Below are 57,671 nucleotides of genomic sequence, written 5' to 3'. Positions count from 1 at the left end.
GACATGCTGCTGCTGGACGAACCCACCAACCACCTGGATGCCGAGTCCGTGGCCTGGCTGGAGCGCTTCCTGCACGACTACGAAGGCACAGTGGTGGCCATCACCCACGACCGTTACTTCCTCGACAACGTAGCCGGCTGGATCCTGGAGCTGGACCGCGGCGAGGGGATCCCCTGGGAGGGCAACTACTCCTCCTGGCTGGAGCAAAAAGATGCCCGTCTGGCTCAGGAAGCCAGCTCGGAGGCCGCCCGCCGCAAGTCCATTGAGAAGGAACTGGAGTGGGTTCGGCAAAATCCCAAGGGACGCCAGGCCAAGTCCAAGGCGCGGATGGCCCGCTTTGAGGAGCTCAATACCGCCGATTACCAGAAGCGCAACGAGACCAACGAACTGTTTATCCCGCCGGGACCCCGTTTGGGCGACAAGGTGGTGGAGGTGGCGAACCTGCGCAAGTCTTATGGCGATCGCGTGCTGATCGACGATCTCTCCTTCGCCATCCCCAAGGGCGCCATCGTCGGTATCATTGGTCCCAACGGCGCGGGCAAGTCCACCCTGTTCCGCCTGCTCAGTGGCCAGGAACAAGCCGATAGCGGCCACATCACCCTGGGCGATACGGTACAGCTGGCGTCGGTGGATCAGTTCCGCGACAAGATGGACGACAAGAAGACGGTGTTCGAAGAGGTGGCCAACGGCCAGGATATCCTCAAGATCGGCAACTTCGAGATCCCCAGCCGCGCCTATATCGGCCGCTTCAACTTCAAGGGGTCGGATCAACAGAAGCGGGTCGGTGAGCTCTCCGGTGGTGAGCGCGGTCGTCTGCACCTGGCCAAGCTGCTGCAAACTGGCGGCAACCTGCTGCTGCTGGACGAACCCACCAACGATCTGGACGTGGAAACCCTGCGCGCTCTGGAAAACGCCCTGCTGGAGTTCCCCGGCTGCGCCATGGTGATCTCCCACGACCGCTGGTTCCTCGACCGCATCGCCACCCACATCCTGGACTACCAGGACGAGGGCAAGATCGAATTCTTCGAAGGTAACTTCACCGAATACGAAGAGTGGAAGAAGAAGACCTACGGCGCCGAAGCCATCCAGCCCAAGCGGGCCAAGTACAAGCGCATCGCCAAGTAAGCATGACGGGACCCTAGGGTCCCGTTTTTTCTGCCGCCTTTTTGCCTATCCTCCCTATCCCCCATCGCCCGTAGTCGCAATTTCCAGCCCGTCAACCCCAGTCATTTATTCGATAAATAGACCAGAACACAGGCCACATTTTTTGTAATAAACGGCAAAGACTGTCCACACTTTGAGCACCACATGGAGTCTATTAGGGACGATAACGCATGAACACAATCCAAGGTGCCCCCCTCTTCCGCCCTTCCCGACTCTGCCTACTCCTCTTGGGAAGCCTGCTGGCCGCCTGTGGCGGTGGGGATGGCACCTCCATCGACGATCTCATCTCGGACAACACGGATAACGTAACCACCAGCGGCTACCAGCTCAGCCTCACCCTGAGCACCTGCGAGGATCTGGCCGATTTAGCCACCTGTACCCAGAGCAGCCACCTGCCGGTGGATCAAACCAGCCTGGCCATGGCCACCCTTACCGATGCGCAAGGCCGCGCCGTGGCCGATGCCATCATCAGTGCCAGCACCACGGAAGGCACCATTCAACCCACCAGCTCACGACTGACCGACAGCGCAGGCCAGGTGCGTTTCCTGCTCAGTGCCTCGCCGACCCTGGCTCAACAAACCGGCACCTTTACCGTTAGTTCGACCCTGGATGGCGACACCATAACCGCCAGCAAAAACTACGAGTTTGGCATCAGCAACCTGCAACTGAGCCTGAGCACAGATCAGACGGTGCTGGCGCCGGGCAGCGTTGCTGTCTTGACCGCCAGCGTCAGTCTGGCGGGTGAGGCCTACACCAATCCGGTAGAGATCAACTTCAGCTCCAGCTGTGCCAGTAATGGCCGGGCCACCCTGGATAGCCAGGTCACCACCCAGCAAGGACAGGCCATCGCCACCTACAAGGGGATTACGGATGCCTATGCCTGCGGTGGCCAAGACACCATCATTGCCAGCCTGGCAGGTACCACGGCACTGGCCCAGGTCACCATCACCAACCAGACGGCCGCCGTCCGTTCCATCACAGCCGCGACGCCCGAGCCCGAGCTGATCTACCTGCGGGGCACCGGCAAGGACGAGGCCGCCACCATCACCTTCACCCTCAAGGATGCCCAGAACAAGCCGGTCAGCGGTCAACAGCTGGACTTCGGCTTCGGCAGTGTGGCCGAGGGCAACGCCAACTATCAGGACTATGTGCTGACCCCCAGCCAAGCCACCACGGATCTCAACGGCCAGGCCAGTGTCACCGTCAATGCCGGCAGCATCCCGGTGCCATTGCGGGTCATCGCCACCCTGCATGAAGACAGTGACATCCGGACCGCCTCCAGCCAGATCGGCGTGGGTATCGGCTACCCCGATGACAACAGCGTCTCCTTCGCCGCCGATCGCTACAATCTGGACGGTGCCGCTTACGACGGCCGCGAGGCTCAGATCAGCATTCGTCTGGCGGATCGCTTCAACAATCCGGTACCGGATGGCACCAAGGTCTACCTCACCACCGAAGGGGGCAGCGTCAAGGGGATACTGGGTGACTGGTCGACCCAACCGGATGACACCCCCGGCACCTGCTATGCCCAGGATGGCCTGTGCCGCGCCGTGCTGGTCACCCAGGATCCCAGGCCCAAGGATGGCCGTGTGACCGTCACCGCCTATGTGGAAGGGGAGGAGAGCTTCTGGGATTACAATGGCAACGGCCTGTTCGACAAGGACGACTTGGCCGCCGTCGGCGTGCCGAACGACGCCTACTCCTGGGAGGTGCCCCATTACCTGCGGCCCTACCTGGATGTGGACGAAGTCTTTATGAACTACAACCTGGACGATGATGCGTCAGCGGGGGCCGATGAAGACGGCTACCGGGTCAATGTGGATGGCTTTATGGATCTCAACGCCAACGGGGTGCGGGATGCGGAGGGGGATGAGCAATACACGGGGCTGCTCTGCATCCAGGACACTATAGACCGTGGCTTCTGCCGCCGCGATCTGGTCAGCCTGTATCGCAATGCGGAGTTTGTCTTTAGCGGGCTCACCAGCACCGCCGCCGGCCATGGGGATCTGGCGCTGCAGGTCTATGATAGAGGCACGACAACATGGCGCTCACTTCGCTCGGATGTTGCACCGGACTTGACATCAAATATTGTCGTGGACTTGACGGGTGCCAATCCAACACCTCAATACATCCGTATATTGCCCGTTTTCGTACCGCAGGATGGCAGTTCCAATCCGGTTCCCGATAGCCTGGGAGATAGTACTAACTTCGGTGATTTATCCCGTGCCTTTATTGAAGATCATCTCTCACTAAACGGCCTCAATCCCATACCAGCAGACAGTGTCATAACTATATCCAACGATAATGGTGGATCTGTCAAAGCGGCTAGCCTCGATTTTGGCAACTGCAGCCAGGACTATGCCTCACCCTACCCTTCCACTACCCGCCCCATGTTTATCTGCCTGGTGATCTCGCCGGAAAGCTCGCCCAATAGCAGGACGACGGGAACACTTGAGATCCGCGTCACCACCCCCGGTGAACCTAATGGCGGTGCAGACAGTATTGCCCGCTCGATAACCGTGGTGGACAACGGCTAATCTCCCCACACGACAACGGGACCTCAGGGTCCCGTTGGTTTTCGCCTCTAACGACGTTAAGGGCGTCCTGTGGTGCACCCTGCATAAAAAAGCAAAGCCGACCCACTGGTCGGCTTTGCTTTCGTTGGCATGGGGGGTATCCCTGCCTGTCTTGGCCTGCGGTCTCCGGGTTAGAGACCAGGTTGCGGTGGGGCGAACTGCCGGGTTGGCAGGGTGCCGGCCAGTCGTCGGGTTGGACGCTGGCCTGTGCCACAGAACGTAGATACAGAATAACCTCGACTTGGGAGTGAGTGGTTGCAAAGTTACCGCCATCTCGGCATCATCTCGCAACGAATCGCCCTTATTTTAAAGTTTCAAGCAATCACTCACCCAGGAGAAGACGCTTGCTGAAATTGGATCGTACCGATCGCCGCATCCTCACCCTGCTGCAGGAGCATGGCGAGCTGAGCAACCTGGAGCTGGCCGAACGCATCGGCCTCTCCCCCTCCCCCTGCTCCCGCCGGGTCAAGGCGCTGGAAGAAGCCGGCCTCATCCGCGGGCGGGTCACCCTGCTCAATCCCGATGCCCTGAACCTCAAGCTTACCGCCTATATCCACGTGACGGTGGACAAGCACACCCCAGAGCAGTTGGCCACCTTCAGCGAAGCCATCCGCCAGATCCCCGAGGTGCTCGAGTGTGCCCTGATCACCGGCAACGACGCCGACTACCAGCTCACCGTCATGGTGCCGGACATGGACCACTACCAGGCCTTCTTGCTGGGCAAGCTGACCCGGATCCCCGGGGTGCGCGGCGTGCGGTCCAGTTTCGTGCTGCAGCAGATCAAGCAGCAGACCGCCCTGCCGCTGGATCATCTGGAGGGGGCATGAGCCAGACCGACGGACGCTTTGCCCATCCCCAGGTGGGCATAGGCGTGATACTGGTGAACCCGCAAGGTCAGGTGCTGCTGGGGCGGCGCAAGAACAGCCACGCGCCCTACTGGTCCATCCCCGGCGGCCACCTGGAGCTGGGGGAGACCTTCGAGGCCTGCGCCAGCCGCGAGGTGGCCGAGGAGACCGGCATCCAGATAAATGCCCCCAGGGTGATCTCGGTGAGCAACAACCTGGCCACCTATGCCGAGTCCGGCCGCCACTATATCTCGGTGATCCTGCTGGCCGAGGGCATCACCCAGGCGCCACGGCTGATGGAGCCGGACAAGTGCGCAGGCTGGCACTGGTGCGATCCCAAATGCCCCCCACAACCTCACTTTGACGCCAGTGCCCAGGCGCTGGCCTGCTGGCAGCAGGGGCAACCCTACCTGCCGCCCCGTCTGACGGAGAATTCATGACAGCCACACAGGACATCCGCTCCCTGACCCAATGGCAGGATGAGCTGGAACGCTATCTGGAGCAACACCACCAAGCCGACGACGGCGCCCACGACATCGCCCACTTTCGCCGGGTCTGGCGCACCGCCCGGGCCCTCAACGCCGCCGAGGGGCACCAGGCCGACGAGCGGGTACTGCTGGCCGCCGCCTACCTGCACGACATCATCAGCCTGCCGAAGAACCACCCGGAGCGGCACCTGAGCTCCCGCCTAGCGGCCCGGGAGGCCGAGCGCATCCTGGCCGAGCTGAGCTTTCCCGCCAGCCTGTTGCCGGCGGTCAGCCACGCCATCGAGGCCCACAGCTTCTCCGCCAACCTGCCGGCCCAGAGCCTGGAGGCCAAGCTCATTCAGGACGCCGATCGCATGGAGGCCCTGGGGGCCATCGGCCTGGCCCGGGTGTTCTACACCTCGGGGCGCATGGGCCGGGATCTGTTCGACCCGTATGATCCCTTGGCCGAGCGCCGGCCATTGGACGACCTGCAGTACGCCCTGGATCACTTCTTCGTCAAACTCTACAAGGTGGCGGACAGCATGCAGACCGAGGCCGGCCGCCAACTGGCCCGCCAGCGCCGTCGCTATCTGGAAGAGTATGTAGAACAGCTGCTCGGTGAGCTCTGAGCCGGGCAGGCGGAGAAAAGCTTAGCGGGGCGACGTAAAAAACCGATTGCCCCGCCAGGCTGAGTGTTACCAACTCCGTTTGAAGCCCTTTTGTGCCAAACGTTTATCACCCGATGGCAACTGGCTCAGCCGGCACAAAAACATGGCCTAATGTCACAAAAATCGGCTAAAATATGCGCCCTCAATCTTGAGGGGGCATTAGCGGGCATTTTGGCAAAGTTGCCTAGGCACTCGGACATCCCGGGCCACTTGGGCATCCCGAGTCAACTTTGCGAAATACCCATGAACCTGCCTTTGAAAGGAACACCTGAGATGGAAAACACTCGACCGATCCGCCGCGCCCTGCTGAGCGTCTCAGACAAGACCGGCATTGTGGAGTTTGCCCGCGCCCTGCAGACCCGTGGCGTTGAACTGCTCTCCACCGGCGGAACCGCTCGCCTGCTGGCCGATGCTGGCCTGCCGGTAACCGAAGTCTCCGATTACACCGGCTTTCCCGAGATGATGGATGGCCGCGTCAAGACCCTGCACCCCAAGGTTCATGGCGGCATCCTGGGCCGTCGCGGCACCGATGACGGCATCATGAGCCAGCATGGCATCAGCCCCATCGATCTGGTGGCCGTCAACCTCTATCCCTTCGCCGCCACCGTGGCCAAGCCGGATTGCTCACTGGAAGACGCCATCGAGAACATCGACATCGGCGGCCCCACCATGGTGCGCTCCGCGGCCAAGAACCACAAAGACGTCACCATAGTGGTCAACGCCCGGGATTATGATCGGGTGATCGCCGAGATGGACGCCAACGCCAACTCCCTGACCTATGCCACCCGCTTCGATCTGGCCATCGCCGCCTTCGAGCACACCGCCGCCTACGACGGCATGATCGCCAACTACTTCGGCACCAAGGTGCCCAGCTACGGCGTGCAGGACGACGCCAGCGAGGGCTCCAAGTTCCCCCGCACCATCAACTTCCAGTTCATCAAGAAGCAGGACATGCGCTACGGCGAGAACAGCCACCAGGGCGCCGCCTTCTATGTGGAAGCCGATGTGCAGGAGGCCTCCGTCGCCACCGCCACCCAGCTGCAGGGCAAGGCCCTCTCCTACAACAACATCGCCGATACCGATGCGGCGCTGGAGTGCGTGAAGGAGTTCATCGAGCCGGCCTGCGTCATCGTCAAGCACGCCAACCCCTGCGGTGTGGCCCTGGGTGACGACATACTGCAAGCCTACGATCGCGCCTACGCCACCGACCCCACCTCCGCGTTTGGTGGCATCATCGCCTTCAACCGCGAGCTGGATGGTGCCACCGCCGAGGCCATCGTCAGCCGCCAGTTCGTCGAGGTGATCATAGCCCCCGCCGTGTCCGAGGAGGCCAGGGCCGCCGTGGCCAAAAAGGCCAATGTACGCCTGCTGGAGTGCGGCTTCTGGACCAACAAGACCCAGGGCGTGGATCTCAAGCGGGTCAATGGCGGCCTGCTGGTGCAGGATCGGGATCAGGGCATGGTCGGCCTGCATGATCTCAAGGTGGTGAGCAAGCGCCAACCCACCGAGAAGGAGCTCGAAGAGCTGCTGTTCTGCTGGAAAGTCGGCAAGTTCGTCAAGTCCAACGCCATCGTCTACACCAAGAACGGCCAGACCATCGGCATCGGTGCCGGTCAGATGAGCCGGGTGTATTCGGCCAAGATCGCCGGTATCAAGGCCGCCGATGAAGGGCTGGAGGTGCAGGGCTCCTGCATGGCCTCCGACGCCTTCTTCCCGTTCCGTGATGGCATCGACGCCGCCGCCGAAGCCGGCATCCGCTGCGTCATCCAGCCCGGCGGCTCCATGCGCGATCAGGAAGTGATCGACGCGGCCGACGAGCACGGCATGGTGATGGTGTTCACCGGCATGCGCCACTTCCGCCACTAAGGCACCCGGGGCTGTCAGCAGGCAGCCCCACGTTTTTGCAGCCCAAGCATTTACAGCCGAAGCCCACGGCTTCGACAAGAGGACCACAGCATGAAAGTACTGGTGATCGGTAACGGCGGCCGCGAGCACGCCCTGGCCTGGAAGGCCGCGCAATCCCCCCTGGTGAGCCAGGTATTCGTCGCCCCGGGCAACCCCGGCAGCGCCCGCGAAGCCAAGGTGCAGAACGTGGCCATCGGTGCCACCGACCTGCCGGCCCTGGTGGCCTTCGCCCAGGCCGAGCAGATTGGTCTGACCATTGTCGGCCCCGAAGCGCCGCTGGTCATCGGGGTGGTGGACGCCTTCCGCGCCGCCGGTCTCACCATTTTCGGGCCGACCCAGGCCGCCGCCCAGCTGGAAGGCTCCAAGGCCTTCACCAAGGACTTCCTGGCCCGTCATGCCATCCCCACCGCCGAGTACCAGAACTTCACCGAGGTGGAGCCGGCCCTGGCCTACCTGCGTGAGAAAGGCGCCCCCATCGTGGTCAAGGCCGACGGTCTGGCCGCCGGCAAGGGCGTCATCGTCGCCATGACCCTGGCAGAAGCCGAAGAGGCGGTGCGGGACATGCTCTCCGGCAACGCCTTCGGCGATGCCGGCAGCCGGGTGGTGATCGAGGAGTTCCTCGATGGTGAGGAAGCCTCCTTCATCGTCATGGTGGATGGCGAACACGTGCTGCCCATGGCCACCAGCCAGGATCACAAGCGGGTCGGCGACGGCGACACAGGCCCCAACACCGGCGGCATGGGCGCCTACTCCCCCGCCCCCGTGGTGACCGACGAGATCCACGCCCGCATCATGGAACGGGTGATCTATCCGACCGTGCGCGGCATGGCGGCCGAAGGCAACGTCTACACCGGCTTCCTGTATGCGGGCCTGATGATCGATGCCGCCGGCAACCCCAAGGTCATCGAGTTCAACTGCCGCTTCGGCGATCCGGAAACCCAGCCCATCATGCTGCGCATGCGCTCCGATCTGGTGGAACTGTGCCTGGCGGCCTGCGCCGGCGAGCTGGATAAGAAAGAAGCCGTCTACGACAGCCGTGCCGCCGTCGGCGTGGTGCTGGCCGCCGCCAACTATCCCGGCGAGCCCCAGCAGGGCGACGTGATCCGCGGCCTCGACGCCGGCAACAATGTCGACGTCAAGCTGTTCCAGGCCGGTACCGCCCAACAGGGTGACGAGGTGGTCACCGCCGGTGGCCGGGTGCTGTGTGCCACCGCCCTGGGCCATACGGTACTGGAAGCCCAGCAGCAGGCCTATGAACTGGCCAAGCAGGTCAGCTGGGAGGGGATGTTTTATCGTACCGATATCGGCTATCGGGCCATCGCCCGGGAACAGGGCAAATAAGCTCCATATGAAGCAAAACAGGCAGCCTGCGGGCTGCCTGTTTTATTAGGTGGCCCGACAAGCTTTGACGGTGCGACCATTTTGCGCTTCAATGCGCGCCATGAAAGCAGGCATACCCTGCTTGCCGCAGCCCGGTGGCCTACCGGGCCCACCAAGAAGATCCGCCCATGAACCAAGTTCAACCCAACAACCCCCTGCACGGCATCACCCTCGAGGTCATGCTCACCGCCCTGCTGGCCCGCTATGGCTGGAGCGGTCTGGCCGAGCGCATCCCGCTCAACTGCTTCAGCCACGATCCCAGCGTCAAGTCCAGCCTGACCTTCCTGCGCAAGACCGGCTGGGCCAAGCAGAAGGTGGAACGGCTCTACCTGGCCAGCGAACGGCTCCAGGCGGAAGAAGAGGGTGACGAGGTGACCGCGGCCCCCAAGATGAGCGGCACCCTGGCCAAACCGGCCGGCCTGCGCAGCCGACCCAAGGCCAGCGCGCGGGACGACCAGCGGCCCCGCAAGCCCCGCGCCGAGGGTGAGCGTCCGGCCCGTCGCTTCGACAGAGATGGTGAACGCCCCGCCCGCCGCTTCGAGCAGGATGGCGAGCGTCGTGGTCCCCGTCCGCAAGGCGAGCGCCCGGCCCGTCGCTTCGAGCAGGATGGTGAACGTCCGACCCGCCGTTTCGAGCAGGATGGTGAGCGCCGTGGTCCGCGTCCGCAGGGTGAACGCCCGGCCCGTCGCTTCGAGCAGGATGGTGAACGCCGTGGTCCGCGTACGCAGGGTGAACGTCCGGCCCGTCGTTTCGAGCAGGATGGTGAACGCCGCGGTCCGCGTCCGCAGGGTGAACGCCCGGCCCGTCGCTTCGAGCAGGATGGTGAACGCCGTGGTCCACGTCCGCAGGGTGAGCGCCCCGCCCGTCGTTTCGAGCAGGACGGTGAACGCCGCGGTCCGCGTCCGCAGGGTGAACGTCCGGCCCGCCGCTTCGAGCAGGATGGTGAACGGCCAGCCCGTCGTTTCGAGCAGGACGGCGAGCGCCGCAGTCCCCGTCCGCAGGGCGAGCGCCCGGCCCGTCGTTTCGAGCAGGATGGTGAACGCCGCAGTCCCCGTCCGCAAGGCGAGCGCCCGGCCCGTCGCTTCGAGCAGGATGGCGAGCGCCGTGGTCCGCGTCCGCAGGGTGAACGTCCGGCCCGCCGCTTCGAGCAGGATGGCGAACGCCGCCAGCCCAAACCCCATCGCAAGGGTAACGGCGCACCGCGCGCCGAGGGTGCTCAAGCGGCCGGCGGCACCTCGCCCTGGGGCCGCGGCAAAGCCGCAGGCAAGGGAGAAGAGTAAGGCATGGCCATCACCATCACTTACAGCTACCGGGGGCAGGCGCGCAGCCTGCCCTACGCCAACGACAAGTACCACGACATCTACGAAGCCCTGGCCAAAGCCGAAGGGGTGGACCTGTCCGCCTTCTTGGCCATGGAGCACCAGCTCCGCGCCCTGACTCGGGACAAGCAGGCCCTCAAGGATTACCGGGAGAAGGAGTTCGCCCGCTTAGGGTTTGCCGACATCCAGGTCACCCGCGAACCCTAACGTCGCTCCGCCAGCGCCAGATCGCCGGTGGCATAGGCGCAGCAGGGCAGCACCTCGCCCTTGGACTCCAGGTGTTTGGCCAGCTCGGTGGCCGGCTGGTGCGTCACGCTGCCGGAGAGCAAGGGCCGCCGGCAGCGACCACAGAAGCCGCTGCGACAGCTGTAGGGCCAATCCAGCCCGGCGTCCTCCAACTGATCCAGCAGGGTGGCATCGCCCCGCACGGTCAGCTGAGTCTCCCCCACCGTCACCCGATGCCGTCCGCTGGCCGGTGGCGCATCGGCCACCACCAGGCGCGGCTTGGGGGCATAGACGGGGGCAGCCTGAGTCTCCAACACCTCCACCGCATCCCCCAACTGGATCCAGCCTTCGTTGAGCGGCTGCAGGTTCTGCCCGAAATAGATCTCGCCATCCGCCCCCATGCGATAGGTGGCCAGGGTCGCCAGCGGCTCCTTGAGGGGATGATACTCACCGCGCTGGGCATCCAGGGTAGTCATGACACAGCGGCTGCAAGGCTTGGCCACCAAAAACTCCACCTCCCCCACCCGGATGCGGCGCCAGCCATCCTCGGCAAAGGGGGCACCGCCGCGAAACACCAGATTGGGCCGGAACTGACTCATCCGCTGCGGCTCGGCCATGCGGCCGTTGAGGTCACTCAGCGCCGCCTCGCCGATGAGTAGCAGGGGATACCCGTCGGCAAAGCTCACCCGCTGACCCAACTTGGCCCGGTAGCGTTCGGAACGTTGCCCAACCCAGAGCAAGTGTACCGGCTCCCCCAGCAGGCGACTGAACCAGTCGTCGTAATCCGGATGGGTGGTCCAGGCCACGAAGCTGTCCTGCCAGACCTGGGTCTGGAACGCCTGGCCGACAAAGCGCTCGCTGAGGATGCCGATGGCCGGCAGGCCGGGGGCCTGCAGCCGCAACCCCACCGGCAGCAGTTCCACACTGACTGTTTGCAGCTGGGGATGGGTGCGGGCGGTGACGAAGCTGCCATCGGGTTTGACCACCATGAAGCGGCGGTCCCCCTGCAACCCCTCCTCCCCCACCCAGACCCGAGGTTGCGCCACGGCCAGGCAGGATTTGATGGGATACAGGGTCAGGCCGCTGACAACGGCGTGGGTCGAGGTCATAGGCAGGTTCCTGGTCAGGCCATCTGCGGATGGAGGATGAAGCGCTCCAGCACATGAGCCACTCCGTCCTCGGCATGGGAGTGGGTGACGAAGTCCGCCATGGCCTTGAGCTCGTCCACCGCATTGCCCATGGCGACCCCCAGACCGGCAAACTCCAGCATGTGGGCATCGTTGCCGCCGTCGCCGACGCAGATCACCTGCTCGGCCCCCAGCCCCAGGTGTCGGGCCAGCAGCGCCACCCCCTCGCCCTTGTTGCAGCTGGGATGCAGGAACTCGAGGAAATACGGGGTGCTCTGCACCACGGTAAAACGCTCGTAGACCCATTGCGGCAGGGCGGCGATGGCCGCCGCCAGCAGCGCAGGCTCATCCACCATCATCACCTTGATGACGGTGTCGTCCTCGTCCAGGCCGGCAAAGTCCATCACCAAGAGATCAATGCCATTGTGCTCCTGCTCCAGGCGGGTGTAATGACTGGACTCCGGAGTCACCAGCCCAAGGCGTTCGGTGAAGGCGTGGCAATGGACTCCCAGCACGCGGGCGAGGGCCTGCAGATCCCGGGCATCCTGGGCACTGAGTCCCTGGGCATGCAGCACGGCACCGTTGCCCACCTGCTGGATGAGGGCACCGTTGAAGCTCAGTACATAGTCCTGCAGGCCGGTCATCTCCAGCTCGTCCAGGGCCCAGCGCATGCCGGCCAGTGGGCGGCCGGAGGCCAGCACCACTGTGACGCCGCGGGCGCGGGCGGCGGCGATGGCCGCGCGATTGGCCGCCGAAATCTCGCCCGCCGGATCCAGCAAGGTGCCGTCCATATCCAGTGCAACCAGTTTGTACATCGTCTCTCCTCGGGGCTTGCCCCACCTCAGGTAGCCAATAATCTGTCCATCTTGACCTATTTGAGGTAAGAGCGCAGCACCTTGATCAGCTCATCACCGGCCTGGGGCTCATCCCCATCTGCAAGCGGTTGCATATGTTCCCGGATATGGCCCTCGATCACCTGGCCCATCAGGCCATTCACAGCCCCTCGCACGGCGCTGATCTGCTGCAGGATGGGATAACAGCCTGCTTCCTCCTCCAGGGCCCGTTCCAGGGCGTCAATCTGGCCCCGCAGCCGGCGTACCCGGTTGAGCAGGGCCTTTTTTTCTTTCAGGGTATGGCTCATCGCTTGCTCTCTTATACTGGGGGGGAGTATGTTTGCTACAAGATAACTGCCGGAGCCTCATCATGTCATCCCCCCAACTGCGTTGTAATCAGGCGGCCGCCTTCCACCGCGCCAACCAGGGCGCCGAGCGCAAGGTCGCCTGGGTGGTGGCGCTCACCCTGGTGACCATGATGGTCGAAATCCTGGCCGGTTGGCAATTTCACTCCATGGCCCTGCTGGCGGATGGCTGGCACATGAGCACCCATGCCCTGGCCATGGGCATCGCCCTGCTGGCCTATCGGCTGGCACGACAGTTTGCCGGTGACCCGCGCTTTGCCTTCGGCACCTGGAAGATAGAGATACTGGGAGCCTACACCAGCGCCCTGCTGCTGGCGGTGGTGGCCCTGTCCATGTTCTGGGAGTCCTTCTGGCGGCTGCTGGATCCGGGGCAGATCAACTACCGCGACTCCATGCTGGTGGCGGTGCTGGGGCTGGGGGTCAACCTGCTGAGCGCCTGGTTGCTGGGGGACGATCACCACCATGGTCCCGGCCATCATCATGGTCACGATCATGACCACGACCACGACCACGACCACGACCACGACCACGACCACGACCACGACCACGACCACGAGCATGGGGCCCATGCCCATGAAGGTACAGGGGAACCGGTGCGGGATCTGAACAAGCACGCCGCCTATATCCACGTGCTGACCGATGCCGCCACCTCTGTGCTGGCCATACTGGCCCTGGCGGGGGGAATGCTGTGGGGTGCCGCCTGGCTGGATCCCCTGATGGGCTTTGTCGGCGGCGCCTTGATCCTGGTGTGGGCCTGGCGTCTGCTCAAAGAAACCGGGCAGATCCTCATCGATCTGCAGGGCGGTCAGCTCAGTCATCAGATCCAGCATGCCGCCGAGGATCTGGCTCTCGAGCTGTCCGAGTTACATGTCTGGCGGATAGGTGAAGGGCGTTACGCCGCCATCATAGGGCTGGCCCAGGACGATGCGGCGGCCATCGGGCGCCTGCGCCAGGCCCTGGTACGGCTGCCGAGCCTGGCACACCTGACCATAGAGCATCCAGCCCGTTGACTCAGGCCAGCAGGGCTGCCACCCGCGGCAGCCCCAGCAGCTCGGCAAAATCCGTGATGATGTGGGTCGCCGACACTGCGTGACCCTGCTTGTGCAGATCGAACCAGCAGGTCTCCATGCCCGCCGCCGCGGCACCGGCCACGTCGGTCAGCGGATTGTCCCCCACCATCAGCACGTCCCCCACCGGGCAGTTCGCCATCTGCTCGCCGGCGATGGCGAAGATCCGCGGATCCGGCTTGTTGACCCCCAGCTCCTCCGACACCAGCAGAAAATCAAAACAGCCGTCCAGGCCGCTCTTGGCCAGCCGCGCCCGTTGAATGTCGCCAAAGCCATTGGTGACTATGCCCAGCCCCACCTTGCCTTGCAGCTGCGCCAGGGTGCTGACCACGCCGTCCAGCGGCGCGCTGTAATCCAGGATGGCGGCAAAGAAGCGCTGGTTCAGTTCCCAGGGAGTGACACCGGCCAGGGGCGCCAGCTGGCTGAAGCGCTCGAACTGCAGGGTCTTGGCGTCGATCTGCCCGGCGTTGAACTGCTGCCAGAGTCCCTGATTGAGCTGCTGATAGTCCGCCAACAGCTCGGGGGTCAGCTGCACCTCGTAGTGCGCCAGGGTAGTCTCCAGCGCCCGGGGAGCCGGGAAATCAAACAGGGTGTCGTCCAGATCGAACAGGATCCAACGGTAGGCCATGGGCATCTCCTTACAGCAAAGAGGCGCAGCATAGCATGGGCAGGGGCCGCCTTTGGCCACACAAAAAAAGCCGGCAACAAAAAGCCCGCCAAACGGCGGGCTTCACTGGCCAGGCAGACGTCTTAGTTGACGGCGTCCTTCAGTGCCTTGCCGGCAACGAAGGAAGGCACGTTGCTGGCAGCAATGGCGATTTCCTGACCGGTTTGCGGGTTGCGACCGGTACGGGCGGCGCGATGGCTGACCTTGAAGGTGCCAAAGCCAACCAGTTGTACCTGCTCCCCTTCCTTGAGGGTGGCGGTGATGGCATCGAGCATCACTTCCAGTGCGGCCTTGGCTTGGGCCTTGCTCATATCAGCCTTGGCGGCAATGGCGTCAACCAGCTCGGTTTTGTTCATAGTGAGAGTCCTTATTCTTATGCGGGCATGTGAAAAACGGGTTCAATCTATTCAAAATCGCCAGGGCTGGCAAAGGCTTTCTCCGTCCGGGGCACCCAAGCGGTGCGCTTTTCATCAAGATCTGCCGTCAATATCACACTTAGCCTGCCGCCAAGGCCCGTACCGCCTGGGTTGGTGGTTGCTGCCTGATAGAAAACGCTACCATTAGGGGGCATAGTCAGGATGAGTCACTCAACGAGACGGGAGGCCCCATGGGCTGGTTGCTGGGCTATCTGTTTCTGGCGCTGGGAGTCTCCTTTATCTGCTCCCTGCTGGAGGCGATCCTGCTGTCGCTGACCGGCAGCTACATCCACAAACTCAGGACCAGCCAACCGGCCGCCGCCGCCCGCCTGCACCAGCTCAAACAACAGATCGATCGACCGCTGGCCGCCATCCTCACCCTCAACACCATAGCCCATACGGTGGGGGCCGCCGGGGTGGGAGCCGAGTCGGCCAGGCTGTTTGGCGAGATCTGGATGGCGCCCACCTCCGCCCTGTTGACCCTGCTGATCCTCTATCTGACCGAAATTGTGCCCAAGACCCTGGGGGCTACCCGCTGGCGCCAGTGGGCGCCCCACATCGGTCGCCCCCTGCTGTGGCTCATCCGGGTGCTGTTCCCCTTCATCTGGCTGGCCGAGCGGTTGGCGCACCGACTGGGCCGACCGGTGAACGCCGCCCATTACCGGGAAGAGATCGCCGCCATGGCGGAGCTGGGGCGCCAGGCCGGTGAGCTGGCGGCCAAGGAGAGCCGCATCATTCAGCACCTGCTGCACTTTGCCCACCTCAAGGTCAGCCACATCATGACGCCCCGTACCGTGCTCTACCGGCTGTCGGCGGATCTGCCCCTGGCGGATTATCTGCGCCTGCCCACCCCGCCGCCCTTCACCCGGCTGCCGCTGTTCGAGGGCGAGGTGGACAATATCATCGGCTACGTCCACCAGCAGGATCTGCTGCTGGCAGCGGCCAGAGGCAGGGCGCCGTCCCCCCTGCGCCACTGGCTGCGGCCCCTGTTTGTGGTGCCCGCCACCGCCAGCTTGTCATCGCTTTTTGACTCCCTGCTGGCCCAACGGGAACCCCTGGCCCTGGTGGTGAACGAATATGGCGAGGTGCAGGGGCTGGTGACCATGGAGGACCTGGTCGAAACCATGCTAGGGTTGGAGATAGTCGAGCAGGATGACATGGCCGAAGACATGCAGGCCCTGGCACGCCAGCTGTGGCGCAAGCGCATCCAGGAGCATGGCATCAGCCTGCATTCGGATTAGCAAACTGCTTGTGCCCGAGGCCAACCCACAATACATTAGATTTATCTAATTTAACTGAGGTGCTCCCATGCGAACCCGGTTTTTCTCCCTGATACCCTTTGGTGGCCTGATGCTGCTGGCCTGCATCGGCTCGTCTGCACCCCTGGCGGCCGACGGCCCGGCCACCCTGACCGTCACGTCCCAGACTGAAGCCCGCTGGTGGTGGGTGGATGGTCAGTTGGAGCCGGTGGATCAGGGTACGGTGGCGGCTCAAACCCAGGGCCGCATCACGGCCTTGAACGTGGACGTCAACGACATGGTGGAGGCCGGCGAGGTGCTGCTGGAGATCACCAGTACCGAACAGGCGGCGGGCCTGTCCCGTGCCGAAGCGGCGCTGACCGCCGCCCAGGCCCAGCAGGTAGAGTCGGACAATCAGCTAGTGCGCATGCAGGCCCTGCTGGCCAAGGGCACCGTCTCCCGCCGGGAGTATGACAGCGCCAAGGCCGCCGCCCAGGCGGCCCGCGGCAACGTCAACCAGGCCAAGGCCGCCGTGGTCCAGGCCAAAGAGGCGGTGGGCTACACCCGGGTGCTGGCCCCCTACGCCGGGGTGGTCTCCGCCCGCCATGTGTCGGTGGGCGAGACCGTCTCGCCGGGGCAACCGCTGCTGTCCGGCTTCGCCCTGACCCACATGCGGGTGGTGGCGGACGTGCCCCAACGCCTGCAGGGCCAGTTGCAGACCCAACAGGGCTTCAACCTGCGGCTGGCTGATGGCGAGAACCTGACCCTCACCGACTACCAGATCTACCGCTATGCCGATCCCGCCAGTCATAGCTTCCGCCTGCGGCTGCCCCTGCCGGCCCAAGAGGGCCTGCACTGGCTGCCCGGAGAATGGGTCAAGCTGGGGCTGCCGTTGGGCGAGCGCCAGGCCCTGCGCCTGCCCCAGAGCGCCATCTTGCAGCAGTCGGAGCTGACCGCCGTCTATGTGGTGACCGCCAAGGGCCCGCAGTTGCGCCAGGTCAAACTGGGCGATAGCCGGGACGGCCAAGTAGAGATACTCGCCGGTCTCAGCGCCGGTGAGCAGGTGCTGCAGGATGCCTGGGCCCAGGTGAGCGCCCAAGGAGGCCACTATGCCCCATGAGCCGCAGGTAACCGAAGCCGGTTTGGGGATCGCCGGCCGGCTGGCCCGCCAGTTTCTCCAGTCGCCCATCACGCCGCTGATCTGTCTGGTGGCCCTGCTACTGGGGTTGGGCGCCGTGCTCATCACCCCCAAGGAGGAGGAGCCGCAGATCGAGGTGACCTTCGCCGATGTCTTCATCCCCTTCCCCGGCGCCTCGCCTCAGGAGGTGGCGGATCTGGTGACCCTGCCGGCGGAGCAGGTGATCTCCGAACTCAAGGATCTGGACACCCTCTATTCCTTCTCCCAGCCCGGCGGTGCCGTGCTCATAGTGGTGTTCAAGGTGGGCACCCCGCGCCAGCAGGCCCTGGTGGAGCTGTATAACCAGCTGATGAGTCATCAGGACTGGTTGCCCCAGGGGTTGGGAGTCGGCCAGCCCCTGGTCAAACCCCGCAGCATAGACGACGTGCCCATCCTGGGGCTGACCCTGTGGAGCCAGGACACCCACCTCACGGCCCAGGATCTCACCGCCGTGGCCCACGGCCTGGAGACCGAGCTCAAGCGCCTGCCCGGCACCAAGGACATCAAGACCGTGGGCCGTCACGCCCTGACGGTGCAGGTGCAGCTGGATCCCCAGGCCATGGCGGCCTACGGGGTGAGCTGGCCCCAGGTCTCCGCCACCCTGGGCGCGGCCAACCGCGCCAGCACACCGCTGGACTTAACCCAGGACAACCGGCAGATCAAGGTGCAGGTGGGGGGCTTCCTCCACTCCCTGGACGAGGTGCGCCAACTGGTGGTGGCGGTGCAGGATCAGGCCCCCGTTTACCTGGGGGATATCGCCCAGGTGACCCTGCAGGCCGATGAACCGGGCGCCAACGTCTGGATGAGCAAGAACGGCGCCCTCTACCCGGCGGTGACCCTGTCCATCGCCAAGCAACCCGGCGTCAATGCGGTGGATCTCTCCGCCGCCATTCAAGAACGGGTGGCCACCCTACGCAATCAGCTGATCCCCGCCCAGGTGCAGGTCAGCCTGACCCGGGACTACGGCAAGACCGCCAACGACAAGGCCAACAAGTTGATCGGCAAGCTGATCTTCGCCACCCTGGCCGTGGTGCTGCTGGTGTGGCTCAGCATGGGTTGGCGGGAGGCCATCGTGGTGGGCAGCGCCATCCTGCTGACCCTGGCCCTGACCCTGTTCGCCTCCTGGGTCTGGGGATTCACCCTCAACCGCATCTCGCTGTTCGCCCTGATCTTCTCCATCGGCATATTGGTGGATGACGCCATCGTGGTGGTGGAGAGCATCCACCGCCACCTGGGGGGGCCGCGCCCCCTGACCCAGGCCATCCCCCTGGCGGTGGACGAGGTAGGCGGCCCCACCATACTGGCCACCCTGACGGTGATCGCGGCCCTGCTGCCCATGGCCTTCGTCAGCGGCCTGATGGGCCCCTACATGAGCCCCATCCCCATCAATGCCAGCACCGGCATGCTGCTCTCTTTGGGGGTGGCCTTCATCGTCACCCCCTACCTGGCCCTGCACCTGCTGGGCCACCACGCCCCACCGCCCCATGATCCCGATGGCAGCCCCCTGATGCACAAGCTGCTGGGTCGCTTCGTGCAGGGGCCCAAGGCGCCCCACGCCCGCCGCTGGCTGGGGCTGGGGGTGATGCTGCTGCTGGCCGCCTCCCTGGCCCTGCCGGTGCTGGAATGGGTGGTGCTCAAGATGCTGCCGTTCGACAACAAGTCGGAATTTCAGGTGATGGTGGAGCTGCCCGAAGGCAGCCCGGTGGAGCAGACTCAGGCACTGCTGGCCCAGCTGGCGGACGAGGTGAGCCAGGAGCCGGAGGTCACGGACGTGCAGCTCTACGCCGGCACCTCGGCCCCCATGAACTTCAACGGCCTGGTGCGCCACTACTTCCTGCGCCAGGACGCCAACCTGGGGGATCTGCAGGTCAACCTGCTGGACAAGCACCACAGGGACAGAAGCAGCCATGAGATCGCCCTGGCGGTACGCCCCAAGCTGCAGGCCCTTGCCCAGGCGCACAACGCCCGGCTGCAGGTAGTGGAGATACCTCCGGGTCCACCGGTCTGGTCCCCCATACTGCTGGAGGTATATGGCCCGACCCAGGCCCTGCGGGAGCAGGCCGCCAGCCAGATCGAGCAGATCTTTGCTACCAGCCGGGATGTGGTGGACATAGGCCGCGCCCTGCCGGTGCCGCAACCGCAATGGCAGCTGCATATCGACCGGGCCAAGGCCGCCCGCCTTGGCATCAGCCAGCAGGCCATGGTGCAGACCCTCTCCGGCGCCCTGGCCGGTGAAGATGCCGCCTACCTGCACAGAGCCGGGCAGAAATACCCTGTGCCCATCCGCCTGCGGCTGCCGGCCGGTGACCGGGTGGATCTGCAGGGGGTGCTCTCCCTCACCCTGCCCAGCGCCAGCGGCCAGCCGGTGCCCTTGGGAGAACTGGTCACCCTGAGCCAGGGCAACCAGCCCCATACCCTGGTGCACAAGAACATGCAGCCCATGATCATGGTGACCGCCGACATGGCCGGCCCCTTGGACAGCCCCCTGTACGGCATGGCGGAGATCGCCAGCCAGCTGCAAGATCAGCACCCGGAATGGCCCCAAAGCCTGGTGGGTTCGCCCAAGGGGGTGGATGGGGTGGCCCTGCACTGGGACGGCGAGTGGAAGATCACCTACGAGACCTTCCGGGACATGGGCATCGCCTACGGGGTGGGGATACTGCTCATCTACCTGCTGGTGGTGGCCCAGTTCAACTCCTACCTGGTGCCCCTCATCATAATGGCGCCCATCCCGCTGACCATCATAGGGGTGCTGCCGGGCCATGCCCTGCTGGGGGCCCAGTTCACCGCCACCTCCATGATCGGCATGATCGCCCTGGCCGGCATCATAGTGCGCAACTCCATCCTGCTGGTGGATTACGCCAACCACCTGCACGCCCGCGGCCTGCCCTTGGACGAGGCGGTGGTGAAGAGCGGTGCGGTGCGGGCCAAGCCCATCATACTCACCGCCCTGGCGGCCATGATCGGCGCCCTCTTCATCCTGGACGATCCCATCTTCAACGGTCTGGCCATCAGTTTGCTGTTCGGCATCCTGATCTCCACCCTGCTGACCCTGGTGGTGATCCCTGTGCTCTACTTCCTCTACCTGAGGCGCAAGGAGGCCAGTCAGCCGCCAGCAGAGCTCCCCGCAGCGTGACGCCCATAAGCAAAAGGCCACCGCGAGGTGGCCTTTATGTTGCTGGCTTAAGTCAGAGCGCGGCACTCACTCCAGGCTGATGCCTAAGTTGGAGACGCCACCCTGGGCGGCCCACGCCTTGAGGGTCAGGATCTGCTCGGCATCCCGCGGGTTGCCCACCCGGTTGAGCAGCTCGACCTGGAACTCCAGCTCCGCCTCCATCAGGGGATGGGCGTAGAGGGCCTCCTCTTCGAGCTCCTGCTCCTCCATCAGCTCGATGAAGCCGGCCACCGAGCCCACGGAGGCGTGGCTGGCCTCTTCGGCCTCTTCGCCGATGCGGCAGATCACCGAGTTGTAGGCGGCGCCCAGGGCCACGCAGGCATCCAGGGCCGGATAGGCACCGTAGTGATCCTCCTGACGGGGATCCGGCACCTGTTCCTCGAAGCGCTCTAGAATCGCGCCCAGATCCACCTTAGACCCCTTCTGGGTCAGGTATTGCCAGAGGGCATCCAGGGCGGCCCGGAACGCCAGGCTATCTCCCTTGCCACTGGTTTCGGCATAGAGCACATAATTGGGATACATGCGCTCGGCCAGGGCCAAGGCAAACAGGGTCTGCTGCCAGGGCTGGAACTTGTCCAGCCGCTTATAGAATTTTTCGCCAAACACGCCGCACTCCTTCAAGTAAGGGGCTTATTGTAGTCCATTGGCCCCAAGGGAGGAAACGACTGGCCCGATGACCCTAAGGGTGGCGCTGACGTACCATACTGGGTATGCCGTTGATAAGGAGTTCCCATGTCAGATACCCGCCTGCTGATCCTCAGCCGAGATGAAGCCCACTACCGTCGCCTGCTGCACAAGGAAGCCCTGCCGGGCCTGACCCTGCTGGGCCGCCCCGGCGAGGCCCCCAATGCCGAGCTGGTGGCCCAGGCCCAGCTGCTGCTGGGGGAGCCGGCCGCCATCGCCCCCTGGCTGAAGGAGGCCCGCCAGCTGCAATGGGCTCAATCCACCTATGCCGGGGTGGATGCCCTGCTACAGCCTGGGCTGCGGCAGGACTACCGCCTCACCAACATCCGCGAGATCTTCGGGCCCCTGATGAGTGAGTATGTGTTTGCTCACCTGCTGAGCCTGACCCGGCATCTGCCGCTGTACCGGGAGCAACAAAAGCAGGGACAATGGCAAGCCGTCCCCTATCAGGGGCTGGCCGGCCGGCAGATGCTGATCCTGGGCACCGGCAGCATAGGCCAGCATCTGGCCCGTACCGCCCAGCACTTCGGCATGAAGGTCAAGGGGGTCAACCGCTCCGGTCGGGAAGTGGCCGGCTTCGAGGCCACCTATCAGCCCAGCGCCCTGCCGCGCCTGCTGGCCAAGAGCGAGGTGATCGTCAGCGTGCTGCCCTCCACCCCCCAGACCCGCCACCTGCTGACCCCGGCCCTGCTGAGTCACTGCAAACGGGGCGCCATCCTGTTCAATGTGGGCCGCGGTGATCTCATCGCCAGCGATGCGCTGATCAGCGCTCTGCGCCAGGGCCTCCTGGGGGCCGCAGTGATGGATGTATTTGAGGAGGAACCCCTGCCGGCCAGCTCCCCCTTGTGGCATCAGGCCAACCTGATCATCACTCCCCACAACGCCGCCTGGAGTCTGCCGGATCAGGTGACACGGATCTTTGCCCGCAACTATCGTCTGTGGCAGGCCCAGGCCCCCCTGGAATACCAGGTGGACTTTCGCCGCGGTTACTGAGCATGGCGCAGACGCTGGAGCAGTTGCTGGCATGCATCCGCGCCTGTCGGCACTGTGCCGAATCGCTCCCCCTGGGGCCTCGCCCGGTGATCCGTGCCGCCAGCAGTGCGCGCCTGCTGATCATCGGTCAGGCGCCGGGCACCCGGGTGCACGCCAGCGGCATTCCCTGGGACGATGCCTCGGGAGCCCGTCTGCGCCAATGGCTGCAGATGACCCCGGAGCAGTTCTACGACGAAACGCGGGTGGCCATCATGCCCATGGGGCTCTGCTACCCGGGCCGCGGGCGCCAGGGGGATAATCCGCCCCGCCCCGAGTGCGCGCCCCTGTGGCATGAGTCAGTGCTCGCTCACCTGCCAACGCTGTCGCTCATCCTGCTGGTGGGCCAATACGCCCAGCGCTACTATCTTGGCGACCGCCTGAGCCTCACCCAGCGGGTGCTACAGCCGGAGCGCTACGGCCCCCGCTTCTGGCCGCTGCCCCATCCCTCGCCCCGCAACCAACTCTGGCTCAAACGCAATCCCGCATTCGAGCAAACCGTGCTGCCTCGCCTGCAGCTGCGACTGGGGCAACTGGCGCCCGAGCACCTTTTGTGAAAAAAGTGTGAAAATCCCTCTGCCCGTTCCACCGGCCACGCCTAACCGCCAAATGTAACTTTTTGCTAACAGAGGCAAGCATGGGCTGAAATGAGGCCAATCCGCGGCCTGACAGCGTTGCCGGAGAATTGAGCCGACTTGAGTCCCAGGGGGTCATTCAGAGAGTTTTTTGAGATGAATCCCCTACCAACCAGGCCTAAAAACTGAGAAAACTTGGAATATCTATGGTCAGACCCAGGGAAGCGTGATACAAATCCGATTTCCGGGCGCCCATGCCTTCGTTCGCTTCGCCCGCGTTTTGTGTAGTGCTATAACACTGCGAATTCCGACATACCTGAAGGACACAGGATGAAACGCCTTATGCCGCCGCTGCCGCGCATAGCTGTGGGGGAATTGCCGATTCCTCGTCAGCACCTGTATGCCATCTTGATGTTGGCCGGTTTTTCCATGGCCAGTGTGACCCTGTTGCCCGCCCCGGGCGAACTGCTGTCTGACACGCCCATGATCGTCGATGGGGACGATCTCACCACTGATGTGGCCATGGCCAACACAGATACCGAATACCTCAGCATCCCCGACAACGAGCTGGTAGACAGCGATACCGTGGTGGGTGCGGAAGACGCCGATAGCAATGCCGCCGAAGACGTGGATCCACCCACCATGGATTATGTGGTCAAGGCGGATGACAACCTGTCGGTCATCTTCAATACCCTGAACCTGCCCGCCAAGACCTTGCAAAAACTGCTGGAGGTGGACATTCAGAACTCCCTGATCCGCCTCAAGCCTGGCCAGACCCTCTCCTTCTTGATTGACTCCAAGAACCTGGTGCAGCAACTGAGCATACCGGTCAACGCCACCGATCGCGTGGTGTTCAACCGCAAGGGCGATGGTTACCTCTCCCGCCTGGAAAGCAATACGGATGGCATACCTCAGGTGGCCATGACGCAGCCTCAGCAACAGAGTCAGGCCAGTGTCAGTGACCAGACGAGTAAGCCCAAAGCAGTGACGGCCACCAGCCGGGTGGTGAAAGGGCAGATCCGCTCCGCCTTTGGTACCGATGCCCGCCTGTCCGGCCTGACCGCCAACCAGATAGTCCAGGTGACTCGTCTGTTCCAGGGCCGCATCGATTTTCGGCGCGACCTGCACAAGGGTGACGGTTTCAAGGTGCTGCTGGACAAACCTGCGGCCGCCGGTGCCCCCAACCGCGATGCCAAGGTGTTGGCCGTGGTGTTCTCCACCAAGGGCCGTGATTACAAGGCGTACCGCCACACCGATGGTCGCTTCTACGATGAGACCGCCAGCGGTTTCAGCAGCGGGACCTTCATGCGCTATCCCATACCGTCATTGCGCAAGGTGAGCTCCCGTTTCAGCCCCAACCGCCGCAATCCGGTTACCGGCATAGTGCAGCCCCATAACGGCACCGACTTCCCGGCTCGGGTCGGCACGCCCATAGTGGCCACCGGGGACGGCGTCGTGGTGAAAGCCACCAGCCACCCGGCGGCCGGGCGCTACATCATCATCCGTCACAACGGCAAGTACAGCACCACCTACATGCACATGAGCAAGCTGTTGGTGAAAGCCGGACAGAAGGTGAAGCAGGGGCAGAAGATCGGTCTGTCAGGTAACACAGGGCGCTCCACCGGTCCGCACCTGCACTATGAATTCCGCATCAACAATCGCCCGGTGGATCCCATGCGGGTGGACCTGCCGGTCAACAGCTCCATGGGCGGCAAGGAGCGCGCCAGCTTCCTGGCCAAGGTGAAGGAATATAATCGCCTGTTGGCCAGCTAAGTAGCCGAGTTGAAAAAGCCGACCTGATGGTCGGCTTTTTTTATGGGCGCCGGCTGGCCGGTTAGCCATGATAGGCGCGAGACTGGCGCTGTACCTCGGCGATGAAGTGGCCGGCCCGCTCGGGATCCACGTCCTGATGGATACCATGCCCCAGGTTAAACACATGGCCACAGCCCGGGCCAAACTCCGCCAACAGACGCGCCACCTCGGCGGTGATGGTCTCGGGATCGGCATACAGCACCGACGGGTCCATGTTGCCCTGCAGGGTCACCTGCTGTCCCACCCGAGCCCGGGCATCGCCCAGTGACTGCGTCCAGTCCAGCCCCAGGCCATCGCAACCGGTGGCGGCCATCCGCTCCAGCCACTGCCCCCCCCCTTTGGTGAACAGGGTGATAGGCACAGGGCGCCCTTCGGCGTGGCGGGTAACCCCGGCTACAATCCGCGCCATGTAGTCCAGGGAGAAGGTCTGATAGGCCGGCGTGCTGAGCACGCCACCCCAGGTGTCGAACAGCATCAGGGCCTGGGCGCCGGCCGCCACCTGGGCATTGAGATAGAGGATCACGCTGTCGGTCAGCTTGTCCAGCAAGGCATGCAGCAGCGCGGGTTCCCGATACAACATCTGCTTGATCAGGGTGAAGGTCTTGGAGGAACCCCCTTCCACCATGTAGGTGGCCAGGGTCCAGGGGCTGCCGGAGAAGCCGATGAGCGGCACCTGCCCCTTGAGCTCCCGGCGTATGGTACGCACCGCATTCATCACATAGCCCAGCTCGCCCTCGGGATCCGGCACCGGCAAAGCCGCCACATCCCGCGCGCTGCGTACCGGATTGGCGAAGCGCGGCCCTTCGCCCGAGCCAAAGGAGAGTCCCAGGCCCATGGCATCCGGGATGGTCAAAATATCGGAGAATAAAATGGCCGCATCCAGCGGATAACGGCGCAGTGGCTGCAAGGTGACCTCACAGGCCAGTTCGGCATGGCGGCACAAGGCCATGAAGTCCCCAGCCTGGGCCCGCACGGCCCGGTACTCCGGCAAGTAGCGGCCAGCTTGGCGCATCATCCAGATGGGAGTCTGATCCACCGGCTGGCGCAACAGGGCTCGGAGATAACGATCATTAAGCAGTGGCGTCATGGCAATATCCTGCGTCACGTAAAAGGCCAGTCATTCTAACATCCATGCCACAAAAATGACGCCTGAGGTGGAACTCTGCTGTTTCTGACAGGCGAAGACTGATAAGAATGTGATGCACCACTATTGATCCCAGGGTGCTGAATCTTTACTAATAACCGTAACAAGGTTGTTACATCAGGAGGCACCATGCTGACCAAGCTCGAACAAACGCAACGCCGGCTCGCCGGCCAAAATAGTGCTGTGGATGCTTGGCTTGCCGCCCGTCGAACCCTGCTGATACGGTATATTGCGCTGACCAAGAGTAAGAGCCTACCCAGCGCCCCCGATATTCAAGATTTTTGCCAGCACCTGGTGGACTATGCCTCCGCCGGCCATTTCGAAATCTATCACTACGTGGTGGAAGCCTTCGAACATGCCAGCGGTCGGCGGCTCTCCCTGGCCAATCGCATCATCCCGCGCATCGAGCAAAACACCGAGCGCCTGATGGCCTTTCACGATGCCTACGGTGAGATCAAGGAGGATGATGAGAGCCTGATGGATCTGGATGAGCACCTTAACGAGCTGGGTCCCTTGCTGGAAGAGCGTTTCCGGCTGGAAGATCGGCTGGTGGCCGTGCTGGATCTGCTGGATGCACTGAGTGAAGCAGAAGTCACCCAGGCTTAACCTCGACCTCACTTCCACCTACACTTGGGGAAGTCCCTTACGAGAGCATAGTCATGGTCGATCGACGTCGTTTTTTCCGGGTGGTCTTCTCCACCCCCGCCCTGCTGAGCCAAGGCGAGCAACAGTGGCCCACCCGATTGCTGGATTTGTCGCTGCAAGGTGCCCTGGTGGAGCGTCCGTTGGACTGGCCCCTCGAGGCCAGCGGGCGCTATGAGCTGAGGTTCTGCCTGGCCGACTCAGACATAGAGCTGCGGATGGAGGTGGAGCCCACCCACGCCGACCCCAGCCGGCTGGGTCTCTACTGCCATCACATTGATATCGACAGCGCCTCCCACCTCAAACGCCTCATTGAACTCAACGTGGGGAGTGGTGAGCTGCTGCAGCGGGAGCTGGCTCACCTGCTGGAAGAGCATCTGGAACACGAAGCCAGCCAGCGGTCCCACGACTAAATCAGCTCCAGGGCCTCGGCCAGGGTGCGCACCGGCAAGATCTCCATGTCGCCAACCCCCTGCTTGGGGCGGTTGGCATGGGGGATGATGGCCCGGCGAAAACCATGTTTTGCCGCCTCCTGCAACCGCTCCAGCCCGGACGGCACCGGCCGTATCTCCCCCGACAGGCCCACCTCACCGAAGGTGATGAGATCCTGCGGCAGGGGCCGGTCGCGAAAACTGGAGACCATGGCCAGCACCAGCGCCAGATCCGCACTGGTCTCCTCCACCTTGACGCCCCCCACCACATTGATGAAGACGTCCTGATCGGCCATCTGGATGCCGCCGTGCCGGTGCAGCACCGCCAGCAACAGCGCCAGCCGGTTGTGCTCTGTGCCCACCGCCAAGCGGCGCGGATTGGCCAGCGGCGAGCCATCCACCAAGGCCTGCAGCTCGACCAACAAGGGTCGGGTGCCTTCCCAGACCACCATGACCACGGAGCCCGGATTGTTGGCCTCCCCCCGGTTGAGGAAGATGGCGGACGGGTTACTCACCTCCCGCATGCCTTGGCCTGTCATGGCGAACACCCCCAGCTCGTTCACCGCGCCGAAGCGGTTCTTCTGACAGCGCAGGGTGCGAAAGCGCGAGTCCGAGGCCCCCTCCAGCAGCAAGGAGCAATCCACGCAGTGCTCCAGCACCTTGGGGCCGGCCAGGGTGCCGTCCTTGGTGACGTGCCCCACCATGAAGATGGCCACCTGCTGCTGCTTGGCAAAACGGGTCAGCTGGGCCGCCGCCTCCCGTACCTGGGAGACGGAACCCGGTGCCGAGCTGACATCCGCCACGTGCATCACCTGGATGGAGTCGATGACCATGATGGCCGGCTTCTCCTGGGCGGCCAGATGGCAGATCTGCTCGACGCTGGTTTCTGACAGGATGCGCAGCTTGTCGGTGGGCAGGTGAAGGCGATTGGCGCGCATGGCCACCTGCTGCAAGGACTCCTCGCCGGTGACATACAGGGTGGGCATACGAGCCGCCAGGGCGCACATGGTCTGCAACAGCAGGGTGCTCTTGCCGGCACCGGGATGGCCGCCAATCAGGATGGCCGAGCCCGGCACTATGCCGCCGCCCAGCACCCGATCCAGCTCGGAGAAGCCCGACCCCAGCCGCGGCAGATCCGCCAGCGACACCTCGCTCAAGGTCTGCACCTTGCCGCTGAGCTCACCGGCATAGCCACTTTGCCGAGCGCCCTTGCTGACGGCAGCCGGCCCCAGACGCACCTCGCTGATGGTGTTCCACTCCTTGCACTCGGTACATTGCCCCTGCCAGCGGGCGAATTCCGCCCCGCACTCGCTGCAGACAAAGGCCACCTTGTTGCGGGCCATGCTCTCATCCTTCTCAAGAAAACAACGACATGGACGATATAGTAAATTAAATTACCCCCTGATAGACACAGCGTTAGCAGGAGCCCCCTCGCCCATGGACATGGTCGCCCACCAACCCTTGCTGGATCAGCTCATCCCTCTGGTAAGGGAACCGGATTTCGAGGAGATCTTTGCCCGTCTCACCCACGAGGAGAGTCGCAACACCCAGTTTCTGCTCAAGATGGAACTCAAGCGCAAGTGTGCCCCCTGCATCCGGGTCATCGACATGCGCGCCCGGCATCCGCAAAGCAAACCCTTCCAGTTCAGTGGCGTACAGCATTTTCTCACCGATGAGGCCCTGGAGGTCTTTCAGACCCAGCTCAAGATCTATCGCAACCGCTACACCATGGGGGTGTACGAAGCGGTGATGGAGGACGAGCGCCTGCACCGGCAACAGGCCAACGGCGATAATGCCGCGCCCTTGCCACCGGGCCGCCTGGATGTCGACGCGATTCGCTTCGCCAGTTATCACCAGCGGCGGGAGGAACGCATGCACTTCAGCTCCCCCGTGCTGCTGCAATTGGGCGAACAAGCCCCCCTGGATGCGAAAACCTCCGACATCTCGGTGGGGGGCATGCGCCTGCAGGTGGATACCCCGCCCCTGTATCAGCCGGGGGATACCTGTTACCTGCAGTTTGTCGGCCTGCTCAAGGAGAAACCGGCCAACGTCATCCGCAAGCCCATCCCCTACCAGATACTGGGGGAAGAGCGTCGCGACGGCCGCACCTGGCTCAAGCTGCTGCGTCAGGAGGAGGACGCCGAGCTGGACGCCTACCTCAAGGGCTTCATCGACGACAACAAGTGGCGTTACCGGGTCAGCATCGACTATCTGCTCTCCTCCGCCCAGGTGAAGGGCTACGAGCAATACTTCCTGCCACGCATGACGGGCCTGCCGCTGTTTTTCGATCGTGGCGAAATCCCGGCCCTGCGCTACGTGCTCAAGACGGAGAACAATCAGCAGGAGCTGGAATACTGGCGCAACGAGCGCAACGAGGAGATGCTGGCCGGGCTGTTTAGCGAGAGCCGCCTCAAGACCCTGCTGGCCCAACCGACCCCACGCAAAGAGACCTGGATCTACTGCTTCACCCACACCCTGCGCAGCCACATCTACTTCTTCTCCGCCAGTCGTGAAGAGCTGGAACAGACCGGCTTGCGTAGCCTGTTCTTCAGTGTCGGCGCCAAGCGCCCCAGCTGGCGGGTCTACAAGCTGGAGCTGGAGGTGGCGGATCTGGCCCTGCCCCAGCTGAGCAACCTGCTCCCCCCCGGCCTGACCACCGCCTACCAGGAGCAGCTCACCCAGTGGTTGGGAGAGTTGGGCTATATCGGCCTGCTGCAGGCGGTGGACGATGAGGAGCATCGCCGGGACTACCTGCTCAGTCAGCCGGATCCGGCGCAAAACAATGCCAACGAACTGCAGATCTTCGCCCACCGCAAGGAGGTTGCCGAGTTCGAACTGGAACTGCTGCATTACGCCCAGCTGCGCAAGGAGCTGCGTTACAGCCACAAAACCGCCGTGGTGGTGAAGCGGGGTGAGGATCGCATCATCGGCTGGACCCGGGACATCTCCACCCAGGGCCTGCAGATCGAGCTGGAGCAACCCCTGGCGTGCGAGAAAGGCGAGCTCATCCACCTGGCCTTGCCCAAGCTGCAATCCCTGGCCAAGGAGATGGATCTGAGCGAGTTGCCTTACCGCATCGTCAACAGCAATGCCACCCGCACCGTACTGCACCTGTGCATCGAGGGGCTGCCCAGCAGCCATGTGGGCCGGCAGTTCTTCAGCCGCTTGATCGACAGCAATCAGGACAAGCTCAGGGCCACCCGGGAACTGCGCCGCTATCCCGGCATGGCAGTGGCCCTGCGCAACCTCTACAGCCATCACCTGTTCACCACGCCTTTGTATCTGAACAAGAACCAGACCACACGCCTGGGGGCCATCGGCATGGTGGAGCGGCCCCGCCCCCTGCTCAAACTGCTGGCCGAGTGCCGCCATGATAAACCCTACAACCTGACCCCCTTGTTCGACGGCGACCTGCTCAAGACGGTGCTGTTGCAGCCCCTCAACCACGTCAAGCGCGAAGACAGACCCAAGGAGCAGCAGCTGTTTATCAGCCGTCAGCTGGATAGCCAGGGCAATCACAGTTACGACATTCGCCTGGAGTCGAGCTTCAAGGATGCGGCGGCCAAACAGGCCTATGTGCTCAAGGCATTGAAACGCGGCGGTTTCTTCTCGGTACGCCTGTTCGCCTCCCGCACCGGCCGGCCGGATATCGACTTCGTCGCCCACGAGATGGACTACATCGCCAAATACGCCATCCACAAGGCCAAGCAGCTAGAAGAGAGTCTGTGGAGCATCATAGGGGTATGCGATCTGATGGACGCCACGGGCGAGACCCTGTTCCGGCTGGGCATTAGCTTGAAGTAATCACCAGGAAGTAGATCTTATTCCCTTAAGCTGTAGCTTGTTCAATTAAAAAACTAGAAAAACAAGCCACAGCAAAACATATCACCACCAAGGCAATAAATTGCAACATTGCACACTTTTTCGAGCAAATCATTGCGCAGCGACGCAAACTTACGAAGCAGGATATTGATTTATAACAATAAAAAAGGTTGGCATGGCTCCTGCGTGTGTGGATTTGCGTCTAATCCATCCATCAACAGGAGTTATCCATGCCAACCCCATGTTATATCAGCATCGAAGGCAAGGCCCAGGGCAACATCACCGCCGGCGCCTTCACCTCCGAGTCCGTGGGCAACATCTTTGTCCAGGGTCATGAAGACGAGATGCTGGTACAAGAGTTCAAGCACATCGTCACCGTCCCCACCGATCCCCAGTCCGGCCAGCCGGCCGGCCAGCGGGTGCACAAGCCCTTCAAGTTCACCGTGGCGCTCAACAAGGCCGTGCCCCTGATGTACAACGCCCTGGCCTCCGGCGAGATGCTGCCCAAGGTCACCCTCAAGTGGTACCGCACCTCGGTGGAAGGCAAGCAGGAGCACTTCTTCAGCACCCTGCTGACCGATGCCACCATAGTCGACATCGACTGCCAGATGCCCCACTGCCAGGACCCCACCAAGTCGGACTTCACCCAGCTCATCCAGGTCTCTCTGGCCTACCGCAAGATTGACTGGGAGCACACGGTGGCCGGTACCTCCGGCGCCGATGACTGGCGTGCCCCCATCGAGGCCTAACCGCCCAAGGTGTTTCCCTGCACATTGCTCCGGTTACCGCCCTGGCGGCGACCGGAGCCTTTTGCCGTTTTGCCCTGGCTTGACCTCCAGGCCAGCGCAAAGCGGCACGCCGCCCACAGTCACCCCTATCCTGTCCTGCGCACGGGAGGGCGGTAGCCTGGTTAATCGACGTCACCTCACAGGGCAAGCAGATGGCAAACAGCACGGGATTACAGTTTACGGTCACCTTCGACGGTGGCACCGACCAGGGCCTGGCGGTGGTGGACTTCAGCCTGGAGGAGGCCTTGAGCGCCCCCTTCACCCTGCGGCTCTCCCTGGCCAGCCCGCGGCCCGACATCCAGGCCGCCGAGCTGCTGGAGCACCCCTGTGAGCTGCTGATTTGGTTCGACGGTCAGCTGCAGCGGCGCATCAGTGGCGTGGTGAGCCAGTTTGCCCAGGGCGACACCGGCTTTCGCCGCACCCGCTATCAGCTGGAGGTGCGCCCGGCCCTGTGGCGCCTGGGGCTGCGCCACAACAGCCGCATCTTCCAGGCCCTCACCCCCCAGGAGATTATCAGCGTGCTGCTGCAGGAGGCCGGCATCAGCGACTACGCCTTCGCCCTGCAGCACGACCATGCCCAACGGGAGTACTGCGTGCAGTACCGGGAGAGCGACCTGGACTTTGTCCAGCGCCTGGCCGCCGAAGAGGGGCTGTTCTACTTTCACGAGTTCGAGCAGGGGGCCCATCGCCTGGTGCTGGCCGACACGGTACAGGCCCTGGGCTCCGGCCCCGACCTCTTCTACAACCCGGCCAACCAGGGCTTGCAGCAGGGCGCCTTCATCCGCCGCTTAAGCTGCCAGCAGACGGTGGCCGTGGACGAGGTGGCCCTCAAGGACTACAGCTTCAAGACCCCGGCCTACGGCCTGCTGCATCAGGCCCAGGCTGGTGAGCTGCCGCAACAGCACTATGAGCACTTCGACTACCCCGGTCGCTTCAAGGCCGACCCCAGCGGCCAGGCCTTCACCGACTATCGGCTGGACGCCCTGCGGGCCGAGGCCCAGCGCGCCCTGGGGGCGTCCAACGCCGCCAGCCTGCGGCCGGGTCAGCAGTTCAGCCTGAGTGAACACCCCAACCCGGCGTGCAACATCGCCTGGCAGCCGGTGCGTATCCAGCACACTGGCCGCCAGCCCCAGGCCCTGGAGGAAGAGGGGGGCGGCGAGGCCACCGTCTATGTCAACGAGTTCACCCTGGTGCCGGCCCAGACCCCCTGGCGACCCCAGCCGATGGTCAAGCCCAGGGTGGACGGCCCGCAGATGGCCACAGTGGTGGGACCTCAGGGCGAGGAGATTTACTGCGACGAGCACGGCCGGGTGAAGCTGCAGTTCCCCTGGGACCGCTATGGCAGCAGCGACGAGTACAGCTCCTGCTGGGTGCGGGTGGCCCAGGGCTGGGCCGGCGGCCAGTACGGCATGCTGGCCTTGCCGCGCATCGGCCACGAGGTCATCGTCTCGTTTTTGGAAGGCGACCCCGACCAGCCCATCGTCACTGGCCGCACCTTTCATGCCACCAACCGGCCGCCCTATGCGCTGCCGGAGCACAAGACCCGCACCGTGCTGCGCACCGAGACTCACCAGGGCGAGGGCTTCAACGAGCTGAGGTTCGAAGACCAGGCCGGCGCCGAAGAGATATACCTCCACGGGCAAAAAGACCTCAACCTGCTCATCGAGAATGATGCGGCCTGGCATATAAAACACGACCAGCACACAGACATCGACCACGAGCGCATCACCCGCATCCAGGCCCACGACCACCTGAGCGTACAGGGCGAGAAGCGAGACCATATCCAGCAGGACTACTCGCTCACCGTGGACGGCAGCCAGCACCACAAACTCGGCCAGTCCCTGCGGGTGGAAGCCGGGCAAGAGGTGCACATCAAGGTGGGCGACAAGCTGGTGCTGGAGGCCGGCTCGGAGATCACCCTCAAGGGCGGTGGCAGCTTTGTCAAAGTCGATCCCAGCGGCGTCAAGCTGGTGGGCCCCAGCATCAAGCTCAATGCCGGTGGCAGCCCGGGCAAGGGCGCAGGTTGGCAGGGCAAAGCGCCGATCACGCCCAAGGCGGTGGCCGCCGTCACCCCACCGGCCGAAGCCCCCCTCAACCTGGCTACCCCCAGCGAACACAGCCTGGAGGCAGAGGTGAAGGAAGCCAAACCCAGGCCACCCTTGTGGGATCCCTCGCGCTGATCGTTTTCCTGTTTGTCATTCGTTGATATCTAAGAGCACACGGCTATGAAACTGGTTTACCCCATGCGCCTCCAGGGGGCACAAGGCGCGACAGAGATAGGCTCACTCGATGAGTTTATTACGCGGCTCACTGCAGAAAATGCGGGCAGCTTCTTGCTGGGCAACAATCGCTTATGGCATGGCGGTGTGCACCTGAGCGATCAGGGGGGCTGGTCGTCCCAGGGAGAGGTCCGGGCCATCGCTGAGGGTGAGATTGTCGCCTACCGCTTGGCCAGCCAAGCCGCCGCCATAATGCGCGCCCCAGATCCAGGGCAAGGGGAGCAAGCGGTGACCATTCAGACATCGCCCTCCTTTTGCCTGATCCGCCATCACTATGAAGCCAGCGAGAATGTGTCCGGCCAGCAGCAGACTCGCCATAACCCCTTGACCTTCTACAGCCTCTACATGCATCTGGCCTGTGACTGTGCCTATGGCGCGGCGGCCACGCGCCATGTGATCACCGGCGATAAGGTCTGCATCTATGAGGCGGTGACGCACACAACTGACCATGCCGAATTGCAATTGATACCGAGTTATCAGCGCGATGCGGCCGGGAACCTCACCAGCACTCGGCGCCATGCCAAGCAGGGCGCCGAAGTGACGCGGCTCTCCGAGCCCGGTGAATATCTCAACGATCGGCACCAACGGCACAGGTACCAACTGGTGCGGTATAAGACCCCTATGCCGGGGGAGCCGGAGGCCTTCTTCATCGCCACACAATTTCTTCAGGCCGAACAACCACAAAGACCGGCCTGGATGACCCCGCCCGAAGCCAAGCCCGAGCGTTACCGCACCGCCAGCAACAGCTGGATCCGTCAAATACCCAGCCCCAACAGCCCACTGCGTGGCTTGCCGGCGCACAGCGAAGTGGTGACACTGGCAGAGCCAAGCACCATGATAGCCCTGGGTGGCGGGCTCAAGGAGTTCGTCAAGGTGCAGATCTACCAAGCAGGCAGTGGCACAGTCAAAGATGGGGGGGGACATGTCATGACCAATGGCGCACCAGGCGAGTGCTACTGGCTGGCCGCCGAGCGGCTGGGTAGCCTGCTGCCGGCTGAGACTCCGGAGCCCATCCAGCGGGATCGGGTGGTGGATTGCCAGCAGAGCCCCATCCCAGTGAAGGCCGGCGATCTCATCGGCCACTGGGGCGAACATGAATATGCCCAGCCCACCGCCAACGGGCTCAAGGTGGTGGCCGAGAAGGCCGTGCATCTGGAGGTACTGGTGGCGGCACAGGACGAGTCCGCATTGCGCGCCTGCCTCAATAACCAGGGCGGGCTTAGCGGTGGCCAGCCATATCTGCTGTTGCCGCCCGGCGAGGAGGTGGACACCTTCGCACTGCCCGCCAGCGGCGGCTACCAGAGAATCGGCACCTTTGGCCCCAGGGACGCCCCCATGCCGGTCAACCACAGTGACCTGGTGACCCAGGGCAGTGCCCGCTTTGTAAAGGTGGCCGAAGGCCAGCATGTGCTGATCGGCGGCACGACCCAACTGGTCAGCCAGCATGACTGGGCCAAGCTGGGCGTCCGCCTGGTCAATGGCAGCCAGGACAGCGACGGCTTTCTGTCTGCGGTTGATACCGACCATCTGATTGGCAGCGACTTCTTCGCCTCCCTCTACCGGCAAGTGATCACCGACCAAGACGACGCCAGTCAACCGACCACAGCGGCGATCCAGCAGGCCCTGCACCACAAGTCCCAGGCCGTCCGCAAGCTATTTATCAAACATGACAGCGAATGGCTCAAGCGCAGCGACTGGTCCCGCCACGAGCAGGAACTGGCCGACGCCCCCAATCAGTTAGCCTATCTCAAGGCCTATAACGAGCAAATGGCCTGGGCCGATGACACCAGCAGCCTGCTGGGCGAACAACCTTGGTTTATTCATCCGGCGGGGATGATGGGGTTAATTACAGACCCCGTTTCTGATGATGAAATGGATGAAAAGTGGCTTACGGTACCCAAAGGGCAACTCACATTTGATGCCGAAGGGAATGATATTGATACAAGTATATATTTTTCAAGGCACCCGCATGTTCCAAATAATAGAGGGGTTGTAATCGGTGCATCTGGTGTTACTTATGGAAGAGGGCTTGATCTTGGCCAAATATCAATTAGTGAGCTTAATAAGTTAACAAAAGCAATTTCTGATAATTGTAATCCACTATCAAGCTCCATGTTACAATGGCTCACAGATGCGGTTGGTCTACAGAGGCAAGCTGCATACAATTATACTATAGCAATAAATGACGTTGTTCCTAGAAATGAACAGACCCTCACGAGAAAACAGCAACACTATCTGTTCAATGAAATTTATCTAAAGTTAGATGCTATTGCTAAAAGAACGATCGAAAACCCGAAGGGGACTCGCACAAGAGCTGTTCCAAATGGTGTTGATTTAGATCCGGAAAAAATAATTTCATGGGTCGAACTTCCTCAAAGAATAAAGGATGTGCTCGTTGATATTACTTTTAGAGGGGATAATCGCCCTAGTACTAGAGAGTTTTTCATACCAAACCTCATCGAGAGCATAAAGAATAACGATGATTTTTCAGCTTTTAAAGAAAATATAAAAAGCAACAGATGGAAAGAAACTTTTAATGTTCCGCTAGATAGATATCAAAGAAGGTGTAACTATTTATGATTATACTAGGGTATATTTTCGCATCATCGATGGCAATGTTTGATGCAAAGCAATGTGAAAACCTTGACTTGACGGCTAAATTTAACTGTGTTGAGGTTTTGTATAATAAGTCAGATGCGGAGCTAAATAAGGTTTATCAAAATTTATTTTCATATTTTCAGAATGATTACGAAGGAATTGGCGAGCCAAGAACAAAGTATTTGAAACTAGCTCAACGTGATTGGATCAAGTTTCGTGATTCTAGTTGTAATTTTGAAAACCCTCAAGGCATGGGCTCTGGTGGGGAGGGATTTGGTGTGGAATACTTAACCTGCCAGCTCAAAAAGACAGTCGACAGAATAGATTATTTAAATGGTTTTTTACCAAAGTAAATACAACCATCTGTGATGTGATTTATTATTCCGACATTTTAGGTGGTGAAATAAGATGATAATTAGTTTTATGAAATTACTCTTTTTGTTGTTAATTTGCATTTCATCCGTAGCTTACGCTTGTGGAGACAACCCCAACGCCATTATTCAAGGCCCTTTTAAGGATGATTCTTTTGAAAATGGATACATATGCTTTCAACATACTCCAGACAAAAGAGATGTCGAATTTTATCTTAGTTATGAATCAAAGGACGGCCCACAGAATAACTTGGTAGATGTCTTTTTTTACTCTGACGCGCCAGTTGAAGTTATGTCTGTTTTTTTTGCCCCTATTAATACAGTTAAGTCGGTTGTTGTTCTTCTTCGTTGGAATGTTAATTATGAGATGAATGGTATTGAATACCCATATTATTATGAAGTTAAGGCATATCATAAACATGATAATGGTTATGAGTTGAAACTTAATTCGAGTATTGATGCGCAGCTGGCTGGCTATCAAACTAAAAGAAATAGCAAAATCATAAGTTACCCATTGGATAATGCAAAGAAAATTAAGCAATATCTAACCGAAAACTATGGAACATGATCACGGCAAGTTCATGAACTTTTTTTAATCGAGCACAGTACATTTTGACCAGGGGATCAGGGCCTTGTTGAACAAATCCAAAGCCGGATGGTTGCTCCCCTACCCGCCGAGCGGGCTTAGTTGACAGCCTGCCGAACAGGCATACCAAGGCCAATGACCTTGTTCATGACTTTCACCCCGACCAAGATGGGCAACCGGGCCTTGGCTCGGTAGGCGGTACTTGATTTCGACCGTCTTGGCGCGCTTGCTGATGCAGCTGTAATCCGGCGACTGTAAGGGCACCTTCATCAGCTTGAACAGCGAGTTGATAAAGCCCTCCAAGGCTCGCAGCGGTAGCTTGAATACTCCCTTGAGCATCAGCGCAGTCTCAATGGCGGTGTCGCTGTAATGGAATCCCCGCCCTCGGCGGCCGTGATGGGTCTGACAATGCCATTGCTGGATGGCTTGTTCATCCATCCAGACGGTCAACGAACCACGTTGCACCAGGGCTTGGTTGTACTGTTTCCAGTTGCTGATCTTGTGCTTGGACTTGCCCATCTGGCGCTCTGTCTGGTTGTTCTAAGCGATCAGATCACGGCAGAGCCAGATAGTTCCCTGATTTCGGAAACAAGGCCAGCTTAGACAAATATTCCCGCAAGCCACCGATGCAGATATCAACACTGTAATTAACGAGTTAAATGGTCGATTAATAGAATTCAAACTAGATAGTCCAACTCGCCTTCGACATTTCTTTTCGCAAATAAGAGGAGAGGTGGGGCCTGGAATGAAAGGAAAGACTGAGTCGTTCCAGTTTTCCTCTCAGACTCTTTTGAGTTTTAGTCAGTATTATCGAAACCATCCATCCGAAGCTCAACAGGATGGATACATTAAGGATGCCAGAGGTAGGATTATTAGAAGAGCAGATGAGCAAGCTATAGGAAGGAAACATTATCTCAGACTAAACAACAACAGACAAGATCACCCAGGAGATGGTTACAACTTCAGAGGAAGAGGACTAATACAGATAACTGGCTACGGTAAATACAATGGTTTTATGAGTGACTATTCAAACTTATGGCATGACACAGTGCCTGACGTGCTTAGAACACCAGATTTAGTCAATGACATGCCTTATGCCATAAGGAGTGCCTTATGGTTCTGGTCTAGTCACCATATTTATTCTGCCGACCATAATAATGGATATAATGATGTACTAGGTGTAACTAGAGTAGTCAATGGCGGAAGCATGGGATTAGCGGAAAGGCAGTCAGCTTACAGGTTATGCGAGAGTATATTCTTATGAAATATAGTTTCATTGTTATGCTTTTTTTTCTCAACGCAGCATTTGCTGAAATAAGTTGCCCAAGTGGAGAAAGGCTTGTCGCAGAATGTGCACTGCCTAGCAAGAAGCTAGAAAAAAAAGCACTAATCTGCTATAAAACAACACAACCCATCTCATTGACCTATTATTTTAAAAGAGGTCAAAATGTTGAACTTGAAGTCAAGTTCAACGAGTTAAACAAGTTAAAAAGGTGGCTCGACAAAGGGACATACACTAGATATTTGGGTTTTTCACGTGGCAGCTATGCCTATGTGATAGGAGTCCCAGAAGAAAAACCAGGAGCCGTAGCATTTATTGATATCAAGAAAGATAAATCCCTACTGAGCTCAACAGATTGCCTTGCAAATTCTTTTGGTGATAAAGATGTAGAACACCCATATATAGAAAACATCCAAGATGAAATTGTTAGAGCAAATAATTTTGAATTCCCATAAAGATCGAGATTGTAAATCTGAGTCAACATGACTGGCTGAAAATATGTACAGATCTACTAATCACCTAACAGCCAACCAGAATTTGCAACAAAAACGGGAGCTCAATGCTCCCGTTTTTGTTTGCTTATCCGGCAGTCAGGCGGCCAAGATTTAGCCCCGCAACGCGGCCAGGCGGCTGCCGGCCTCCAGCAGGCAGAGGGCCGCCTCCAGATCCAGTCGGGCGATGGCGACCTGGGCCTGTTGACGGACGATGGGCTTGGCGTGCAGGGCCAGCCCCAGGGCGGCGTTGGCCAGCATGGGCAGATCGTTGGCGCCGTCGCCGATGGCCACCGTCTGGTGGTCGGCGATGCCGTAGCGGACCTTGAGATCCAGCAGGGTCTGAGCCTTCACCTTGCCGTCCACGATGCGGCCGTCCACCTCACCGGTGAGCCGACCGTCCCGCACCACCAGGTTATTGGCCTCGATATGATCCAGCCCCAGGGTCTGCTGCAGATGGCCGGCGAAGCGGGTGAAGCCACCGGAGGCGATGGCCACCTTCCAGCCGGCTTGCTTGAGCCGCGCCACCAGGATTTCCAAGCCCGGCATCAGAGGCATGAGATCCACCACCTGCTCCAAGATGCCGGCATCGGCATCCTTGAGCAGGGCCACCCGGTTGCGCAGGCTGTCGCAGAACTCCAGCTTGCCCTGCATGGCGGCGGCGGTGACGGCGGCCACCTGCTCCCCCACCCCGGCCAGCCGGGCGATCTCGTCGATGCACTCGATCTGGATGGCGGTGGAGTCCATGTCCATCAGCAGCAGGCCAGGCTCGGCCAGATCCGGCAGTGCCCGCACATAGGCGGCATCCAGCGACCACTCCTGCGCCTTGAGCCACTCCCCCAGGGCCTCATCAAAGCCAGCCGTCAACAGCACCAGTACCTCGACACCGGCCACATTGAAGGGCGGCAGGGTCACGGGAGCCTGACCCAGTCGTGCGGCCAATGGGGCCAGTTCACTCACCGCCAGCGGGCGGCCCATCAGCACCAGGATACCGGCATGATCCGGTAGGCTGGCCACGGGTTCGGCACCCTGAGCCCCCAGACGCAGCAGGCCGGAGGCGGGAAACAAGGCGGGCCAATCGGCCAGACGGGTGGGCAGCGAGGAAAACGGCATGACGGAAACAACTCCCTGTTGTGGACTGTGTCAGATAGGCAAAACAGGCGTCAGGGTAGCGTATTGCTTTTTATCCAGGCAAGTTCGAAGATGAGCCCTTTGTCGTGGGGGAGAGTGTGGTTGTGCCCAAGGGTGTCAAGCTGATCCGACTGCTGTATCTGGGATCCGGGCTGGTGTTGGCCATCTGGGCCATGGTGCTCACCTGGCAGGTGCGTCACGATGGCGACCTGCTGCTCAAGCGCCAGAGCCGCCTGTTGGCTCAGACCCTCACCAGCTTCGCCGCCCACGATGCCATCCGTTATCTGCAGCCGCAAAACCTCGCCGCCCTGCAACAGCTGGTGGACACGCTCGCCGAAGACGTCAACCTGCGGGACGCCACCCTGTACGATGCCGAAGGTCGCCAGCTGGTGAGCTCGGCGCAGGCGGTGCCGCTGGACAAGCTGCTGGCACTGGCCCCCGGTGAAACGCAAACCCCGCCACTGGGGCGGGGTCGGACCCCCTTCGTGCAGGAGCTGCGCTCCGACAAGGGGGACTTGCTGGGCTTCTTACGCATCACGGTGGAGGAGCGCAAGATGCTGGCCGCCCACACCGAGTATCAACAGAGCCTGTTTGAGCGCTGGCGCCAGCTGCTGTTGATGATGCTGGCCGCCGGCATCTTGCTGTGCAAGGGCATTCCCCGCCGGCGCTGGCACAAGGTCCAGCGCCACAAGGCGCACGCCGAGGAGCAGGCCGAGGATCAGACGGCCGCCTGATCCCCCAGCAACACGGACTCCAGCGCCACCTTGATCATGTCGTTGAAGGTCAGCTGACGCTCTTCGCTGGTGGTCTGCTCGCCGTTCTTGATGTGATCGGACACGGTGCAGATGGTCAGCGCCTTGGCACCGAACTCCGCCGCCACGCCATAGATCCCCGCCGCTTCCATCTCCACCCCCAGGATGCCGTACTTGTCCATGACGTCGAACATGGTGAAATCCGGGTTGTAGAACAGATCCGCGGAGAACAGATTGCCCACCTTCACCGTCACCCCCAGGGCCTTGGCGGCTTGCACCGCGTTGTGCACCAAATCATAATCGGCGATGGCGGCGAAGTCGTGATCCCGGAAGCGCATACGGTTGACCTTGGAGTCGGTGCAGGCACCCATGCCGATCACCACGTCCCGCAGCTTGACGTCCTGGCGCACCGCGCCGCAGGAGCCCACCCGGATCAGGGTCTTGACGCCATATTCGGTGATCAGCTCCTTGCTGTAGATGGAGCAGGAGGGGATGCCCATGCCATGGCCCATGACGGAGACCCGGCGGCCCTTGTAGGTGCCGGTGTAACCGAACATGTTGCGCACGTCGGTCACCAGCTTGGCGTCATCCAGAAAGGTCTCGGCGATGTACTTGGCGCGCAGGGGATCCCCCGGCATCAGCACCACATCGGCAAAGGCGCCCGCTTCGGCGTTGATATGAGGAGTTGCCATCGTTGTTATTCCTTATTTGATTCCAGTAGCAGTGTAAAACCGGCCCCGCAGGGCCGGCGGGCATGATTACAGAAAACTGTGGCCGTATTCCAGTGCCGGCAGGCCGTGATAGGTTGCCAGGCTCTGTCCCAGGTCGGCAAAGGTCTCCCGCCGGCCCAGGGAGCCGGCATGCACCGGCTTGCCGTAGAAGATCACCGGCACATATTCCCGAGTATGGTCGGTACCGCTCCAGGTGGGATCACAACCGTGATCCGCGGTGAGTACCACCAGATCCCCGGGGCCCAGTCGCTCCAGCAGCTCGGGCAGCCGGCGATCGAAGTACTCCAGCGCCTCGGCATAGCCCGCCACATCCCGCCGGTGGCCATAGGCGGAGTCGAAGTCCACGAAGTTGGTGAAGACGATGCTCTGATCCCCGGCACGGGAGAGCTGCGCCAGGGTGGCATCCCACAGCTCCGCCAACCCAGTGGCCTTGATGCTCTGAGTCACGCCGCGGCCGGCATAGATGTCGGAGATCTTGCCGATGGCGATCACCTCGCCCCCGGCGTCCTTCATCTTGTCCAGCAGGGTCGGCATGGGTGGCTCCACCGCGTAGTCGTGGCGGTTGCCGGTGCGCTGGAAGCTGCCGGGCTGACTGCCGATGAAGGGCCGGGCGATGACCCGGCCTATGTTGTAACCGCCGGCGGTCAGTTCGTCCCGCGCCAGCTGGCACAGCCCATAGAGGCGCTCCAGGCCGAAGGTCTCTTCATGGCAGGCGATCTGGAACACGGAGTCCGCCGAGGTGTAGAAGATGGGTTTGCCGCTGCGCATGTGCTCGGCCCCCAGCTCATCCAGCACGCTGGTGCCGGAGGCGTGGCAGTTGCCCAGATAACCCGGCAGCTTGGCCTTCTGCACCAGGGTATCCAGCAACTCGGCCGGGAAGCTGTTCACCGGCTCGCGAAAATAGCCCCAGTCAAACAGCACAGGGCTGCCGGCCAGCTCCCAGTGGCCCGAGGGAGTGTCCTTGCCGGAGGAGATCTCCTGGGCATGGCCGTAGGCCGCCACCGGCACCAGGCTCGCATCCAGCCCGGCGGGAAAGCGCCCGCAGGCCTCGCCGCAGGCGTGGGCCAGGCCCAGCTTGGTCAGGTTGGGCAGGCGCAAGGGGCCGTGGCGCCGTTCGTTGTTGGCCCGACCGGCGGCACAGGCCTCGGCGATATGGCCTAGCGTATTGGCCCCGGCATCGCCAAACCGTTCGGCATCGGCGGCAGCGCCTATACCGAGCGAGTCCATCATCAGAATAAAGCTGCGTCTCATGCTTGCTCTCCTTCCTCGCCGGGCTCGTCCTCGGCGATACAATCGTAGATCAGGGGCGTCGGGGTCGGCGGAGCTTCCGCCAGAGTCAGGGCCGCCCCGACCGCCGCGGCGGCCCGTTGCCAGCTCGCCTCATCGGCGGCATGGATCCAGGCCAGTGGGGTGTCCGGGTTCACCGCCGTCCCCAAGGGCAGGACGCCAGACAAGCCCACCCGGTAATCCAGCAGGTCGGCGGGGTGACGGCGACCGCCGCCCAATCCCACCACCGCCATCCCCAGAGCCCGGGTCTGCATGGCGGCCAGATAGCCATCACGCCCCGCCAGCAAGGGACGGCAAACCGGTGCCGGTACCAGGTGCATGGCCGGTCGCTCCAGCAGATCCGCCGGCCCACCCAGGGCGGCCACCATGCGGCCGAAACACTCGGCGGCAGCGCCGCTTTCCAGCACTCCCTCCAGCCAGGCCCGAGCCTGTTCCCGATCGCTGGCCAGTCCGCCGCTGTGCAGCAGCTCGGCGCCCAGGGCCAGGATCACCCCATGCAGACGCTCGGGTCTGGCCTCGCCCTTGAGATAGCGGATGGCTTCCCAGATCTCCAGGCCGTTCCCGGCGCTGGGCGCCAGCAGCTGGTTCATGTCGGTGAGCAGGGCACGGGTGCGACAGCCGGCGCCGTTGGCCACGCTGACGATGGCTCGGGCCAACTCGAGGGATTTGTCGTAGCTGGGCATGAAGGCACCGGAGCCCACCTTGACGTCCATCACCAGTCCCTGCAGGCCGGCGGCCAGCTTCTTGGACAGGATGGAGGCGGTGATGAGGGGAATGGACTCGACGGTGGCGGTGACATCCCGCACCGCATAGCAGCGCTTGTCCGCCGGCGCCAGATCGGCACTCTGGCCGACGATGGCCACCCCCACCTCCTGCACCACGGCCCGCAGGCGTTCCACGCTCACCGAGGTCTGGTAACCCGGGATGGCGTCCAGCTTGTCCAGGGTGCCGCCGGTATGGCCCAGACCACGGCCGGAGATCATGGGCACATAGGCGCCGCAGGCCGCCAGCATGGGGCCCAGCATCAAGGAGGTGCCGTCCCCCACCCCGCCGGTGGAGTGCTTGTCCAGCACGGGACCCTTGAGCGCCGGCCAGCTCAGCACGTCGCCGGAGTCCCGCATGGCGCAGGTCAGGGCGATGCGCTCCGCCGCATCCATGTCGCGAAAGAAGATGGCCATCGCCAGGGCGGCGATCTGCCCCTCGCTGATGCTGCCATCCGCCACCCCGGCCATGAAGGTGCGGATCTCCGCCTCGTCCAGCCGCTGTCCGTCACGCTTGCGGCGTATGGTCTCCTGCGCCAGAAACATGCCCGCCTCCCGCTGGGTTAGTAACCGCCGCCGGCGGCCGGTTTATCCGCCAGCCCCAGGGTGGCCAGCAGGTTGCCCAGCAGGCTGGAGGCGCCGAAGCGAAAACGCTGCGGGCTCACCCAGTCCGCCCCCAGGATGGACTCCGCCAGCGCGAGGAACTCGGCCGCTGCCGCGGCATCCTTGACCCCGCCGGCCGGCTTGAAGCCCACCGCCGGGTTATTGTCACGGATCACCTCCAGCATGATGCGGGCCGCTTCCAGGGTGGCGTTCACCGGCACCTTGCCGGTGGAGGTCTTGATGAAGTCAGCTCCCCCCTCGATGGCCAGTTCGCTGGCCCGACGGATCAGGGCCGGATCCTGCAACACGCCGGTTTCCAGAATCACCTTCAGACGCGCCTTATCGCCGCAGGCGGCCTTGCAGGCGCGCACCAGCTCCAGACCCACGGTCTCGTTGCCAGCCATCAGGGCACGGTAGGGGAACACCACGTCCACCTCGTCGGCGCCATAGGCCACGGCGGCGCGGGTCTCCGCCACGGCGATCTCGATGTCATCGTTGCCATGGGGGAAGTTGGTGACGGTGGCGATGGGCAGATCCGCCGCCCCCAGCTCCCGCAGCACCTTGCGGGCAGCGGGGATGAAGCGCGGGTAGATGCAGATGGCGGCGGTGCGGCCGGCGGGGGTCAGGGCCTGGCGGCACAGGGCCGCCACCTTGGCATCGGTATCGTCATCGTTCAGGGTGGTCAAGTCCATCAGACCGATGGCGCGGCGAGCCGCCTGTTGCAAATCACTCATGTCTCACTCCGTTGGGGTTGGCTGACCAGCCAAGTTGGATGGAAGGTCCGGCCAGGCCGGACCCACAGGATGGGCTCGTGCCCATCAGGAGAAAAAACGGGCCACCAGCCAGTGATAACCCATGGCCCCCAGATAGACCCCCACTATGCCCATGACACCGGACAGCACAGGGGGCGCCGGGATCGGCAGTCGCAGCAGGGAAAATAGCACCCCAACCACCAGACCGGCCAGCAGGGCCATTACTACCTCATTCATCACGAACCTCGTGGCGTGTCTCGTTGTCATGTCAGGCAGGATAGTCATCCTCGGCCCGGGTGTCTGCGAAGGCAAACGCTTTTTGCGCAAACGTGCCGGGCCTGGCCTGGCGACGAAAAAAAGGTCACGGCAAGCGCCGTGACCCCAGTGCATTACAAGGCCAGGAAGAAGCCCGCCAGGGTGGCGGACATCAGGTTGGACAGGGTCCCTGCCAACACCGCCTTGAGGCCGAAGCGGGCGATATCGCCGCGACGATTGGGGGCCATGCTGCCCAGTCCACCCAGCAGAATGGCCACCGAGGAGAGGTTGGCAAAACCGCACAGGGCGAAGGAGATGATGGCCCGGGTATGATCGGACAAGGGCTGCAGACCCGCCGCCACCGCCTCGGCACTGTCCTTGAGGTAGGGGGCGAAGTTGGAGTAGGCGACGAACTCGTTCAAGATCAGCTTCTGGCCGATGAAGGAGCCGGCCACCGAGGCCTCATTCCAGGGTACCCCCAGCAGGTAGGCCAGCGGCGAGAACAGCCAGCCCAGGATCAGCTCCAGGCTCAGCTCCGGCATGCCGAACCAGCCGCCGATGCTGCCAAACAGGCCGTTGATCAGGGCGATGAGGCCGATGAAGGCCAGCAGCATGGCCCCCACGTTCAGGGCCAGTTGCAGACCGGAGGAGGCGCCGGCGGCGGCGGCATCGATGACGTTGGCCGGCTTCTCTTCTGCCACCTCGTTCAGATCGGCATCCTGGATCTGCTCCGGACGGGTCTCTGGCATCAGCAGCTTGGCGAACAGCAGGCCACCAGGGGCAGCCATGAAGGAGGCGGCAATCAGGTATTCCATCTTCACCCCCATGGCGGCGTAACCGGCCAGCACGGAGCCGGCCACCGACGCCAGGCCGCCCACCATGATGGCGAACAGCTCGGAGTCGGTCATGCGGGCGATATAGGGGCGCACCACCAGGGGGGCCTCGGTCTGGCCGACGAAGATGTTGGCGGTGGCGGACAGGGATTCGGTACGGGAGGTGCCCAGCACCTTCTGCAGGGCGCCGCCCAGCAGACGGATGACCCACTGCATGATCCCAAGGTAATAGAGCACGGCGATGAGGGAGGAGAAGAAGATGATCACCGGCAGCACCCGGAAGGCGAAGATGAAGCCCAGGCCGCTGCTGAAGGCCGCATCCCCCACCAGGCCGGCGAACAGGAAGTTGATGCCGTTCTGGCCGAAGGCGATGACACTGCTCACCCCGTCGGAGACGGCCTTGAGCACATCTTTGCCCACCGGCACATAGAGCACGAAGGCCCCCAGGGCCGCCTGAATGGCGAAGGCCCCGGCCACGGTACGCAGGCGGATGGCCTTGCGATTGCTGGAGAACAGTACCGCGATGAGGATCAGCGTCGCCATCCCCACCAGACTCATGATCAGACTCATTCTAGTTTCCTCTATCTAGCACCCAGGTCTCGTCCCCAACCGTCAGCATGGCGGGTCTACGTGGGGGCGCATTGTAGCGGCGCAAGTTCAGAATTTCGTCTCTTTAATCACACTTTCATGCTGTTTTTCTTGCAAATTTACCGCAATTTAGGGCGAAAACGATTTTCTATCCCAACCTAGGCGTCATTTGTATCGAGCCCAATCTCCGGCAACGGTGGCAGGCGAAACAGACGGACGGCATTGGCATTGAGTTGCCGGGCCAGCGGGCCGGCCTCCTCCCCCCGCAGGCCGGCTAGGCAGTGCAGCACCTCGGGCAGATAGGCCGGCTGGTTGCTCTCCCCCTGGCGACCGGCCAGCGGCATGCTGGGGGCATCGGTCTCCAGCAACAGGGCCTCCGCCGGCATGGCCGCCAGGGTCTGACGGCTCTTGGCGGCGCGCGCATGGGTGATGACGCCGCCCACTCCCAGGCAGAACCCCAGAGACCAGAAGGCCTGCGCCTCCTGCTGCGAGCCGGAGAAGCCATGGATCACGCCACCGGCGGGAGGCCGGTAGCGGCGCAGCAGCCCCAGCAGTTGGGAGTGGGTCTTGCGACTGTGCAGTATCAGGGGCAGCTCATGCTCACAGGCCAGGCGGAGCTGGGCCTCCAGCACCCACTGTTGATCGGCCAATGGCGTGTCGATAAGCCCGTCCAGACCGCACTCGCCAATGGCCACCGGTGCCGGCGCCCCGGTTCGGGTGACCAGTCGGTGAGCCAATTCCGCCAGCACAGGTGCGGGCGGAGCGCTCAGGCACCAGGGATGCAGCCCCAGGGCGTAATAGAGCCCGGGAGTGCGCGCTGCCAGCGCCACCAGGCCGGCCCAATGGCCGCCATCCACCGCCGGCACCAGCCAGCGCGTCACCCCGGCCGACCGGCTGCGGGCCAACACCGACGGCAACTGATGAGCCAGTTCGGGCAAGTCCAGGTGCACATGGGTATCGATCAGGGGAGGCAAGGAGGGCATGCCGTTCTCCAGCGCGCACGGCGCACACTTAAAGGGTCGAAGACGAGGCTGAGGCGAACCAGACACCTTAGCTTGCACCAGGCCGCCGGTGGCTGCAAATCGGCCTTGAGTCGGGCCCCGGCCGGCGTTCTAATGGCGCTTTGCCCCACAGAGACCGCCTTATGCTCGGCATCCACGATCTGCCGCTGTTCATCGTCTCCGGCCTGCTGCTGAACCTGATGCCCGGCCCGGACAGCCTGTTCATCATGAGCCAGAGCGCCCGCCAGGGCTGGCGCGCCGGCTTTGCCGCCGCCCAGGGCATTGGCACAGGCACCCTGGTGCATATCGGCGCCGCCGCCCTGGGTCTGTCGGCCCTGCTGGCTGCCTCCGCCACCGCCTTCGGCGTGGTGAAGCTGCTGGGGGCCGCCTACCTGCTCTATCTGGGCTGGCAGAGCCTGCTCCCCAGCGCAGAGCCCGCCGCTAGCACCCCGACAAAAAGCCAGTCCCGTCCCCTGGGCCGCATCTTCTGGCAGGGCTTTCTCACCAATGCCCTCAATCCCAAGGTGGCCCTGTTCTTCCTGGCCTTCATGCCCCAGTTCATCCGCCCGGACGCCCCTCACAAGGCCCTGGCCTTCATCGCCCTGGGATTGTTGTTCAACCTCAACGGCATGCTCTGGTGCCACCTGCTGGCCTGGCTGACGGCCGGCGCCCGCCGCCGCCTGCAACTGCCGTTGGCCTGGCGGCATCGTCTGGAGCAGGGCATGGGGCTCTTGTTCATTGGCCTTGGGGTTCGATTGGCACTTTCCGGTCGAAATTAACCGTTAACTTTTCCATAACCTGTTGACCAGGTTAACAAAAGCCTCTTAGCAGCGATGAAGGCGAAAGCGGTTTCGTTTATGGTGTGAGCAGCGGCGTTGGCCTCTGCTGGCGCCCCCCACTGGACCTTTGTCGATGATCATTCACACGCACCGCACCCGCCTGGAGATACTCTCCCCCCAGGAGGCTCAGCTGATGCTGGACTATCAGCTGGCCAACCGCGACCACCTGGCCCCCTGGGAACCCCAGCGCCCTGCCGACTACTACCAACTGAGCTACTGGCAACAGCAGCTGGCAGCCTGGGCCGACGCCTTCATTGCCGGCCGGGAATACCACTTCGTCGCCCTGACGCCGGATCGCCAGCGGGTGCTGGGGCTGTGCCAGTTCACCGGTCTGCAGCATGGCGCCTTCGAAGCCTGCTACCTGGGCTACTCCATCGCCAAGGATCACGAAGGCCAGGGTCTGATGCGGGAAATCGTCCAGGCGGCCATCGGCTACCTGTTTGAAGAGACCAGCCTGCAGCGCATCATGGCCAACTACATGCCCAGCAATGGCCGCAGCGGCCGCCTGTTGCGCCGGCTGGGCTTCGAGCGGGAGGGCTATGCCCGCCGTTATTTGAAGATCGCGGGCCACTGGCAGGATCACCTGCTCACCGCCCTGCTGCGGGACGAGGCCTGAGCCTGACAGATCCGACAGGCCGCCAGAATATTTATTTTTTAATCAGCCACTTGCTGCTAGGTTCAAGAGGGTCCTTCATGACCCGTTCCATCCCCCGCGACTGAAGATGGTACCAAGCGGATGCCACCCTCAGGTGATTGGGCAGTAGGTCTCTAGATAGGGCGATATCGCCCTGGCGGATTGGGCCCAGATGCCCCTGCTGCGCCCCGTCTTAGGACGGGGTGTTTTTTTGCCCGCAACCGCCGTTTCCCTTCCGCCAGCAACAAGCAGGCCCCGCCATGGCGGGGCCTGTCTTCGCGGCCGCAACCGGCCTCTGGCCATCAGGCCTAGTTAGCCCTGGCTTGCGGCCCATACCAGGAGGCCAGGGCCTGCTGTATCTGGTCGGCCACCTCCTCGGGGGTGCGGGTCCCCAGCACCACAGCCTGCGACAACTGGTTTAACTGGGCATTGAATGCAGGCTCGCCTCGCGACAGGAACTGGGCGCCAAGCCGGATCGTCGAATCACACTCATCACGCCAGCTCATCATCTGCTGCGCCACCGGATTTTGCAGCTCGAAGAAGTGATTCGACAGCGAGAAAAAGCCCGGCACGGCGTTGGAGAAGGCCTCGGCAAACTCGTCGCTGGACATCCACTCCAGCAGTCGCCACGCCGCCTCCTTGTGCGGGCTGGCGCTGTTGATACCTATGCCCATGTCGGTGTGATCGACGAAGTAGCAGGCATCCCCGCGTTTACCCACCGGCGGATGGAAGGCGGCAAAGTTGACCTTGCCGGTAAATTGCGGGATCGACCAGGAACCGGCGACTATGATGGCCGCCTTTCCTTCGGCAAAGTCCTTCACCGTCTGGGCCTCGGTACGTTGCTCAGGTTCCGGCCCGATATAGGGTTTCCACTGCCTGAGCTCATCCAATGCCGCGACAAAGGGGGCGCTGTTGAAGGGGCGCTCACCGTGGATCAGCGCCAGCCGCCCGTCTTCGCCTTTCCAGTAGGCCGGACCGATATTGAGGAATCCGAGCTCCGACACCACCCAGTTATCATGGGCGGCCAGCGCCAGGGGCAGATAACGGCCATCCTGTCTGATGCGCTCGAGCACCGCAAAGAACTCCTCTCGGGTGGTCGGCGGCTGCAGCTGCAGCTGCTTGAAGATGTCGACATTGTAAAAGAAGCCCTGGATGACAGAGGCAATCGGCAGACAGAAGGTGGCCGCCCCCGTGTCGGTCTGCCAGGCCGATTTGGCAAAGCGCGGAAAATTCTCCATGCCAGGGAACTCGGTCAGGTCGACCAGATGCCCCGCCTGGAACAGAGCCAGGGACTGGTCATAGGGACGACAGATAATCAGATCACCCGCGGCGTTATTATCCAGACGCTGCCGCAACGTCGCATCATAATCGGACGTCTTGACCGGATTGAGCTGGATATCAACCTCTGGCAGTGTCTGATGTAATATCGGTGACAGCGTCTTCTGCCATAGATCCTGGTCATCAACCCGCCAGGTTTCCATGGTCAAGGTTACGCTCAACACATCTAATGGCAGACAAAGCACAACCACCCAGAGCAGATACCTGAACATCACATCACCTCACACCATAAATTTAGAAATCAACTTTCTTTGCTCGGTCGCCAAATCCCTCAACACCAAGGATGAGGCTAATGAAGAGCTGGCAACCAGTTCACTCTCGCCAGCCAACTGGGCGATGGAGGCAACAAATTGAGCAATACCCTGACTGACCGAGATTTGCTCCTCCGAGGCAAATGACACCTGTTCAATGATCTCCTTCACCGAATAGACACTGGCGGAAATAGCACTGAAGGCACGTTCCGCTTCGAGAATATGCGCCACACTGGACTGGGTATTTTCCTGACTGCGCGACATGACCCCCAGCACATCGGTGCTGCAGTGCTGCAACTCGCCGATCAATGACTGGATCTCCTGGGTGGCATTCTGGGTGTGGGTCGCCAAGGCGCGGACCTCATCCGACACCACGGCAAACCCCCGGCCGGCATCGCCGGCCCGCGCCGCCTCAATGGCCGCATTCAAGGCCAGCAAATTGGTCTGTTCGGCAATGCCGCCAATCACAGCGAGTATCTTGCCGATGTTGTTGCTGACCTGATCCAGCTTGCGCGAGATATCCACCGCATCGTCGATCTCTGCCACCAGTTGCTGCAGGCAGCGGCGGCTGTCGGTGATGACCGCCATACCGTGGGTCGATGCCGCATGGGCATTGTCGACCTGTTCCTTGGCAATCAGGCTTGAACGGGCCACCTCCCCTGAACTGGCCTCCAGTTGGTACACCGCCGCCGCCACCTGCTCGGTCTGCCGCTTCTGCTGCTGAACCTTACTCATCACCTGATTGCTGTTATCCGAAGAGCGATCCGACTCGGCCACCAGGCATTCGGAACCCGATTGCACGTCCAGCAGGACCCCTCGGCTATGGCCGGCCAGCTCATCGATGCTGGATGCCAGCTCGCCAAATTCGTTGCTGGCCTGATAGTTCACCTGGCCACGCATGTCCCCCTGGGCCATGCTAGCGAGCACAGTGCGGATCCGGCGCAGCGGCCGCACTATGGCATGAATCGAATTGGCGGTGATCAGGGCGGCCAACACCATCGAAATGCCCGACACCAGCAGGATCATGAAGAAGGCGCTCTTGATGGCGGCATCGGCACGCTGACTATCGGCCTGCATGCTGCGCTGGCTCTGCTGGCTCAAGGTCGCGAGAATGGCGTCTATCTGGCCCAGCCAGTGAGCCTGTGTCAGCTGAGCCTGCTCCAGTTCCTGGTTGAGGGCTATTTTTCCCAGCATGAGATCGAGCAGCCCACCGGAGAGGAGTACCTGGGTCTCGACCTGCTGGATACTGGTCGCCATCCGCGCCTTAACATCCGCAGGAATGGCCATCTTGGCCAACCGCGCCCGGGCCATCGCAATGTCCTTGGTCATGTGGTCGCGGATTTTTTCAAGCTCGGGTCGCTGTGAGAAACGCTGGATATCCCGCAGATCCCGCGCCAGGCGGCTGGTCACGGACTCCGCCCGATTCTGTAATGAACGATTGTTTGCGGTGAATTGGATCAGCAGCTCGACGGCGCGGCCGTAGCTGTCGACCAAGCGGATGAAGGCACGCTGTTTTTCCTGGTAGTCCTGCTCATTGCGCATTAATTCACGATGTCGAGCCATCATGATTTCTGTCTGAGCAAAAAAGGTGGTGGCTTGCTGTTCCAGCTGAACTAACAGTGCAGCATCACTCTCATTCAGTTTCTGCTTGCGTAGCTCGGCAAGCACTGCAAAAAACGCTGTCTTGTTTTTTTCATATTGATCCGCCTGTCTCATCAAGGCGTCAGGCTGATGTGACAATAGAAAACCAAGACTATCTCGATTGCTGGCCACCAATGATTCACTCAAGGTGCTGGCAGCCAAGGAAAAAGGTACAGAAAGATTTATGACCGTTTTGAACCGGCTGTGAATATCCGCAGTTTTTGAATAAGAGATCCCAGCCAGGATTAGCAGTAAGGCCAGTAACACCATAAAGCCGAGTTTAATTCTATTGACGATCAGCATGGCGATTACCACATAGTGTCAAGAGTTGCATAGATAGCGCCCGTGGCGTCTGGCCACGGGCGCCGTCATTTAGCGTTGCGCCGGAGCACCCTCGCAGTTCAGCAACACGCGTTGGTTGGCATCCGATTTCACACTGGCGGGTAGCCAGCTGATCGCCCCCAGATCCAGCTGGGCACGGCCACTGGTGGCCATGATGAAAGGCGTGTTGGTCTTCGTGAAGTCCATGTCCTTTTCGAAGCAGCGCAGCGGCATGGCCAGCGTGACCCACTGGTCCTTGGGCAGCTGACGCAGCGTCTCGGTGACATCTATGGTGGCCGCACATGGCCAGCCACACTGCAGCCCCAGGGTCATGTTGCTGTCCGGTGCCTGCTTCATGCGCAGGGTGACCAGCAACAGGCTATCGGCCTTGAGGTAATTGCGGCGATCCGCCCCCTTGACCCGGGTGGTCTGCACCTGAATGGTGGCGCCCGTATCCTTGCCGGTGCCGCTGAAGGTCACCTCACGGGCATCCTGCTGACGCAGGTAGTCCACCGGCTTGACACGGATGTACTTCATCTCGGTGACACTGTTGCCGGACACCTCTGTGCCGGTCCAGTTGCTGGCATCGCCCATCCGCAGTCGGTGTTCGTCGCTGGCCTTGGCGCCGAACAGCACCAGTGGGGTAGCCGCCGCCGTCAGCTTGGCCGGATCCGATTCCTTGCAGCCGAAGGACCGCTTATCCAGCGGCAGATGATCCAGATCCGAGTAGTTGCTCAGGGCACTGGTCCCCTCCTGGTACGACAGGCCGTAACCGAAGGCAAACAACAGGTTTGCCTTGTCCGGGCTCTGTTCGAAGGCAGGGCGCTGCCAGTCGGCCTGATTGGTCGGCACCCGGTTGATGCTGGTAGCGCACTTTTTCACCGGCCAGGAAAAGGAGAGCCGGCCACGGAAATCGTGGGCAATCGCCCCCGCCTCATCCCGGAACAGCACGTCTGTGATCCCCAGCCCCTCGGTACCCGGCAGCCAGGCGGCGACGAAGGCATCGGCGAGATTCAGCTCCTCGTTGACATACAGCGGCCGACCGGAGAACAGGATGGCCACAGTGGGGATACCCTGCGCCTTGAGTTGGCGCAGCAACTGCAGATCCGCACCATAGCTGCCCTTCATCTCGGCATAGGCCAGGGTCTTGTTATCGGGAATGTCACCGAACCATTCGGCGTAGGGATCCTCCCCCATCACCACTATGGCCACATCCGGCTTGCTGCCCTTCGCGGAGAGATCGGCGGCCGACAGCACATTCTGTTGGCCTATGGTCTGCTCCACCGCCGCCAGGACGCTCACCGCCTTCGGGAAGTCCGCCAGGCTGTTCTCGGTCCCTTGCCAGGTCAGGCTCCAACCTCCGACCTGCTTGCCCAGATCGTTGGCGGCACTGCCGGTCACCAGCACCTTTTGCTGACGCTTGAGGGGCAGAAGGCCCTGCTTGTTCTTCAGCAGCACCAATGACTTGCGAACCGCCTCTCGCGCCAGGGCACTGTGCTCAGCACTGCCCAGCAGCGCCTGTTGCCCGGCCAGCTGGCGCTGTGACGGCATCGGCTTGTCCCACATGCCGGCACGCATCTTGACGCGCAGGATACGGGTGACGGCGTCATCGATGCGCGTCATCGGGATCCGGTGCTGTTGGACGGCATCCAGCAAGCTGGTGCGAAACGCCATCCAGTCCTTGCGCGCCGTCACCATGAAGACATCGATGCCCGCCATCACGGCCGCATTGCATGCCCCCATGCTGCAGCCGGCGATCTCGCTGTGACCATTCCAGTCGGAGACGATCACGCCATCAAAGCCCATCTTCTGCTTGAGCACATCGGTGAGCATGTATTTGCTGCCATGCAGCTTGCCGTGGTACTCGGCGCCGTCGGCGATCTGCTCGGCGTAGTTTTTCTTGTCCAGCCAGCTGTTGAAGGAGGCCATCACCACCTGGGCACCGGCGTTAAGCCCGGAGAAATAGCCCATGGCGTGGATGTTGCGCAGATCCCCCTCGGAATAGTGGTTATCGCCGCGGTCGACACCATCCAGCGTGCCACCGTCGCCGACGAAGTGTTTGACGGTGGAGAGGACATGCCGCTGGCCCTTGAGATCGGCCGCCGAGCCCTGCAGGCCGCGCACCATCTCGCCGGCGTAGGCATAGACGATGGACGGATCTTCGGAGTAACCCTCATAGGTGCGGCCCCAGCGATCGTCCCGCGGCACCGCCACCGTCGGCGCGAAGGTCCAGTCCAGACCGGTGGCTGCCACTTCTTGTGCGGTAGCCTGGCCGATGCGGTAGATCAGGTCGGCATCGTTGGCCGCCCCCAGGCCGATGTTGTGGGGGAAGATGGTCGCCTGAAACACGTTGTTGTGACCGTGTACCGCATCGGTCGCCCACATGAACGGGATGCGAAAGCCACGGTCGGCGAAGGCCGCTTCGGTCGCCAGCCAGTATTTATCTGCCTCCGCGGCCCAGGCCTTGGCCGGCGCATGCTTGTCATTGCCCGGCCAACCACCTCCGCCGTTGAGCACAGAACCTATCTTGTATTCGCGGATCTCCTCCGGTGTCACCTCGCGAAAATCCGGCTGCAACATCTGGCCGACTTTTTCCTCCAGCGTCATCTTGGCGAGGATGGCCTGCACCCGCGACTCTATGTCCTGATCCACCTGGATAGCGCTGTGAATTGCCGGCCAATCGGCATAATAGGGTGTCTTCACCGTTGAGGCGTCTGCGGTGCCGGATGTCAGCGAACCGAGGCCAAATGCCGCTAGCCCGCCCAGGCCGATAAAGACGGCCAGCACGGTCGAACTGTCGTGTTTCTTCTGTTTCATTACCCAACTCCGAGAACAAAGTTATTGGACAAAATCACTTATGAAATCGATTGCTGGCGAGTCTACTGTCAAGATGCTTGGTATCGCCAGCCAGAATGGGTAAATCCACGACCTGGATTGCAATAAATCCACCCAAAAAGTGAGATGGATCACACAATGTAAACCTGACCCAGGAAATCGATTTCAAGAAAGGAGGTTCGCGGATAGCATGGCCTCACCTAACCTGAATGGGTAGGCCACTTTTTTTTCATCATGCCGTGTTATTCCACGCTTTGCTCCACTTTAAGCCGGACTTGCTCCGGCTTCTTATTTTTCAGCGCGTTATGGATGATCACCTCGACATTGAGCCGTGTCTCGTCCAACGTGACACCCACACCGACATGGCTGGGCGTTCCTGGGTAATGCAGGATCCGCTAATGAGACATCGATGCCACAGGTGGCTGCGCCATCACCTGGTGATAAAACTGAAAGCTCGCTCACAGATCATGAGCTACCATTTGATTTTTAGGTCGGCATATTGTTCTCTCTGCGTGAAATCGATTTCCAATCATCGGTAAGCATAACCTGTTTGTCACATTCAGAGAGGCAGTAATGAAGATATGCAAAACGAGTAAGATCGCGCTCATGATCGCCAGCGTGCTGGCGATGCAGGGCTGCGCCAGCGACGGCAATGCCGGCAACAGCGCTCAGGTGGGACCGGTCGATGAACTTCTGACCAACGGTAGCTTCGCCCAAGGAACCGACGGTTGGTGGGCCGCCGGCGGCCCGCTCGACGCCGGCAAAGACATGGGCTGCCTCACCTTTACCAGCGGTGGCAGCAATCCCTGGGATGTCATTTTCGGCCAGTCGGGCGTGGCCTTGGCCAAGGGGCAGACCTACAACCTGCGCTTTACCGCCTCCGCCCAGCAACCCATTCATGCCAAGGCGCTGATCCAGCACGACGGCGCGCCTTACACCAGCTATCTGGTGCAGGACATCGAACTCGGCACCAGTGCCAAACAGTTTGAGTTCACCTTCACGCCGTCCGCCACCGACGAGAAGACCCAATTCCAGCTGCAACTGGGCACCCAGACCCCGACCACCGTCTGTGTGAGTAATGCCTCACTGAAGGGGCCTCGCCTGCAGGCGAAAAATGACTTTGCCGAGGTGCGTGTCAATCAGGTGGGCTACCTGCCGCAGGCCCAGAAGCGGGCGACCGTGGTGAGCGACTCTGCCACCCCCTTGCCCTGGGTGCTGCTCGACAGCCAGGGCAAGCCGCTGGCCGAAGGACAAAGCCAGCCATTCGGCCTCAACCCTGCCTCCGGCGAGAAGGTACACATCGTCGATTTCAGCCAGGTCACTCAGCCGGCGCAGGGTCTGACCCTGGTGGTGAATGACAAGAAGAGTCACCCGTTCAGCATCGATCCCCAGCTCTATCAGAAGATGAAGTTCGATGCCCTCTCCTTCTTCTATCAGCAGCGCAGTGGCATCGACATCGAGAGCAAATATGTCCAGCGGGCCGATCTGGCACGGCCGGCAGGCCATAAGCCGGAACGGGTCACCTGCTTCAACAAGACCGACGCCAAGGGCAACAAGTGGCCAGGCTGTGACTACCAGCTGGATGTGACCGGCGGCTGGTACGATGCCGGCGATCAGGGCAAGTATGTGGTCAACGGCGGCATCTCCACCTGGACACTGATGAACTTCTACGAGCACGAGCAGTATGGCCGCCAGCCAGCCGCCAGTGCCTTCAGCGACGGCAAGGTCAAGATCCCGGAGAGCGGTAACGGCAAGAACGATCTGTTGGATGAGGCCCGCTGGATGATGGACTTCATGCTGGCCATGCAGGTGCCGGATGGCCACAAGACACCCGTCCCTGTGGGCGACCAGTCCGCCCATCTGGATGCCCTCAAGCTGACCGAGATCGATGCCTCCGGCATGGTGTTCCACAAGGTCGCGGACGAAGCCTGGACCGGCATGCCGCTGCCGCCCCACAAGGATCCGCAGCC

At 61.9% G+C, this 57,671-nt stretch carries 47 protein-coding genes and 2 pseudogenes (2 of these 49 running past the window's edge); 29 read left to right on the top strand and 20 right to left on the bottom strand.

Features of this window, described 5'->3' with window-relative positions; translation table 11 throughout:
* From ettA to ABD847_RS09630, 9 genes and pseudogenes are all read left to right on the top strand, one after another.
* Positions 1 to 1,125, top strand: partial view of an energy-dependent translational throttle protein EttA gene (gene ettA, locus ABD847_RS09670; protein ID WP_345012408.1) — the 3' portion only. The gene continues 543 nt to the left of window position 1, outside the view; 1,125 of the gene's 1,668 nt are visible here — the last part of the coding sequence; its start codon lies beyond the left edge, outside the window; the stop codon is at positions 1,123 to 1,125.
* 209 nt (positions 1,126 to 1,334) lie between these two features.
* Entirely contained in the window at positions 1,335 to 3,701 is a 2,367-nt protein-coding gene (locus tag ABD847_RS09665) for an Ig-like domain-containing protein (protein WP_345012406.1), read from the top strand.
* Positions 3,702 to 4,084: 383 nt separating this feature from the next.
* Entirely contained in the window at positions 4,085 to 4,567 is a 483-nt protein-coding gene (locus tag ABD847_RS09660; protein WP_345012404.1) for an Lrp/AsnC family transcriptional regulator, read from the top strand.
* On the top strand, positions 4,564 to 5,025 hold the full coding sequence (locus ABD847_RS09655; protein ID WP_345012402.1) for a nucleotide triphosphate diphosphatase NUDT15: 462 nt from the start codon (positions 4,564 to 4,566) through the stop codon (positions 5,023 to 5,025). Before ABD847_RS09660 ends, ABD847_RS09655 begins: the two co-directional genes overlap by 4 nt.
* The gene (locus ABD847_RS09650; protein WP_345012400.1) at positions 5,022 to 5,681 is read left to right on the top strand and encodes a phosphohydrolase; all 660 of its coding nucleotides are present in this window, start codon (positions 5,022 to 5,024) and stop codon (positions 5,679 to 5,681) included. Before ABD847_RS09655 ends, ABD847_RS09650 begins: the two co-directional genes overlap by 4 nt.
* A gap of 312 nt (positions 5,682 to 5,993) precedes the next feature.
* Entirely contained in the window at positions 5,994 to 7,586 is a 1,593-nt protein-coding gene (gene purH / locus ABD847_RS09645; RefSeq protein WP_345012398.1) for a bifunctional phosphoribosylaminoimidazolecarboxamide formyltransferase/IMP cyclohydrolase, read from the top strand.
* Between the two features lie 90 nt (positions 7,587 to 7,676).
* Positions 7,677 to 8,966 (top strand): phosphoribosylamine--glycine ligase, encoded by a 1,290-nt coding sequence (gene purD / locus ABD847_RS09640; RefSeq protein ID WP_345012396.1) that lies wholly within the window; start codon positions 7,677 to 7,679, stop codon positions 8,964 to 8,966.
* A 167-nt stretch (positions 8,967 to 9,133) separates the two neighbouring features.
* Positions 9,134 to 9,361, top strand: a pseudogene (locus ABD847_RS09635) (VF530 family protein); the annotation flags it as partial.
* Between the two features lie 927 nt (positions 9,362 to 10,288).
* On the top strand, positions 10,289 to 10,531 hold the full coding sequence (locus tag ABD847_RS09630) for a DUF2960 domain-containing protein (RefSeq protein ID WP_345012394.1): 243 nt from the start codon (positions 10,289 to 10,291) through the stop codon (positions 10,529 to 10,531).
* Here the strand turns inward: ABD847_RS09630 and ABD847_RS09625 are convergent.
* From ABD847_RS09625 to ABD847_RS09615, 3 genes are read right to left on the bottom strand one after another with little or no spacing between them, the layout of a single operon-like run.
* Positions 10,528 to 11,658, bottom strand: a complete 1,131-nt coding sequence (locus ABD847_RS09625) for a YcbX family protein (protein ID WP_345012392.1) — start codon at positions 11,656 to 11,658, stop codon at positions 10,528 to 10,530. The two genes, ABD847_RS09630 and ABD847_RS09625, sit on opposite strands and share 4 nt — an antisense overlap.
* 14 nt (positions 11,659 to 11,672) lie before the next feature.
* Positions 11,673 to 12,491: a sugar-phosphatase gene (yidA, locus tag ABD847_RS09620; protein ID WP_345012390.1), complete on the bottom strand. Its 819-nt coding sequence runs from the start codon at positions 12,489 to 12,491 to the stop codon at positions 11,673 to 11,675.
* Positions 12,492 to 12,547: 56 nt separating this feature from the next.
* Complete coding sequence (locus tag ABD847_RS09615; protein WP_345012387.1) at positions 12,548 to 12,817, bottom strand: metal/formaldehyde-sensitive transcriptional repressor; 270 nt, start codon at positions 12,815 to 12,817, stop codon at positions 12,548 to 12,550.
* Between the two features lie 62 nt (positions 12,818 to 12,879).
* On the opposite strand from ABD847_RS09615, the gene dmeF reads away from it, so the two are divergent.
* Entirely contained in the window at positions 12,880 to 13,884 is a 1,005-nt protein-coding gene (dmeF, locus tag ABD847_RS09610; protein WP_345012385.1) for a CDF family Co(II)/Ni(II) efflux transporter DmeF, read from the top strand.
* Position 13,885: 1 nt separating this feature from the next.
* Here dmeF and yjjG read toward each other — a convergent pair whose 3' ends face one another.
* On the bottom strand, positions 13,886 to 14,569 hold the full coding sequence (gene yjjG, locus ABD847_RS09605) for a pyrimidine 5'-nucleotidase (protein ID WP_345012383.1): 684 nt from the start codon (positions 14,567 to 14,569) through the stop codon (positions 13,886 to 13,888).
* Positions 14,570 to 14,691: 122 nt separating this feature from the next.
* The gene (locus tag ABD847_RS09600; protein ID WP_345012381.1) at positions 14,692 to 14,964 is read right to left on the bottom strand and encodes an HU family DNA-binding protein; all 273 of its coding nucleotides are present in this window, start codon (positions 14,962 to 14,964) and stop codon (positions 14,692 to 14,694) included.
* Between the two features lie 251 nt (positions 14,965 to 15,215).
* Between ABD847_RS09600 and ABD847_RS09595 the strand changes: the two genes are divergently transcribed.
* From ABD847_RS09595 to ABD847_RS09585, 3 genes are all read left to right on the top strand, one after another.
* Positions 15,216 to 16,265, top strand: a complete 1,050-nt coding sequence (locus ABD847_RS09595) for a CNNM domain-containing protein (protein WP_345012378.1) — start codon at positions 15,216 to 15,218, stop codon at positions 16,263 to 16,265.
* A 67-nt stretch (positions 16,266 to 16,332) separates the two neighbouring features.
* Positions 16,333 to 17,382, top strand: a complete 1,050-nt coding sequence (locus ABD847_RS09590; protein ID WP_345012376.1) for an efflux RND transporter periplasmic adaptor subunit — start codon at positions 16,333 to 16,335, stop codon at positions 17,380 to 17,382.
* Positions 17,372 to 20,575 carry an efflux RND transporter permease subunit gene (locus tag ABD847_RS09585; RefSeq protein ID WP_345012374.1) on the top strand — a complete coding sequence of 1,068 codons (3,204 nt, stop codon included), beginning with the start codon at positions 17,372 to 17,374 and terminating at the stop codon, positions 20,573 to 20,575. Before ABD847_RS09590 ends, ABD847_RS09585 begins: the two co-directional genes overlap by 11 nt.
* Before the next feature lie 66 nt (positions 20,576 to 20,641).
* On the opposite strand, the gene ABD847_RS09580 is transcribed toward ABD847_RS09585, so the two are convergent.
* Entirely contained in the window at positions 20,642 to 21,220 is a 579-nt protein-coding gene (locus tag ABD847_RS09580) for a YjaG family protein (protein ID WP_345012371.1), read from the bottom strand.
* Between the two features lie 126 nt (positions 21,221 to 21,346).
* Here ABD847_RS09580 and ABD847_RS09575 point away from each other — a divergent pair, with 126 nt between their 5' ends.
* The 3 genes from ABD847_RS09575 to ABD847_RS09565 all read left to right on the top strand — a co-directional run bounded on the left by ABD847_RS09575 (position 21,347) and on the right by ABD847_RS09565 (position 24,675).
* A complete protein-coding gene (locus ABD847_RS09575) occupies positions 21,347 to 22,291 on the top strand; it encodes a D-2-hydroxyacid dehydrogenase (RefSeq protein WP_345012368.1) in 945 nt (314 codons plus the stop codon).
* A 2-nt stretch (positions 22,292 to 22,293) separates the two neighbouring features.
* On the top strand, positions 22,294 to 22,884 hold the full coding sequence (locus tag ABD847_RS09570; protein WP_345012365.1) for a uracil-DNA glycosylase family protein: 591 nt from the start codon (positions 22,294 to 22,296) through the stop codon (positions 22,882 to 22,884).
* 348 nt (positions 22,885 to 23,232) lie between these two features.
* Positions 23,233 to 24,675 carry a peptidoglycan DD-metalloendopeptidase family protein gene (locus ABD847_RS09565; protein ID WP_345012363.1) on the top strand — a complete coding sequence of 481 codons (1,443 nt, stop codon included), beginning with the start codon at positions 23,233 to 23,235 and terminating at the stop codon, positions 24,673 to 24,675.
* A 61-nt stretch (positions 24,676 to 24,736) separates the two neighbouring features.
* Here the strand turns inward: ABD847_RS09565 and hemE are convergent, their stop codons facing one another.
* Positions 24,737 to 25,801 (bottom strand): uroporphyrinogen decarboxylase, encoded by a 1,065-nt coding sequence (hemE, locus tag ABD847_RS09560; protein ID WP_345012361.1) that lies wholly within the window; start codon positions 25,799 to 25,801, stop codon positions 24,737 to 24,739.
* A gap of 186 nt (positions 25,802 to 25,987) precedes the next feature.
* On the opposite strand from hemE, the gene rsd reads away from it, so the two are divergent.
* Positions 25,988 to 26,464 carry a sigma D regulator gene (gene rsd / locus ABD847_RS09555; RefSeq protein ID WP_345012358.1) on the top strand — a complete coding sequence of 159 codons (477 nt, stop codon included), beginning with the start codon at positions 25,988 to 25,990 and terminating at the stop codon, positions 26,462 to 26,464.
* A gap of 53 nt (positions 26,465 to 26,517) precedes the next feature.
* On the top strand, positions 26,518 to 26,913 hold the full coding sequence (locus tag ABD847_RS09550) for a PilZ domain-containing protein (protein ID WP_345012356.1): 396 nt from the start codon (positions 26,518 to 26,520) through the stop codon (positions 26,911 to 26,913).
* On the opposite strand, the gene radA is transcribed toward ABD847_RS09550, so the two are convergent.
* The gene (gene radA, locus ABD847_RS09545; RefSeq protein WP_345012354.1) at positions 26,910 to 28,274 is read right to left on the bottom strand and encodes a DNA repair protein RadA; all 1,365 of its coding nucleotides are present in this window, start codon (positions 28,272 to 28,274) and stop codon (positions 26,910 to 26,912) included. The genes ABD847_RS09550 and radA overlap by 4 nt on opposite strands.
* Positions 28,275 to 28,368: 94 nt before the next feature.
* On the opposite strand from radA, the gene ABD847_RS09540 reads away from it, so the two are divergent.
* From ABD847_RS09540 to ABD847_RS09515, 6 genes are all read left to right on the top strand, one after another.
* Complete coding sequence (locus ABD847_RS09540; RefSeq protein ID WP_345012352.1) at positions 28,369 to 30,735, top strand: PilZ domain-containing protein; 2,367 nt, start codon at positions 28,369 to 28,371, stop codon at positions 30,733 to 30,735.
* 248 nt (positions 30,736 to 30,983) lie between these two features.
* Positions 30,984 to 31,502, top strand: coding sequence for a type VI secretion system effector Hcp1 (hcp1, locus tag ABD847_RS09535; protein ID WP_345012350.1), 519 nt, complete (start codon positions 30,984 to 30,986; stop codon positions 31,500 to 31,502).
* A 191-nt stretch (positions 31,503 to 31,693) separates the two neighbouring features.
* Entirely contained in the window at positions 31,694 to 33,721 is a 2,028-nt protein-coding gene (locus ABD847_RS09530) for a type VI secretion system Vgr family protein (protein ID WP_345012348.1), read from the top strand.
* Between the two features lie 45 nt (positions 33,722 to 33,766).
* Positions 33,767 to 36,400, top strand: a complete 2,634-nt coding sequence (locus ABD847_RS09525) for a pesticin C-terminus-like muramidase (RefSeq protein ID WP_345012344.1) — start codon at positions 33,767 to 33,769, stop codon at positions 36,398 to 36,400.
* Positions 36,397 to 36,771 (top strand): lysozyme inhibitor LprI family protein, encoded by a 375-nt coding sequence (locus ABD847_RS09520; RefSeq protein ID WP_345012341.1) that lies wholly within the window; start codon positions 36,397 to 36,399, stop codon positions 36,769 to 36,771. The genes ABD847_RS09525 and ABD847_RS09520 overlap by 4 nt, the downstream gene beginning before the upstream one ends.
* A 70-nt stretch (positions 36,772 to 36,841) precedes the next feature.
* On the top strand, positions 36,842 to 37,357 hold the full coding sequence (locus ABD847_RS09515) for a hypothetical protein (RefSeq protein WP_345012338.1): 516 nt from the start codon (positions 36,842 to 36,844) through the stop codon (positions 37,355 to 37,357).
* 183 nt (positions 37,358 to 37,540) lie between these two features.
* Here the strand turns inward: ABD847_RS09515 and ABD847_RS09510 are convergent.
* Positions 37,541 to 37,894, bottom strand: a pseudogene (locus ABD847_RS09510) (transposase); the annotation flags it as partial.
* Positions 37,895 to 38,635: 741 nt separating this feature from the next.
* On the opposite strand from ABD847_RS09510, the gene ABD847_RS09505 reads away from it, so the two are divergent.
* On the top strand, positions 38,636 to 39,112 hold the full coding sequence (locus tag ABD847_RS09505; RefSeq protein ID WP_345012336.1) for a hypothetical protein: 477 nt from the start codon (positions 38,636 to 38,638) through the stop codon (positions 39,110 to 39,112).
* Between the two features lie 150 nt (positions 39,113 to 39,262).
* Here the strand turns inward: ABD847_RS09505 and serB are convergent, their stop codons facing one another.
* Positions 39,263 to 40,261 carry a phosphoserine phosphatase SerB gene (gene serB, locus ABD847_RS09500; RefSeq protein WP_345012333.1) on the bottom strand — a complete coding sequence of 333 codons (999 nt, stop codon included), beginning with the start codon at positions 40,259 to 40,261 and terminating at the stop codon, positions 39,263 to 39,265.
* Positions 40,262 to 40,383: 122 nt separating this feature from the next.
* Between serB and ABD847_RS09495 the strand changes: the two genes are divergently transcribed.
* Positions 40,384 to 41,013: an AhpA/YtjB family protein gene (locus tag ABD847_RS09495; RefSeq protein ID WP_345012331.1), complete on the top strand. Its 630-nt coding sequence runs from the start codon at positions 40,384 to 40,386 to the stop codon at positions 41,011 to 41,013.
* On the opposite strand, the gene deoD is transcribed toward ABD847_RS09495, so the two are convergent.
* The 7 genes from deoD to ABD847_RS09460 form a co-directional block, all read right to left on the bottom strand.
* Positions 40,998 to 41,723, bottom strand: a complete 726-nt coding sequence (gene deoD / locus ABD847_RS09490; RefSeq protein ID WP_345012330.1) for a purine-nucleoside phosphorylase — start codon at positions 41,721 to 41,723, stop codon at positions 40,998 to 41,000. The two genes, ABD847_RS09495 and deoD, sit on opposite strands and share 16 nt — an antisense overlap.
* A 66-nt stretch (positions 41,724 to 41,789) precedes the next feature.
* Positions 41,790 to 43,013, bottom strand: coding sequence for a phosphopentomutase (locus ABD847_RS09485; RefSeq protein ID WP_345012327.1), 1,224 nt, complete (start codon positions 43,011 to 43,013; stop codon positions 41,790 to 41,792).
* The gene (gene deoA / locus ABD847_RS09480; protein WP_345012326.1) at positions 43,010 to 44,356 is read right to left on the bottom strand and encodes a thymidine phosphorylase; all 1,347 of its coding nucleotides are present in this window, start codon (positions 44,354 to 44,356) and stop codon (positions 43,010 to 43,012) included. Before deoA ends, ABD847_RS09485 begins: the two co-directional genes overlap by 4 nt.
* Before the next feature lie 17 nt (positions 44,357 to 44,373).
* A complete protein-coding gene (gene deoC, locus ABD847_RS09475; protein WP_345012324.1) occupies positions 44,374 to 45,147 on the bottom strand; it encodes a deoxyribose-phosphate aldolase in 774 nt (257 codons plus the stop codon).
* 84 nt (positions 45,148 to 45,231) lie between these two features.
* Positions 45,232 to 45,402, bottom strand: a complete 171-nt coding sequence (locus tag ABD847_RS09470) for a XapX domain-containing protein (RefSeq protein ID WP_345012322.1) — start codon at positions 45,400 to 45,402, stop codon at positions 45,232 to 45,234.
* Positions 45,403 to 45,554: 152 nt separating this feature from the next.
* On the bottom strand, positions 45,555 to 46,823 hold the full coding sequence (locus tag ABD847_RS09465; protein ID WP_345012320.1) for a NupC/NupG family nucleoside CNT transporter: 1,269 nt from the start codon (positions 46,821 to 46,823) through the stop codon (positions 45,555 to 45,557).
* 176 nt (positions 46,824 to 46,999) lie between these two features.
* Complete coding sequence (locus ABD847_RS09460; RefSeq protein ID WP_345012318.1) at positions 47,000 to 47,824, bottom strand: TatD family hydrolase; 825 nt, start codon at positions 47,822 to 47,824, stop codon at positions 47,000 to 47,002.
* Between the two features lie 161 nt (positions 47,825 to 47,985).
* Here ABD847_RS09460 and ABD847_RS09455 point away from each other — a divergent pair, with 161 nt between their 5' ends.
* A complete protein-coding gene (locus tag ABD847_RS09455) occupies positions 47,986 to 48,621 on the top strand; it encodes a LysE family translocator (RefSeq protein ID WP_345012316.1) in 636 nt (211 codons plus the stop codon).
* Between the two features lie 133 nt (positions 48,622 to 48,754).
* Entirely contained in the window at positions 48,755 to 49,297 is a 543-nt protein-coding gene (locus tag ABD847_RS09450; protein WP_345012313.1) for a GNAT family N-acetyltransferase, read from the top strand.
* Positions 49,298 to 49,623: 326 nt separating this feature from the next.
* Here the strand turns inward: ABD847_RS09450 and ABD847_RS09445 are convergent, their stop codons facing one another.
* The 3 genes from ABD847_RS09445 to ABD847_RS09435 form a co-directional block, all read right to left on the bottom strand.
* A complete protein-coding gene (locus tag ABD847_RS09445; RefSeq protein ID WP_345012702.1) occupies positions 49,624 to 50,796 on the bottom strand; it encodes an ABC transporter substrate-binding protein in 1,173 nt (390 codons plus the stop codon).
* Positions 50,797 to 50,874: 78 nt separating this feature from the next.
* Positions 50,875 to 52,848, bottom strand: a complete 1,974-nt coding sequence (locus tag ABD847_RS09440) for a methyl-accepting chemotaxis protein (protein WP_345012312.1) — start codon at positions 52,846 to 52,848, stop codon at positions 50,875 to 50,877.
* Between the two features lie 69 nt (positions 52,849 to 52,917).
* Positions 52,918 to 55,683 carry a glycoside hydrolase family 3 protein gene (locus ABD847_RS09435; RefSeq protein ID WP_345012311.1) on the bottom strand — a complete coding sequence of 922 codons (2,766 nt, stop codon included), beginning with the start codon at positions 55,681 to 55,683 and terminating at the stop codon, positions 52,918 to 52,920.
* A 624-nt stretch (positions 55,684 to 56,307) separates the two neighbouring features.
* Here ABD847_RS09435 and ABD847_RS09430 point away from each other — a divergent pair.
* Positions 56,308 to 57,671 carry the 5' portion of a glycoside hydrolase family 9 protein gene (locus tag ABD847_RS09430; RefSeq protein ID WP_345012309.1) on the top strand. Its footprint extends 943 nt past the window's final position, so only the first 1,364 of its 2,307 coding nucleotides appear in the window; its start codon is at positions 56,308 to 56,310; the stop codon falls past the right edge of the window.

The sequence above is a fragment of the Pseudaeromonas paramecii genome, assembly GCF_039540575.1.
Classification (GTDB): Bacteria; Pseudomonadota; Gammaproteobacteria; order Enterobacterales; family Aeromonadaceae; genus Pseudaeromonas; species Pseudaeromonas paramecii.
The sequence above is the reverse complement of the archived record's forward strand: the minus strand, read 5'-3'. Positions and strand labels throughout refer to the sequence as shown.

Coding starts and splice junctions, on each gene's coding strand:
- ABD847_RS09665 (WP_345012406.1), top strand. CDS start 1,335: ATGAACACAATCCAAGGTGCCCCCCTCTTCCGCCCTTCCCGACTCTGC.
- ABD847_RS09655 (WP_345012402.1), top strand. CDS start 4,564: ATGAGCCAGACCGACGGACGCTTTGCCCATCCCCAGGTGGGCATAGGC.
- ABD847_RS09650 (WP_345012400.1), top strand. CDS start 5,022: ATGACAGCCACACAGGACATCCGCTCCCTGACCCAATGGCAGGATGAG.
- purH (WP_345012398.1), top strand. CDS start 5,994: ATGGAAAACACTCGACCGATCCGCCGCGCCCTGCTGAGCGTCTCAGAC.
- purD (WP_345012396.1), top strand. CDS start 7,677: ATGAAAGTACTGGTGATCGGTAACGGCGGCCGCGAGCACGCCCTGGCC.
- ABD847_RS09630 (WP_345012394.1), top strand. CDS start 10,289: ATGGCCATCACCATCACTTACAGCTACCGGGGGCAGGCGCGCAGCCTG.
- ABD847_RS09625 (WP_345012392.1), bottom strand. CDS start 11,658: ATGACCTCGACCCACGCCGTTGTCAGCGGCCTGACCCTGTATCCCATC.
- yidA (WP_345012390.1), bottom strand. CDS start 12,491: ATGTACAAACTGGTTGCACTGGATATGGACGGCACCTTGCTGGATCCG.
- ABD847_RS09615 (WP_345012387.1), bottom strand. CDS start 12,817: ATGAGCCATACCCTGAAAGAAAAAAAGGCCCTGCTCAACCGGGTACGC.
- dmeF (WP_345012385.1), top strand. CDS start 12,880: ATGTCATCCCCCCAACTGCGTTGTAATCAGGCGGCCGCCTTCCACCGC.
- yjjG (WP_345012383.1), bottom strand. CDS start 14,569: ATGGCCTACCGTTGGATCCTGTTCGATCTGGACGACACCCTGTTTGAT.
- ABD847_RS09600 (WP_345012381.1), bottom strand. CDS start 14,964: ATGAACAAAACCGAGCTGGTTGACGCCATTGCCGCCAAGGCTGATATG.
- ABD847_RS09595 (WP_345012378.1), top strand. CDS start 15,216: ATGGGCTGGTTGCTGGGCTATCTGTTTCTGGCGCTGGGAGTCTCCTTT.
- ABD847_RS09590 (WP_345012376.1), top strand. CDS start 16,333: ATGCGAACCCGGTTTTTCTCCCTGATACCCTTTGGTGGCCTGATGCTG.
- ABD847_RS09585 (WP_345012374.1), top strand. CDS start 17,372: ATGCCCCATGAGCCGCAGGTAACCGAAGCCGGTTTGGGGATCGCCGGC.
- ABD847_RS09575 (WP_345012368.1), top strand. CDS start 21,347: ATGTCAGATACCCGCCTGCTGATCCTCAGCCGAGATGAAGCCCACTAC.
- ABD847_RS09570 (WP_345012365.1), top strand. CDS start 22,294: ATGGCGCAGACGCTGGAGCAGTTGCTGGCATGCATCCGCGCCTGTCGG.
- ABD847_RS09565 (WP_345012363.1), top strand. CDS start 23,233: ATGAAACGCCTTATGCCGCCGCTGCCGCGCATAGCTGTGGGGGAATTG.
- hemE (WP_345012361.1), bottom strand. CDS start 25,801: ATGACGCCACTGCTTAATGATCGTTATCTCCGAGCCCTGTTGCGCCAG.
- rsd (WP_345012358.1), top strand. CDS start 25,988: ATGCTGACCAAGCTCGAACAAACGCAACGCCGGCTCGCCGGCCAAAAT.
- ABD847_RS09550 (WP_345012356.1), top strand. CDS start 26,518: ATGGTCGATCGACGTCGTTTTTTCCGGGTGGTCTTCTCCACCCCCGCC.
- radA (WP_345012354.1), bottom strand. CDS start 28,274: ATGGCCCGCAACAAGGTGGCCTTTGTCTGCAGCGAGTGCGGGGCGGAA.
- ABD847_RS09540 (WP_345012352.1), top strand. CDS start 28,369: ATGGACATGGTCGCCCACCAACCCTTGCTGGATCAGCTCATCCCTCTG.
- hcp1 (WP_345012350.1), top strand. CDS start 30,984: ATGCCAACCCCATGTTATATCAGCATCGAAGGCAAGGCCCAGGGCAAC.
- ABD847_RS09530 (WP_345012348.1), top strand. CDS start 31,694: ATGGCAAACAGCACGGGATTACAGTTTACGGTCACCTTCGACGGTGGC.
- ABD847_RS09525 (WP_345012344.1), top strand. CDS start 33,767: ATGAAACTGGTTTACCCCATGCGCCTCCAGGGGGCACAAGGCGCGACA.
- ABD847_RS09520 (WP_345012341.1), top strand. CDS start 36,397: ATGATTATACTAGGGTATATTTTCGCATCATCGATGGCAATGTTTGAT.
- ABD847_RS09515 (WP_345012338.1), top strand. CDS start 36,842: ATGAAATTACTCTTTTTGTTGTTAATTTGCATTTCATCCGTAGCTTAC.
- ABD847_RS09505 (WP_345012336.1), top strand. CDS start 38,636: ATGAAATATAGTTTCATTGTTATGCTTTTTTTTCTCAACGCAGCATTT.
- serB (WP_345012333.1), bottom strand. CDS start 40,261: ATGCCGTTTTCCTCGCTGCCCACCCGTCTGGCCGATTGGCCCGCCTTG.
- deoD (WP_345012330.1), bottom strand. CDS start 41,723: ATGGCAACTCCTCATATCAACGCCGAAGCGGGCGCCTTTGCCGATGTG.
- ABD847_RS09485 (WP_345012327.1), bottom strand. CDS start 43,013: ATGAGACGCAGCTTTATTCTGATGATGGACTCGCTCGGTATAGGCGCT.
- deoA (WP_345012326.1), bottom strand. CDS start 44,356: ATGTTTCTGGCGCAGGAGACCATACGCCGCAAGCGTGACGGACAGCGG.
- deoC (WP_345012324.1), bottom strand. CDS start 45,147: ATGAGTGATTTGCAACAGGCGGCTCGCCGCGCCATCGGTCTGATGGAC.
- ABD847_RS09470 (WP_345012322.1), bottom strand. CDS start 45,402: ATGAATGAGGTAGTAATGGCCCTGCTGGCCGGTCTGGTGGTTGGGGTG.
- ABD847_RS09465 (WP_345012320.1), bottom strand. CDS start 46,823: ATGAGTCTGATCATGAGTCTGGTGGGGATGGCGACGCTGATCCTCATC.
- ABD847_RS09460 (WP_345012318.1), bottom strand. CDS start 47,824: ATGCCCTCCTTGCCTCCCCTGATCGATACCCATGTGCACCTGGACTTG.
- ABD847_RS09455 (WP_345012316.1), top strand. CDS start 47,986: ATGCTCGGCATCCACGATCTGCCGCTGTTCATCGTCTCCGGCCTGCTG.
- ABD847_RS09450 (WP_345012313.1), top strand. CDS start 48,755: ATGATCATTCACACGCACCGCACCCGCCTGGAGATACTCTCCCCCCAG.
- ABD847_RS09445 (WP_345012702.1), bottom strand. CDS start 50,796: ATGGAAACCTGGCGGGTTGATGACCAGGATCTATGGCAGAAGACGCTG.
- ABD847_RS09440 (WP_345012312.1), bottom strand. CDS start 52,848: ATGCTGATCGTCAATAGAATTAAACTCGGCTTTATGGTGTTACTGGCC.
- ABD847_RS09435 (WP_345012311.1), bottom strand. CDS start 55,683: ATGAAACAGAAGAAACACGACAGTTCGACCGTGCTGGCCGTCTTTATC.